51 protein-coding genes (2 of these 51 running past the window's edge) are annotated in these 56,818 nt (G+C 64.1%); 26 read left to right on the top strand and 25 right to left on the bottom strand.

The window, feature by feature from the left end:
• A protein-coding gene (locus FJ959_RS10750; RefSeq protein ID WP_140523523.1) for an SDR family NAD(P)-dependent oxidoreductase crosses the window boundary here: on the bottom strand, positions 1-22 show its 5' end (the start). 731 nt of this gene lie to the left of the window's left edge; the window shows 22 of its 753 coding nt (coding positions 1-22); the start codon lies at positions 20-22; its stop codon lies beyond the left edge, outside the window.
• A gap of 185 nt (positions 23-207) precedes the next feature.
• A complete protein-coding gene (locus FJ959_RS10745) occupies positions 208-987 on the bottom strand; it encodes a helix-turn-helix transcriptional regulator (protein WP_140630126.1) in 780 nt (259 codons plus the stop codon).
• A 110-nt stretch (positions 988-1,097) separates the two neighbouring features.
• On the opposite strand from FJ959_RS10745, the gene FJ959_RS10740 reads away from it, so the two are divergent.
• The 5 genes from FJ959_RS10740 (at position 1,098) to FJ959_RS10720 (ending at position 8,471) form a co-directional block, all read left to right on the top strand.
• A complete protein-coding gene (locus FJ959_RS10740) occupies positions 1,098-3,239 on the top strand; it encodes a hydantoinase/oxoprolinase family protein (protein WP_281405978.1) in 2,142 nt (713 codons plus the stop codon).
• 13 nt (positions 3,240-3,252) lie between these two features.
• Positions 3,253-5,448: a hydantoinase B/oxoprolinase family protein gene (locus tag FJ959_RS10735; protein ID WP_140630120.1), complete on the top strand. Its 2,196-nt coding sequence runs from the start codon at positions 3,253-3,255 to the stop codon at positions 5,446-5,448.
• Positions 5,449-5,453: 5 nt separating this feature from the next.
• On the top strand, positions 5,454-5,960 hold the full coding sequence (locus FJ959_RS10730; RefSeq protein WP_140497211.1) for an acetone carboxylase subunit gamma: 507 nt from the start codon (positions 5,454-5,456) through the stop codon (positions 5,958-5,960).
• 124 nt (positions 5,961-6,084) lie between these two features.
• Complete coding sequence (locus tag FJ959_RS10725; protein WP_140630117.1) at positions 6,085-6,912, top strand: SDR family NAD(P)-dependent oxidoreductase; 828 nt, start codon at positions 6,085-6,087, stop codon at positions 6,910-6,912.
• 257 nt (positions 6,913-7,169) lie between these two features.
• Positions 7,170-8,471, top strand: coding sequence for an O-antigen ligase (locus FJ959_RS10720; protein ID WP_140523534.1), 1,302 nt, complete (start codon positions 7,170-7,172; stop codon positions 8,469-8,471).
• A 217-nt stretch (positions 8,472-8,688) separates the two neighbouring features.
• On the opposite strand, the gene FJ959_RS10715 is transcribed toward FJ959_RS10720, so the two are convergent.
• Both FJ959_RS10715 and FJ959_RS10710 read right to left on the bottom strand, forming a co-directional pair.
• Positions 8,689-9,954 carry a polysaccharide biosynthesis/export family protein gene (locus FJ959_RS10715; protein ID WP_181167418.1) on the bottom strand — a complete coding sequence of 422 codons (1,266 nt, stop codon included), beginning with the start codon at positions 9,952-9,954 and terminating at the stop codon, positions 8,689-8,691.
• Between the two features lie 110 nt (positions 9,955-10,064).
• On the bottom strand, positions 10,065-10,742 hold the full coding sequence (locus tag FJ959_RS10710; protein ID WP_140497203.1) for a sugar transferase: 678 nt from the start codon (positions 10,740-10,742) through the stop codon (positions 10,065-10,067).
• A 600-nt stretch (positions 10,743-11,342) separates the two neighbouring features.
• On the opposite strand from FJ959_RS10710, the gene FJ959_RS10705 reads away from it, so the two are divergent.
• Positions 11,343-11,618 (top strand): exopolysaccharide production repressor exox, encoded by a 276-nt coding sequence (locus FJ959_RS10705; protein WP_140512914.1) that lies wholly within the window; start codon positions 11,343-11,345, stop codon positions 11,616-11,618.
• Positions 11,619-11,635: 17 nt separating this feature from the next.
• Here FJ959_RS10705 and FJ959_RS10700 read toward each other — a convergent pair whose 3' ends face one another.
• The 6 genes from FJ959_RS10700 to FJ959_RS10675 all read right to left on the bottom strand — a co-directional run bounded on the left by FJ959_RS10700 (position 11,636) and on the right by FJ959_RS10675 (position 17,478).
• Complete coding sequence (locus FJ959_RS10700; RefSeq protein ID WP_140559757.1) at positions 11,636-13,480, bottom strand: ABC transporter ATP-binding protein; 1,845 nt, start codon at positions 13,478-13,480, stop codon at positions 11,636-11,638.
• Between the two features lie 6 nt (positions 13,481-13,486).
• Entirely contained in the window at positions 13,487-14,458 is a 972-nt protein-coding gene (locus FJ959_RS10695) for a serine kinase (protein ID WP_140630114.1), read from the bottom strand.
• Positions 14,455-16,371 (bottom strand): lasso peptide isopeptide bond-forming cyclase, encoded by a 1,917-nt coding sequence (locus FJ959_RS10690; protein WP_140497195.1) that lies wholly within the window; start codon positions 16,369-16,371, stop codon positions 14,455-14,457. The genes FJ959_RS10695 and FJ959_RS10690 overlap by 4 nt, the downstream gene beginning before the upstream one ends.
• A gap of 3 nt (positions 16,372-16,374) precedes the next feature.
• Positions 16,375-16,749 (bottom strand): lasso peptide biosynthesis B2 protein, encoded by a 375-nt coding sequence (locus FJ959_RS10685; protein ID WP_246678939.1) that lies wholly within the window; start codon positions 16,747-16,749, stop codon positions 16,375-16,377.
• Between the two features lie 118 nt (positions 16,750-16,867).
• Entirely contained in the window at positions 16,868-17,167 is a 300-nt protein-coding gene (locus FJ959_RS10680; RefSeq protein ID WP_140630110.1) for a PqqD family protein, read from the bottom strand.
• Positions 17,168-17,325: 158 nt separating this feature from the next.
• On the bottom strand, positions 17,326-17,478 hold the full coding sequence (locus FJ959_RS10675) for a lasso peptide (RefSeq protein WP_140497189.1): 153 nt from the start codon (positions 17,476-17,478) through the stop codon (positions 17,326-17,328).
• 522 nt (positions 17,479-18,000) lie between these two features.
• Here FJ959_RS10675 and FJ959_RS10670 point away from each other — a divergent pair.
• The 8 genes from FJ959_RS10670 to FJ959_RS10635 all read left to right on the top strand — a co-directional run bounded on the left by FJ959_RS10670 (position 18,001) and on the right by FJ959_RS10635 (position 26,405).
• Complete coding sequence (locus FJ959_RS10670) at positions 18,001-19,128, top strand: nucleotidyltransferase family protein (protein WP_140630107.1); 1,128 nt, start codon at positions 18,001-18,003, stop codon at positions 19,126-19,128.
• A gap of 70 nt (positions 19,129-19,198) precedes the next feature.
• The gene (locus FJ959_RS10665; protein WP_140630105.1) at positions 19,199-20,221 is read left to right on the top strand and encodes a glycosyltransferase family 2 protein; all 1,023 of its coding nucleotides are present in this window, start codon (positions 19,199-19,201) and stop codon (positions 20,219-20,221) included.
• A 223-nt stretch (positions 20,222-20,444) separates the two neighbouring features.
• Complete coding sequence (locus FJ959_RS10660; RefSeq protein WP_140630102.1) at positions 20,445-20,846, top strand: hypothetical protein; 402 nt, start codon at positions 20,445-20,447, stop codon at positions 20,844-20,846.
• A 136-nt stretch (positions 20,847-20,982) separates the two neighbouring features.
• Entirely contained in the window at positions 20,983-21,858 is an 876-nt protein-coding gene (locus FJ959_RS10655; protein WP_140630100.1) for a family 16 glycosylhydrolase, read from the top strand.
• 73 nt (positions 21,859-21,931) lie between these two features.
• Positions 21,932-23,263: a UDP-glucose/GDP-mannose dehydrogenase family protein gene (locus FJ959_RS10650; protein WP_140556874.1), complete on the top strand. Its 1,332-nt coding sequence runs from the start codon at positions 21,932-21,934 to the stop codon at positions 23,261-23,263.
• Positions 23,264-23,356: 93 nt separating this feature from the next.
• A complete protein-coding gene (locus tag FJ959_RS10645; RefSeq protein ID WP_140580556.1) occupies positions 23,357-24,799 on the top strand; it encodes a GMC family oxidoreductase in 1,443 nt (480 codons plus the stop codon).
• Between the two features lie 14 nt (positions 24,800-24,813).
• Complete coding sequence (locus FJ959_RS10640) at positions 24,814-25,260, top strand: hypothetical protein (protein WP_140630098.1); 447 nt, start codon at positions 24,814-24,816, stop codon at positions 25,258-25,260.
• 65 nt (positions 25,261-25,325) lie between these two features.
• On the top strand, positions 25,326-26,405 hold the full coding sequence (locus tag FJ959_RS10635) for a glycosyltransferase (RefSeq protein ID WP_140630096.1): 1,080 nt from the start codon (positions 25,326-25,328) through the stop codon (positions 26,403-26,405).
• A gap of 211 nt (positions 26,406-26,616) precedes the next feature.
• Here the strand turns inward: FJ959_RS10635 and FJ959_RS10630 are convergent, their stop codons facing one another.
• Both FJ959_RS10630 and FJ959_RS10625 read right to left on the bottom strand, forming a co-directional pair.
• Complete coding sequence (locus FJ959_RS10630; RefSeq protein WP_140497171.1) at positions 26,617-27,639, bottom strand: phosphoribosyltransferase family protein; 1,023 nt, start codon at positions 27,637-27,639, stop codon at positions 26,617-26,619.
• Between the two features lie 49 nt (positions 27,640-27,688).
• Positions 27,689-29,185: a lipopolysaccharide biosynthesis protein gene (locus FJ959_RS10625; RefSeq protein WP_140630093.1), complete on the bottom strand. Its 1,497-nt coding sequence runs from the start codon at positions 29,183-29,185 to the stop codon at positions 27,689-27,691.
• Between the two features lie 189 nt (positions 29,186-29,374).
• On the opposite strand from FJ959_RS10625, the gene FJ959_RS10620 reads away from it, so the two are divergent.
• The 6 genes from FJ959_RS10620 (at position 29,375) to FJ959_RS10595 (ending at position 37,050) form a co-directional block, all read left to right on the top strand.
• Positions 29,375-30,547, top strand: coding sequence for a glycosyltransferase family 4 protein (locus FJ959_RS10620; RefSeq protein ID WP_140630090.1), 1,173 nt, complete (start codon positions 29,375-29,377; stop codon positions 30,545-30,547).
• A gap of 15 nt (positions 30,548-30,562) precedes the next feature.
• Positions 30,563-31,552, top strand: coding sequence for a glycosyltransferase family 2 protein (locus FJ959_RS10615; RefSeq protein WP_140630087.1), 990 nt, complete (start codon positions 30,563-30,565; stop codon positions 31,550-31,552).
• Entirely contained in the window at positions 31,552-32,502 is a 951-nt protein-coding gene (locus FJ959_RS10610; RefSeq protein WP_140630084.1) for a glycosyltransferase, read from the top strand. The genes FJ959_RS10615 and FJ959_RS10610 overlap by 1 nt, the downstream gene beginning before the upstream one ends.
• Entirely contained in the window at positions 32,492-33,460 is a 969-nt protein-coding gene (locus FJ959_RS10605) for a glycosyltransferase family 2 protein (RefSeq protein WP_140523580.1), read from the top strand. Before FJ959_RS10610 ends, FJ959_RS10605 begins: the two co-directional genes overlap by 11 nt.
• Before the next feature lie 74 nt (positions 33,461-33,534).
• Positions 33,535-34,431, top strand: a complete 897-nt coding sequence (locus FJ959_RS10600; protein WP_140512943.1) for a UTP--glucose-1-phosphate uridylyltransferase — start codon at positions 33,535-33,537, stop codon at positions 34,429-34,431.
• 237 nt (positions 34,432-34,668) lie between these two features.
• A complete protein-coding gene (locus FJ959_RS10595; protein ID WP_140497157.1) occupies positions 34,669-37,050 on the top strand; it encodes a polysaccharide biosynthesis tyrosine autokinase in 2,382 nt (793 codons plus the stop codon).
• Between the two features lie 92 nt (positions 37,051-37,142).
• On the opposite strand, the gene FJ959_RS31685 is transcribed toward FJ959_RS10595, so the two are convergent.
• From FJ959_RS31685 to FJ959_RS10570, 5 genes are all read right to left on the bottom strand, one after another.
• Entirely contained in the window at positions 37,143-37,508 is a 366-nt protein-coding gene (locus tag FJ959_RS31685) for a hypothetical protein (protein WP_181167622.1), read from the bottom strand.
• A 346-nt stretch (positions 37,509-37,854) separates the two neighbouring features.
• The gene (locus FJ959_RS10585) at positions 37,855-38,175 is read right to left on the bottom strand and encodes a putative quinol monooxygenase (RefSeq protein WP_140630081.1); all 321 of its coding nucleotides are present in this window, start codon (positions 38,173-38,175) and stop codon (positions 37,855-37,857) included.
• A 135-nt stretch (positions 38,176-38,310) separates the two neighbouring features.
• Positions 38,311-39,390 carry an acyltransferase gene (locus FJ959_RS10580; protein WP_140630078.1) on the bottom strand — a complete coding sequence of 360 codons (1,080 nt, stop codon included), beginning with the start codon at positions 39,388-39,390 and terminating at the stop codon, positions 38,311-38,313.
• Between the two features lie 243 nt (positions 39,391-39,633).
• Positions 39,634-41,541 (bottom strand): propionyl-CoA synthetase, encoded by a 1,908-nt coding sequence (locus FJ959_RS10575; protein ID WP_140630076.1) that lies wholly within the window; start codon positions 41,539-41,541, stop codon positions 39,634-39,636.
• A 243-nt stretch (positions 41,542-41,784) separates the two neighbouring features.
• Complete coding sequence (locus FJ959_RS10570; RefSeq protein ID WP_140630074.1) at positions 41,785-42,474, bottom strand: PIG-L deacetylase family protein; 690 nt, start codon at positions 42,472-42,474, stop codon at positions 41,785-41,787.
• Between the two features lie 27 nt (positions 42,475-42,501).
• On the opposite strand from FJ959_RS10570, the gene FJ959_RS10565 reads away from it, so the two are divergent.
• From FJ959_RS10565 to nhaA, 5 genes are all read left to right on the top strand, one after another.
• A complete protein-coding gene (locus FJ959_RS10565) occupies positions 42,502-43,392 on the top strand; it encodes a DMT family transporter (protein ID WP_140497147.1) in 891 nt (296 codons plus the stop codon).
• A 47-nt stretch (positions 43,393-43,439) separates the two neighbouring features.
• Positions 43,440-46,031, top strand: coding sequence for an ATP-dependent helicase HrpB (gene hrpB / locus FJ959_RS10560; protein ID WP_140630071.1), 2,592 nt, complete (start codon positions 43,440-43,442; stop codon positions 46,029-46,031).
• A gap of 72 nt (positions 46,032-46,103) precedes the next feature.
• On the top strand, positions 46,104-47,435 hold the full coding sequence (locus FJ959_RS10555) for an ActS/PrrB/RegB family redox-sensitive histidine kinase (protein ID WP_140630068.1): 1,332 nt from the start codon (positions 46,104-46,106) through the stop codon (positions 47,433-47,435).
• A 63-nt stretch (positions 47,436-47,498) separates the two neighbouring features.
• Positions 47,499-48,062, top strand: coding sequence for an ActR/PrrA/RegA family redox response regulator transcription factor (locus FJ959_RS10550; protein WP_140497143.1), 564 nt, complete (start codon positions 47,499-47,501; stop codon positions 48,060-48,062).
• Positions 48,063-48,342: 280 nt separating this feature from the next.
• On the top strand, positions 48,343-49,539 hold the full coding sequence (gene nhaA, locus FJ959_RS10540; RefSeq protein WP_140630066.1) for a Na+/H+ antiporter NhaA: 1,197 nt from the start codon (positions 48,343-48,345) through the stop codon (positions 49,537-49,539).
• Between the two features lie 31 nt (positions 49,540-49,570).
• Here nhaA and FJ959_RS10535 read toward each other — a convergent pair whose 3' ends face one another.
• The 3 genes from FJ959_RS10535 to cueR form a co-directional block, all read right to left on the bottom strand.
• Positions 49,571-50,071, bottom strand: a complete 501-nt coding sequence (locus FJ959_RS10535; RefSeq protein ID WP_140513550.1) for an MmcB family DNA repair protein — start codon at positions 50,069-50,071, stop codon at positions 49,571-49,573.
• 177 nt (positions 50,072-50,248) lie between these two features.
• Positions 50,249-50,668, bottom strand: a complete 420-nt coding sequence (locus FJ959_RS10530; protein WP_140497139.1) for an OsmC family protein — start codon at positions 50,666-50,668, stop codon at positions 50,249-50,251.
• A 50-nt stretch (positions 50,669-50,718) separates the two neighbouring features.
• On the bottom strand, positions 50,719-51,138 hold the full coding sequence (gene cueR, locus FJ959_RS10525; RefSeq protein ID WP_140497137.1) for a Cu(I)-responsive transcriptional regulator: 420 nt from the start codon (positions 51,136-51,138) through the stop codon (positions 50,719-50,721).
• 223 nt (positions 51,139-51,361) lie between these two features.
• On the opposite strand from cueR, the gene FJ959_RS10520 reads away from it, so the two are divergent.
• Positions 51,362-51,979 (top strand): L,D-transpeptidase, encoded by a 618-nt coding sequence (locus FJ959_RS10520; RefSeq protein ID WP_140497135.1) that lies wholly within the window; start codon positions 51,362-51,364, stop codon positions 51,977-51,979.
• Positions 51,980-52,126: 147 nt separating this feature from the next.
• Here FJ959_RS10520 and FJ959_RS10515 read toward each other — a convergent pair whose 3' ends face one another.
• The 5 genes from FJ959_RS10515 to FJ959_RS10495 form a co-directional block, all read right to left on the bottom strand.
• Positions 52,127-52,696, bottom strand: a complete 570-nt coding sequence (locus tag FJ959_RS10515; RefSeq protein ID WP_140497133.1) for a NifU family protein — start codon at positions 52,694-52,696, stop codon at positions 52,127-52,129.
• A gap of 278 nt (positions 52,697-52,974) precedes the next feature.
• Positions 52,975-53,466, bottom strand: coding sequence for a universal stress protein (locus FJ959_RS10510; protein ID WP_140497131.1), 492 nt, complete (start codon positions 53,464-53,466; stop codon positions 52,975-52,977).
• Between the two features lie 103 nt (positions 53,467-53,569).
• A complete protein-coding gene (gene trpS, locus FJ959_RS10505; RefSeq protein WP_140523599.1) occupies positions 53,570-54,637 on the bottom strand; it encodes a tryptophan--tRNA ligase in 1,068 nt (355 codons plus the stop codon).
• Between the two features lie 172 nt (positions 54,638-54,809).
• A complete protein-coding gene (murJ, locus tag FJ959_RS10500; protein ID WP_140564940.1) occupies positions 54,810-56,417 on the bottom strand; it encodes a murein biosynthesis integral membrane protein MurJ in 1,608 nt (535 codons plus the stop codon).
• 46 nt (positions 56,418-56,463) lie between these two features.
• On the bottom strand, positions 56,464-56,818 hold the end of the coding sequence (locus tag FJ959_RS10495; protein WP_140497125.1) for a [protein-PII] uridylyltransferase. 2,447 nt of this gene lie beyond the right edge of the window; 355 of the gene's 2,802 nt are visible here — the last part of the coding sequence; its start codon lies beyond the right edge, outside the window; the stop codon is at positions 56,464-56,466.

Here is a 56,818-nt window from a genome sequence, read left to right as displayed (position 1 = left end):
GTTCCGCGAAAATCGTCGGCATCTCATTTTCCCCTGTCCTGGCGCAAATCGGCTCCGCTCGGCGAAACCATGTTCGGGGGTGACTGTGAGGTCGCCGCCGGCCAAGTTCAAGCCGGCATGCACCTCGATCGTCTGGGCCAATCCCTGAGGCGCGTTATGCCGGGCTCCCCTCGATCTGCCTGTCCAGCGCTTGCACCAGCGCCAGGCCTATTTGTCCGAGCGGTACAGGAAGAACTGCAGGAACAATTCCCGCTCGGTGGTGATGTCGAGTTTCTCATAGATGCGCCGGCGATGGTTCTTGACCGTGCCGACGGTGATGCCGAGCCGCTCGGCAATGTTGGCGGTCGGATGGCCGGCCAGGATCAATTGCACGAGCTCTCTTTCCCTGAGCGACAGTTCCGGCCACAGGCTCGCCGGGATTGTGGGCTGCTGGCGCGGCGAGGCGCCGGGGCTGGAGGGCGCCGAACTGCGCGAGAAATCGCTTCCGCGCGCCTTGATGTCGAGCGCGTGCAGCGCCTCGAACACCGGCAGCCGCTCGGTCAGCAGGGCGATCTCGCTGTCCTTGAACGCCGTCGTCGAGCGATCGAGGAAAATGCCGAGGCACCAGTCGCCGCCATCGGCCAGCATGATGCCGACTTCATCGCAGATCTCCGATTGCGCGAGGAAGCCGGCTATGTACTGGCCGCGTTTGGCCTCGTCGTCGGACAGCCGCTTGAGCGGCATGATGCCCAGCCGGCGCTCGCGCCGCCAGGAAGCGTAGAAGGGGTCGAACACGTAATAATTATCAAGGTAGCGCCGCACCATCTCGTCGGAGAAGCGCCGGTGCTTGACGAATTGCGGCGTCTGCGTCGCCGAGTAGCGCGTCACCGTCACCAGGTCATGCGCGATGTCGGCGCCGATCAGGTCGATCAGGCAGTCGACATGCCTGTCGGTGCCGGTGGCGGCGATCGCCATGGCGAGCGGCGCCCAGATGTTGCCCATGCGCATGCCTCTTTTTCGGCGACGAGCTCCCGTCCGTCATTGTGCCTTTAGGCATATGGCGCGATCCGGTCCCGCGAATCTAGCCTGTGGTCATGCTCGGCAAGGGAAGGCGACCCGTGGACCATATCTCTACCAATCCCATCGTCATCGGCATCGACGCCGGCGGCACCATGACCGACACCATCCTTGTCGATCAGGACGGCCGCTTCAAGATCGGCAAGTCGGCAACGACGCCGAAGAACGAGGCCGAGGGGTTCCTCGCCTCGGCCGAGGACGCGGCGGACGCCTGGGGCATCTCGCTCGAGGCCCTGTTTTCGGGCGTCAATGTGGTGCTCTATTCCGGCACCGGCATGCTCAACACGCTGCTGTCGCGCACCGGCAGGAAACTCGGCCTGATCACCACCAAGGGCCTTGAGGACATGATCCTGATGGGTCGCGGCCTGCAGGCCTGGGCCGACTATTCCTATGCCGACCGGCTGCACGCTGTGACGCATCATCATCCCGATCCGCTGGTGCCGCGCCGACGCACTCACGGCGTCACCGAGCGCATCGACCAGTTCGGCGACATCATCCTGCCGCTCTATGAGCATGAGGTCCGTGCCGCGGCGAAAAAGCTGATCGCCGACAAGGTCGAGGCGGTCTGCATCATGACGATCTTCTCGCATGTCAATCCGGTGCATGAGAAGCGCATCGCCGAGATCTGCCGCGAGGAGATCGCCGCCGCCGGAGCCGACATCCTCGTCTACAGCAGCCATGAGGTGCGCCCGGTCATCCGCGAGCAGTCGCGGCTGAACTCGGTGCTGATCGAGGCCTACGCCACCTCGCGCGGCCGCAAGCAGCTCAAGGGGATCGAGGACGTCTCGAAGAAATACGGCTTCAGATATGGCGTCCAGACGCTGCTCTCCTTCGGCGGTCTCACCTCGATCAACCACCCGCGCCTGCACGAAACCATGATCTCCGGCCCGATCGGCGGCATTCTGGGCGCGGCCTATGTCGGCAAGCTGATCGGCAATGACTCGCTGATCTGCTCGGACATGGGCGGCACCTCCTTCGACATGGGCGTCATCACGCGCGGCCAGACCCGGATCGAGAACGAGCCCCTGATGGACCGGTTCAAGCTCAATGTGCCGACGCTGCATCTCGACACGATCGGCGCCGGCGCCGGCATGATCCTCAAGGTCGATCCGCTGACGAAGAAAGTCTCGCTCGGGCCCGAAAGCGCCGGTGCCGATCCCGGCCCGATCTGCTTCGCCAGGGGCGGCACCGAGCCGACCATCGCCGATTGCGACGCCATCCTCGGCCGGCTGAACCCGCATTATTTCCTCGGCGGCAAGGTCGTGCTGCAGGTCGAGAAGGCGCGCAAGGCCTTCGAGGAAAAGTGCTCCAGCCAGCTCGGCGTCGGCGTGGAGGAAGCCGCCGAAGGCATGATCGATATGCTGGAGGCCGACGCCAACAACGCGCTGCGCCGCGTCATCTCCGGCCAGGGGATCCACCCTTCGGAGTTCACATTGCTTTCCTATGGCGGCTCGGGGCCGCTGCATCTGGCCGGCTGCTCCAGGGGCATCGGCTTCAAGGATATCATCACCTTCCAGTTCGCCGCCGCCTTCTCCGCCTTCGGCTGCACCACGGCGGATTTCATGCGCCGGCATTCGGTATCCACGCAGATCGACATCGGCGCGCGCGCAAGCGAGGCCGAGCTGCTGGTTTTCGGTGCCAGAGTGACCGCGGTCTGGGACGATCTCACCAGGGCCGCGGTCGACGAGATGGTGGCCGACGGCCATGCGCTGGACAAGATCAGGACGGCGCCGTTCCTGATGATGCGCTATACCGGTCAGCTCGAGGATGTCGAGGTGATGGCGCCGCTCTCGACGATCAATTCGGTCGACGAGATGCGCAAAGTCATCGACGAGTTCGAGGCGGTCTACGCCAAGGTCAACCATCGCGTCTCGCGTTATGGTGAAGCCGGCTTCTCGATCACCGAACTCGGTCTCATCGCCACCGCCGACAAGGTCAAGCCCGTGCTGCTCAAGCGGCCGCTCGGCCCCTCAAGCCCCGCATCCGCGCACAAGGGCGTGCGCGAGGCCTATATTGGCGGCCGCTGGCACAAGGCCGATCTCTACGAGATGGATCTTCTGCTGCCGGGGCATGAGGTGACCGGCCCGGCCATCATCGAACACCCCGCCACCACCCTCGTCGTCCATCCGCGGGACCGTGTCTTCGTCGACGAATGGACGCTGCTCCACTACTCCCACGCTTGAGAGGGCGAACGCCATGCTGGACAAACCCGCCTCCGCCCTGCGCCTCCGCGAGCGGCTGATCGAATCCGAACGGCTCATGGACGAGACCGGCTGCTATGACGGCATTACCGATCTCGAACTGCGCAACCAGGATCCGCTGAAATTCGAGACGCTGCACACCAAGCTGCGCGCCTACTGCGTCTCGGCGCGCGAGATGGCGCGTCGCATCTCGGCTTCGCCCGGCGTGCGCGAGGTCGGCGAGATGGTCGTCGCCATCTACACGCCCGAGGGCGACGCGATCGCGCTCTCCAACGGCATCATGGTGCATGTGCACACGATGAGCCGCTTCATCAAATGGATGATCAGACAAGGCTATGAGGAAAATCCCCGCATCGTCGACGGCGACATCTTCGCCAACAACGACGCCTTCATCGGCACGGTGCAGGTGCCCGACGTGATGGACGTGGTGCCGATCTTCCACACGGGCAAACTCGTCGGCTGGGCGGGCGCGGTCTGCCACGAACTTGAGGCCGGCGGCATCACGCCGGGCGGCGACGTGGCGCTGGCACAGGAGCGCTTCACCGAAGGCCTGTTCGTCTGCGCCGAAAAAGTCGGCCAGAACGACGAACTGCGGCGCGACTACGTGATCCGCTGCGAGCGCAATCTGCGCATGCCCATCTACTGGGTGCTGGACGAGAAGGCCAAGGTCGCCTCCTGCATCGACATGCGCGAAAGCGTCAAGGCGCTGATCGACGAGATCGGCCTCGACTACTGGATGAAGGTGTCGAAGGAATTCATCGAGGAGGGCCGCCGCGCGCAACTCGCCCGCACGCGACAACTGACCGTTCCCGGCATCTATCGGGGGCATACTTTTTACGGTCACGTCACCAAGGGCAAGCCGGGCTACCAGCCGCTCGGCGACCCCGACTGGCTCTACAACATTCCGATCGAAATGGAGATCACCACGGGCGGCAAGATCATCATGGATTTCGAGGGCACGCAGCCCTGGGGCTACCATTCCATGAACTGCACGCCGGCCGGCATGGATGGCGGCATGTTCGTGACGCTGACCCAGCACATGAATTTCGAAGGCCTGGTCAATGACGGCGCCTGGATGGCGACGGAGCTGAAGCTGCCGCATGGCACCTGGACCAATCCCGACAATGAGATGGTGGCCACCGCCACGTCCTGGGCGCTGCTCTTGCCGGCTTATGGCGTCTTCCAGCGGCTCCTGTCGAGATCATTCATCGCCCGCGGCTTCGTCGAGGAGGCCTTCGTCGGCCAGGTCAACAGCCCGATGATCGAGATGGGGGGAACCAGCCAGTACGGCACGCTGTTCGGCATGGCGCATTTCGAATGCGCGGCCGCCGGTTCCGGCGCGCTTGCCATCAAGGATGGGCTGGACACCGCCTATGTCGGCTGGAATCCTGAATCCGACATGGGCAACATCGAGATCTGGGAACAGAACATGCCGATGGTCTATATCGGCCGCTCGATCGTTGCCAATTCCGGCGGCGCCGGCAAATATCGCGGCGGCTGCGCCTTCCTGTCGACCTGGCTGGTCAGCAAGACCGACCATCTCCGGCTGGTCACCTCGGAACACTCCTCGCGCGTCTTCGACAATGGCGGGCTCTGCGGCGGGTATCCGGCGCCGACCTGCCAAAAACACCGTGCGGTGCGCGACAGCAATATCTTCGAGCTCGCACAAAAGGGCGCGCCGCTGGCGCACCATACCGGCACCAATCCTTATCGTTCCGAACTCGAGGTCCGGCTCGAAGGCCAGCACGTGACGATGGAAGGGCCCTATATCACCGCGCCCCACAAAACCGGCGACGTGTTCACCCATTCCTACAATGGCGGGGGCGGCTATGGCGACGTGCTGGAGCGCGACCCGCTCAAGACAGCATCGGACGTCGAGAACGGCTATCTCACCAGGGAAGCTGCCGAAAATGTCTTCGGGATCGTGCTTGACGAGGACGAGGACGGCTATCCCGTCGCCAATCTCGAAGCCACCAAGCGCCACCGCGCCGAGATGCGGTCGCGCCGGCTCGCTCGGGCCAGGCCGGTCTCGGAGTGGATGGCCAAGGAGCGCGAGCGGGTGAAGGCGGTCGATTTCGCGCCCGAAGTGAAGAAGATGTATGCCAGCGCCATCAAGCTTTCGCCGCGCTTCACCAGGGATTTTTCAAGCTTCTGGGATGTCGATGCCAAATCGACCTTCGGCGTGGAGTAGGGACCATGACCTCATACAGCAAGGAAGTCATCGCCGATCTGGTCGCGGGCACGCTGCCCTGGCCGCAGACGCGCCGCGTCATGAGCGCCTACAAGGACGACGACCGGTTCTTCAAATATGTTTCGGTTTTGCAGGACCGTGTCGGCTGGAGCGATCCGATACTGCTCCCTGTTGGCGACCACCTCTTCATCTGCCAGAGCGGCGATGAGCGGGTAACCCGTTGCGAATGCGGCCATTCCTTCGGCGACTACCGCAAGAACTGGAAGCTGAAGGCTTCGATCATCGTGCGCGACAGCGAGGAGGCGCTGCGCGAGATCTATCCCAACAGCGACCTGCCGGATCCCGAATGGATGGAAATCCGCGAGTTCATCTGTCCGCAATGCGGCACGCTGCACGAGGTCGAGGCCGCGGCGCCGGGTTATCCCATCGTCCATGATTTCGAACCCGACCTGGAAGGTTTCTACCGCGACTGGCTGGGCAAGCCGCTCGAGCCGATGGACAAGGGAAGCTGATGCCAAGGACACAAGTTTCGTCACCGGCTTCGAAACGGGCTTCGATCGAGGTTATGTTGGCCTATGAAGTTCAAATCCTCTCGGGACTGATGGACCGTCCCGTGCCGCGCGGAGGCCATGCCCGATGACAAACCTTTCCGGCCGCGGCGCAATCGTCACCGGTGGCTTCTCCGGAATGGGCCTGGCGATTGCCACGGCATTGGCGCAGGCCGGCGCCAATGTCGCCGTCGGCTCCTATGTCGCACCTGGCGGCGTGGAGAGATCCGACGCCGCCTACTATCCCGGCGACGACGAGATAGAGCGCGTGCGTTCGGCTCTCGGCGCGCATGGAACGAGGATTTACGCCGCCCATCTTGACGTGCGCGACAGCGACGTCACGAACCGTTTCGCGGCCGACGCCGAGGCGGCGGTGGGTCCTGTCGACATCCTGGTCAACGCCGCCGGCACCACGGCCGAGCAGCCGGTCTGCGGCCATTCCGACGCGCTGTGGGACAAGATCGTCGACACCAATCTCACCGGCGCCTTCCGCGCCACCCGCGCTGTGCTGCCCGGCATGATCGAGCGCGGCTGGGGCCGCATCGTCAACATCGGCTCGACCGCCGCCTCGGTCGGCTGGAAGGACAATCCCGCTTACTGCGCCTCCAAGGCCGGTCTCCTCGGCCTCACCCGTTGCGTGGCGCTCGAAGGGGCGGCGCATGGCGTCACCTGCGTCATGATCAGCCCGACATGGGTCGAGACCGAACTGATGCGCCGCAACGTGGCGCAGGTCGTCGAGCGCGAGGGCAAGGGCCGCACGGCCGAGGACGCGATGGCCGAGATCGCCAGGGGCAACCCCCAGCAGCGCATTCTCCAGCCGCAGGAGATCGCGGCGCTGGCCGTGTTCCTCTGCTCGGATATGGCCAAGGGCATCACCATGGAAAACATACAGGTCACCGGCGGAGCACTTTGGTAGCGCGCACGGCTGGTTGCCGCCTCGATGGAGAGGCCGGCAATGGAAAGAGAAATCCGATCCCGTCCCGGGCGGCTGTCCCGGACCTGATCTCTCGGCGCTCGCCTGGCTGTAAGACAAGGTGACCGCATTTGCCATTGAGCGCGCGGCGCGATAGGTTATATTGCACTGCACAATGGAGATGCCGTCGATTGCACCCTTCTTACGGAGATGCCTGCCGATTACGCGGCGGTCCGGGGTAGGCTCGGCGACAACCTGAGATGAAGATTCCAAAGTCCTTGCTGGTCGATCCCGAGAGGAACTCGGTCTACGGCAGTTTTGCCGTTGCCGTCTCGGTCTGGGCATTCTCCTACTCCGTCATATTCGGCCAGGTGCTGATCCTGGCCTATTATGCGGTGTGGCTGCCCCTCATCATGGTCGATTACAGGCGGTTCCTGCGGCATCTGTCCAGCGCCTGGCTGCCATTGTCGTTCGCGGCCTATGTATGCTTCTCCGTCTTCTGGTCGGACGCTCCCGGCATCACCGCGAGAACGGCCGTCCAGTACTTCTCCCACATCGCCTGCGCCTATGTCGCGGCGCGCGCCGTTAGCGTGCGGACCCTGACGATCGGCGCCCTGGTCGGCATATTCGTCGTCCTGCTCTATTCTCTCAAGGTCGGGGCCTATTCCGAGGACGTCCTTGACGGCACCTACAATTTCGTCGGCGCCTTCGCCTCCAAGAACCAGATCGGCTTCGTCGCCTCGCTCGGCATCTATTTCAGCGTCGTTTTCATCGCCTTCCTCAGGCATGGCCGGCTGAGCCTGTTCCTGACGGTGCCGGTGGTGCTTTTGTCGGCCTATCTGCTGGTCATCTCGCATTCGGCCACCTCGATGGCCTCGACACCGGCGGTGCTGGCACTGGTGATGCTGCTTGCCATGAGCAAGGTGCTGTCGCGACGCTATCGCCGGGTGATCTTCCTGATCGGCGCCGGCATGCTGGTCGTCACTATCCTTGTGGCGCTGAACCTCGGCCTCATGGACTTCGTCCTCGGCCTGTTCGGCAAGGATTCGACGCTCACCGGGCGCACCTATCTGTGGGAGCAGGGCTGGAACGCCGCGCAGAGGTCACCCATGCTCGGCGTCGGCTATGCCGCATACTGGGTCCAGGGTTTTGCCGAGGCCGAGCGCCTGTGGAACGAGTTCTACATCACCACCCGCACCGGCTTCCACTTCCACAATACCTACATCGAAGCCCTTGTCGAACTCGGCTTCGTCGGGGCGACGCTGGTTTCGCTGGTCATCCTGCGCACGCTCTACGGCCATGTCTCGGCGGTGGCGTTCGGGACATGGCGGGCGGATTCGGTCGTTCTGGCCGGCGTCATGGTGCTGCTCCTGATCCGCTCCTTCGTCGAGGTCGAGATCCTCAACCCCTACATCATGGGTTCCTTCCTGATGTATTTCAGCTTTTTCAAGCTGGCGCGACTGCCCGTTGCCCGTCCTCGCCTGTCTGCGGCAAGGATCGAGGAGGCGAATGCCGCGAGAGGCTGGAGCGGGCCGGAGCCTGGCACCGACGCGGCTCGATGAGTGCGGATCGGTTTCCTGTTGGGCTTGCGTCAAGACAAGGCGATAGAGCGCTGGCGATTCGCTCAAACGCCGCCCCGCTCCAGGGTGATTTCAGGAAAAGTGTGTACCGGGAAGAGCGCGCAGCGCTTTCCGTCCGGAATTGCGCAAAAACAAAGGGATAGAGCAGCTCACCGTTTTCGTGAACGGTGAGCTGCTCTTATCTCGGCCGTTCGACCACTTACTGGCTGGGCATTGGCGCCAGCTTGACCTTGATCACATCGCCCGGCAACACGGGGGTGTCTTCCTTGACCGCAATCTCGCTCGTCTTGCCGTCGGCAGCGCGCAGCAGTGAATAGATCAGGGTGGGCTCTTCGTTGGTTGCGCTGGCGGCCACGGTGGCGGGATCGGTGGCCTGGGCCATCAATCCTTTCTGCATGTTGACCCTCAGCGCGGCCTCGTTCAGGTCGGCTTCGGTCTGCTGCCGGTCGGCGGCGAGGCTCGAGCTCAGCGTGTTCTGGGCATCGATGGCATCCTGCGTTGCCTTGCTGATCGCTTGCTTGGCGGTGAGGATGGCCGTTTCGTAGTCCAGGATCTTGCCCTGAAGGTCGGTGACGGACTGCTGCGAATCCAGCAGTCTTGCGTTGGCGACCAGACCTTTCTGGGCCAGCGGACCGATGCTGGTGAGTTGCTGCTGCGCCAGGTCGACCTGCTTCTGCTGGTTGACGATCTTCTTCTGCAGCGATTCGATCTCGGCCTGCAGAACTCCTTTCAGATCGCTGAGCGCCTCGAGCTTCAGCTTCAGCGCCTTCTGGTCAGCCGTGAGGATCGTCATCTCGTCCGCGACGATGGCCTGCAGTCTAGGATCGCCCTCGACCTCCTTCGGCACGTCGAAGCTCGACTTGCCCGCAAGGTCGGCATCGATGCGCGCGCGCTTGACGATCAGTCGAACGCGCTGATCGTCATATATGTCGAAATTGCCTTTGGCGGTGACCAGGTCCTTGCCGAGCTGCGGGCCGTAGTCGGCGCTTCGCCGGATGCCGCCGGCGATGCTGACCGCCTTCAGCACCGTAAGATCGGGCACATAGGGGAATTGGCCGGGGTTCTGCACCTCACCCGAAATATAGAACGGCCGGAACTGCGCCATTTCGACCGATGCCTCGGGCCGGTCCGACAAAGCGAGCTTGTGCTGCAGCGCCTCGCCGATCGCCGCCGCGACTTCGGCCGTTGTCTTGCCGGATGCCGGCAGCTCGCCGACGAAAGGCACCGACAGCATTCCGGCCGGCCCGACCGTGTATACGCCATTCACCGCCGACCAGTCGCGGAACGTGCCTTCGACGGTCTGCCACTCCGCGATACGGATGGTGAGCTTGTCTTGCGATCCGAGATGGTACTCGTCGGCAATGGCGATCCGAGGCAGGGCGAGCGACAGGGCCAGGCAGCTGGCCACGAGCCGCAAACGCCGCGAGCGGCCCGAATGCGGGCCGCTGCAAAAAACTTCGAACATGTCTATCTTCAACTGAATGTTCCGATCCGCTTTGGCCCCACCAGCCCGATGAGCCTGCGCCCGATGCCTGCCGGGAGAAATCTCCCGCGTGCGATCCGGTTCGCGACCGCTCAGTAGCAGCCGCGCGACATCCAGACAGCCGGAACTGTCTTGATGATGATGCGAATATCCTCAAAAAGTGACCAATTCTCGACATAGTGGCGATCGAACGCGACGCGGCTGTCATAGGAGACGTCGTTGCGGCCGCTGACCTGCCACAGGCCGGTCAGGCCGGGGCGGGACTTCAGGTAATACACGGCGGCGCTGCCATAGATCTCCAGTTCGTCGCGCACGACCGGGCGAGGTCCGACAAGGCTCATGTCGCCCTGAAGGATGTTGATGACCTGCGGCAACTCATCGAGACTGAGTTTCCTCAGGACCGCGCCGACCCGGGTGACGCGCGGATCGTTCTTCAGCTTGCGGGTGGCTATCCATTCCGCCTTGGCTTCCGGATTGGCCGCCAGATAGGCAGCCAGCACCCTTTCGCCGTCCGGCACCATGGTGCGGAACTTGAGACAAGGGAAAACCCGTCCGCCACGCCCGATTCGCCGGTGACCGTAAAAAATCGATCCGCCATCGGAGAATTTGACGAGCAGCGCTATCATCACGAACAGCGGGCTGAGAGCGATCAGGGCGGCCAGTGAACCGGCAATATCGAAACTGCGCTTGATAAGGCCGCCGATCGGCGGTGGAAAATCGACGCCAGCCTGCGAAAACTCCGCTGTGGCCGACTTGGCAACATCCCTCATGCCAAAACTCCATGCGTTGACCGGATGGTTTACGGCACGATATCAAAAAAATGTTGCAGCGCAACACACAATTTCCCGCACCTTTGAAATAGTCACGTCATGAATTGACTAAATAATAAGCGCGCCCTGCACAAATTTCGGGATATTTAGCACATTTATGACAATAAATGGGCATAGCCGGAAAAATAGAGGCGCTTTTGGGGCAACTTCTAGGCGGGGCGTTCTTTATGCCCTTGAATGGAGCTCGTTGGTGCTTTAGCGCGGCACGATATTCGGTGGTATTCATATAAAATACTATTCAATATTGTAGATTCTACTGAAAAACACCAAAGAGCCGAAGTTGCGCGTAATCCCGTCGTGTGCGTTGCAGCATGAGCGAGTCGAGCGCAAAAGCTCACCTAAAAATAAATGCAGTTGCCCTTGCGGCCTTTTGCTCGCCTTAATAGAATTGCAAATTATACCTGTCAAAGTGGCGACAGGTTGAAAGGCCGGAAGCAACCGGCCGGGAGCGGGCGACTTAACAAGCCCGCATGACAAGGGACGACGCTCGGGTGGGGCAATGATTGGAATATACCCGGGCCGGTTTGTGGGCTGTTGGGTATGTCGCTTCCAAAATTCATCGTTGGGATGATTTTCGCTCTTGCGATCGTCGTTGGCTGGTCATGGCTGGGCGGCGCTTCAATAGGCACGACGCTGCTGCGCGTCATCATCTGTGCCGTGGTCATCCAGGCGGGCTACTTCGTGCTCGTCTATGCCATGATCGTCAAAAGCGCGCCGACGCCTGCCGACAGGACACGCGAGGCCGAAAGAAAGCTGAGTTCGGCCGAGGTGGCCGAGGGTGAAAAGCTCGGCGGCGCCGGGCGAAGCCTTCACTGACCCAGACCGGGCTGGCCTCAGGCCACGTCGGCGGGTTCGGACTGAGATTGTTCGCCCGAAAGCATCCGGGACAATCGGCTTCCTGCTTTCGCCTTCAGCCGCCGATATTGCCCGGCCTCGACGACACGGCCGTTTTCCATCGCCACCACCCAGTCGGCGAAGGCGATCATCGATGGCCGATGCGCGATGGTCAGGATCGTCATCGAGCCGCGCAGCCCGTCGATCGATTGCGCGATCAGCGCCTGGTTTTGCCAGTCGAGCGCGCTGGTCGCCTCATCGAGGATGAGCAGCGACGGCTTGCGCAGCAAGGCGCGCGCCAGCGCGATCCGCTGGCGTTCGCCGCCCGACAACCGCACGCCGCGGTCGCCGACCACCGTTTCGAGCTTGAGGTCGAGCCGTTCGACGAATTCGGCCGCATGGGCCGATCGCAATGCGGCCCATAATTCATCGTCGCTTGCTTGCTGTGCGGCCAGGCGCAGGTTCGCCGCGATCGTGTCGTGCAGGAGAAACACGTCCTGCGGCACGTAGGCGACCTGGTCGCGCCAGCCCCGGCGATTGGCGGCGTCGATCTCGACGCCATCGACGAGGATCGTGCCGGCTGTCGGCTCGAGCAGGCCGAGCAGCATGTCGGCGATCGTGCTCTTGCCTGATCCCGAAGGGCCGATAAGGGCGGTGACCTTGCCGGCCGGAAGGCCGAAGGTGATGTCGCTCACCACCGTCTTGGCGGCGCCGTCCTCGTAGGCGAAGGAGACGCCGCGAACATTCAGTCCGAAATCGAGCGACAGCTTTCGAGCGTCCTCGATCCCGGCATGGCCAGGTTCCCGCTCGGCGTCGAAACGCATCTGCAGGCTGCGCATCGCGGCATAGGCGGGCAGGTTGATCAGGACCTGCTGCGCTTGCGTCTGCATGTCCATGAAGCGCGGCGCGATGCGCATGAAGACCAGCAGCAGCACCACGATCTCGGCCAGTGAGAGGTCGAAGCGAACCAGCGCCACATAGATGAACAGGCTCAAGCCGATCACGCTCGCCACCTGGAACAGGGCGGTGCCGGTCGAGCTGTTGCGCACATAGGCGATGTTGTCGGCCTTCATCCTTTCGAGTGTCGCCTGCAACTGCGCGAAATAGGTCGCCTCGATGTTCAGGCTCTTGGCCACCTTGATGCCGCCGAGGAATTCCGAGACCGTCCGGTATTGATCCTGCCGGTTGGTGGTCAGGACCTGGCCAAAGGCGGTCGCCCGCGACCGGAATGGCCGCAGCGCGAGGAACATCAGGATGCCAATGACCACGGCGAACAGCGTCATGACCGGCGAAATGAACATGGAGATCACGAGATAGCCGGCCAGAAGCACGGCGATCTGCACCAGCATCAGCAGCGAGAAGGCCGCGCCCTGGACGCGGTCTATGTCCCCGGTCAGCGCATGGTCGAGGTCGGAGCCGCGCATGCGCGTGAAGACGCCCCACCGTGCCTTGCCGATGCTTTCGAACAGGTTCATGCGCAGGCGGTTGATGAAATCGAAGAGAAGCCTGGCCATGTAGACCGACTTGAAGCGGTTGAAGGCGGCCTGCAGCGCGACCAGCGCCACCAGCATGCACAGCATCGTGGTCAGCTTCAGCGTGCCGTCCGGCACCAGCCAACGCATGAAATCATTGTCGGGCAGCTTGATCGCGAAGTCCTGGCCGGAGCGTCCGACCAGCTGCAACAGCGGAACCAGCAACAGGATGGAGATGCCTTCGGTCAGGCTGCCCAGGATCAGGAAGAGCAGCGCCGTCCAGGCCCGCCGCCCGCCTATCTGGGCGATAACGGCGCCGAACCCGGCGATTTCCCGAAACAATGACGGGCGAAGGAGCGATGATTTCGACATCTCCTGCTATCCCTGTCCGGCCATCAGGTCATGCTCGACGAGGCTCACGACCTCGCCGATCCTGTCGAGGCCCGTCGGCACTTCGAGCCTGCACACGCCGACGCGATCGGCGAGCCGTGCGCAATGCCCGAGATGCGCCGCCGCGAAATCGCCGACCAGGGCGGCGCGGCCGAAACGCGTGACGTATGAAAATCTGATCACGGCCGGCAAAGCGGCGATGCCGGGCATGGGCGAGATCTCAGCCTTTTGGCCGCGCTCGAGAATATAGATGCGGGTCGCCGGAACCCTGTCGCGCGAGAACGCCCCGTGCAATCGGTGCTGGGCCTTGTTGATGGCCGGATGCACCTGCGGCCGCACTTGTGCCCCTTCGAGCGAAATCGCGGCAGCCGCGTCGGCCGCCAGCTTGATCTGGGGAAAACCCGGCACGGTCATCGGCTCGTCCGGATGGCTGAGATCGAGCGCCACGACGTCATCGGTAAGCAGTTCGTGCCCGGCACGGATCATGGTGCTTGCCGTCGTCGATTTGCCGGCGCCCTTGTCGCCCATGAAGATGGCGCTTTTGCCGGCAATCGCGACGGCGCTGGCATGCAGCACGAGCAGGCCGCGCTGGTGCAGGATGAGCGCCATCACCGGTCCCAGCAGCGGGAACGCGATCAGCGCATCGTCGATGCCGGGCGCCGGCTCGACCTCGATGCGGCAGGCGTCGCTGATCAGGAACGCGCCGACGGCGTGCCATGCCAGATATTGCCGATCCGGTTCGAAGTGGAAAATGGTCGCGGCCTCGGGCGAAGGCTTCGGCATATCGATCGCGCCGACGCTGATCACGATATCCGCCGCTGCCGGTTCGGCCGGCTCCAGTTCTGGCAATGTCACCTCGGAAGCGATGGTCAGGCCGTAGGCTCGATAAAAACGGCGCTGTCCGCGCGGCCAGCCTTGCGCGTGCGCGCGGAGGGCCAGCGGCTCGTTCAACGGCGTCATGCGGCACTCCCGGCGCGCTGCACCTGCCGCAGCCACAGCGACAGCGACGCCGAGCGCCAGACATACTGGACATCGAGCGGCGCCGGCCGGTCGGGCCGACTGAGCAGCCGGGCATAGGCAGCCTTCACGGCCGGCAGGTTTATGTAGGGCTCGATGCGGCCGGCGTCCGGGCCGAGCACCTGTTCCAGGAGGTCGCGGTGGTTGCGCAGCATGCCGTTGACGAGATTGCCGGTGAAATCGATCTTGTCGCGCCGCCACTGGACCGCCGCTGGCAGCACGTCTTGCATGGCGCGGCGCAGCACGTACCGGCCAAAACCGCGGCTGAGCTTCTCCTCGCCCGGCAACGCCAGGCAGAACTCGACCAGCGGCTTGTCCCAGAAGGGATAACGAGGTTCGACGCCGAAATTGGCGGCCGCCTTGTCGAGCACTTCGAAAGCATGCGGCACATAGCCGTTGGAAAGAATCCAGCGGTGGGTCAGCGCCTCGCTGGCGCTGACGTCGGCCGGCTTGTAGCCGGCTCGGTGAACCCGCTCGATAAGCTCGGTGCGGCCGGCAAGATCGGCATTGATCAGGTCGCGCCAGCTTCCGCCTTGCGAAGCCTGGGCTGGTTTTCGCAGCCTCTGCAGGAGCCGGTTCGCGGTGTGCCTGAGCCTGGCCACGCGCCAGGCGGGTCCGTAGATGGTCAGGAACTGGAAGTACATGCCGAGCATGCCGTCGCCATAAGTGTTGGAAGCGCTGCGGATCTCGCGCCACAGCTCCAGCCACTTGCCTGCATTGGCAAGCTCGTGCAGATGGCCGTGCCCCTGCGATACGACTTCGTCCCCGCCATGGCCGTCGAGAAGCACCTTGACGCCTTTGGCGCCCGCCGTCCTGTAGACCTCCCGGGTGAGCGTAAGGCCCGGCGCCAGGAACGTTCCTTCCTGCTCTTCCAGCACCCGTTCGAATTCCGCGAACGGCGCGTAGTTGCCGACCGGGATCAGCGTGCCGTCGACGCGCCCTTGTTCCAGCACCGCGTCTATGAAGGGGGTTTCGTCCATCGCCGAACCGCGTTCGAAAACCAGCGAAAAGGTGGGCAGCCTCGGCTTTCTCTCGGACAGGTTTTGCCGGCCCGCCACGCAGGCGATCGAAGAGGAGTCCAGGCCGCCGCTCAGCATGGCCCCGACCGCCGCGCTTCCGCGCATGCGGTTGCGCACGGACTGCGAGAAGAGGTGGGCGAATTCCTCGGCGGCGTCCGGCCGCATAGGCCGCGACGACGGCTCGATCTTCCAGTATCGCTGCAGCGTCACGCGCTGCCCCGTCACAGTGAGGCTGTGGCGCGCCGGGAGGCGGAAAATATCGGTATAAGGCGTCGCTTGCGGATCGTCTGGCAGCCCTGCCAGGAAACCCGAGATCTGATGTTCGCTGAGGCGGGCGCCGGCGCTGGTGACGCCAAGGATCGGGCCGATTTCGGAGGCAAAGACAAAGCGCTGCCCGTCCGCGTGATAGTAGAACGGTTTGACGCCGAAATGATCGCGCGCGCAAAACAGCACCTGCCGCTCGGCATCCCAGATGGCGAAGGCGAAGTCGCCTTGCAGGTGCACGGGACAGGCTTCGCCCCAGCGCAGATAGGCCCACATCAGGAGCACGGCGTCGGCAACCGATGCGTCGCGGACGCCGAGCCGTGCCGTCAGCTCGTCGCGATTGTCCAGGCGGCAATCCGCGGTGACGGCCAGTTTGCCGCCCGCCATCGTCAGCGGGCCGGGGCCGGCTTCATCGGTCGTGTTGAGCCAGGCGTGGCCGAGCGCGACAGCCTTGTCGGTCCACCACGAACTGCCGTCGCGGGCGCGATGACGCATGCGGGCCAGCATGCGCTGGATATCGGCTGCGGACTCCGGCGCCTCGTGCCCGTGCAGGATACCGGCCACGCCGCTCATCGGTCATTGACCATAGTCGACGAGAGGGACAAACCTGTCTATCGAGCCGCCAAGGACGACATGGTTGCCGCTGATCAGCCAGGCATGCGCCTTCAGCTGCCGGCCGGTGTCGCGCTCGATGCCGATGCGGATCTTCGAGGCGTTGCCCTGGCGGGCGAGAATGTACTGGCCGGCGAGCGCCTGGGTGAGGCAGCTTGCGCGCGGCACCAGGCGGGCCGCGGCGGCAACGCCCCAGGCGACACGGCGCAGCTCTCCCGTGCTGGCGCATTCACGTGCTTCCAGCCGGGTGACGACGCCGCGAAGGCGGTTGTAGGAGAACAGGGTCAGCCCCAGCCGAACGGCCGCGACCACCAGCAGGCAGCGGCAGAGGAACAGCATTTCCGGGCCGCTCAGGGAGAGAACTCGAAGCAGGCGCCGCCGGTGCTTCGTCTGGCCGGGACTTTTCTCCGTCGCAGGTTTTTGTCGCAAAACCGTGACCCGCTTTTGCGGAACCTGCCTAGACAGGTTCCTCATGATGCAGCCTCGCAAGTCCGCTATCGGCCAGACCTTTCAACAGCGCGTCGACATCGGCCTTGCAGCGCTCGGCCTCGACATCATAGCGCGCGAGCACGGCCCGGCGGATTTCAGCAATTGGTTTAGGCTCCTGGATCAACTCCCAGATGAACGTGCCTACCCCGTTGAGGCTGTAGTAGATGTTGGATTTCAGGTTGAGAAGCGCCAGGCCATTGCCGAATTCGCAGGCAACCGCTTCCTTGGTCGCACTTACGCGATCGTGGTCAGATGGGTTCCAGTTCATCCGAAAACCTCGTTTGCTACACACTGTCCGCAATGCGTGCCGACAATTGAAGAAAAGCCGGGTCAGGCAATGAAGAGAAGCCGGGATTTTCACCCCGACTCCCTTTATGGTTCTTGGATTCCAGAGGCCCAACGTGTCCCTCCAGAATCAGGACAGGTTCAGGAGAACGTCAGGTCGCCAATCGGCGTGTGCGCAGGAAATGCTGCGTCGAGCGCCGTGTTGCCGCCACCGCCCTGAGTGATGGTTTCAATCGAACCATGAACCGTCAGGCTGGGCGTTTCGTACTCCTGCTTTTCAACATTCTGTTCCATTTTACACTCCATCAAGGACTGGAAACGGCCTGTCGATTGCCGGCGGCACTTTCATGCTGCGATGCAATAGCTGCATGGCAGCATTTATGAGTCAAGCCTGATTTACCGCGCATTAATCAATTATGGACTGCGCGCGCAGACACAGTCGTGAGTAACGATCTCAAGCTTTGGCCTTGATCGCCTCGAGATCCCTGCATATGGGCCTAATGCACTAGGTCAGCATAAGAAATTGATTTGCATATATAAACTTTATAAGCCCTGTCACTTCAAGGCATGGCGACAATAATGCCGTAGCACCGGGTCTCCCGGTAGGTTTGCTACGGAACGCCGAAAAGGCCACTCGTCCCCTGGGGTCCAGTGGTTCTCCTCACCGTTCGCCCGAGCCGGTTTCGATAAACGTCGGGGCTGGATTTTTGCGCTGCAAAAGGAAAAACTGGACGGCGCCAAGGTTTTTGGCGATGCTTTGCTTCGCACCTGCAGCATAGGCGTCGCGCCGATCGCTTCTGGAGAACCGTGCGCCCGATGGCCCTGACCGAACGTTCATATGAGCGACTGCGCGCCGCCGATTGCGCCAGCGAGATCGCCTATGTGCAGGCCTGTCTGCGGCTGTTCTTCGCGGCGCGATCCGGCGCCGCGCCCGGCGATGCCTCCGGCCTCTCCGTAACCAATGTCACCGACATAGCCAGGTTGAACAAGGTCGCGACCTTTATCCTCAAGGTGCTGTCGAGCGCACCCGCGAACGGGCCGCCGGCCCAGCTCTCCCAATGGCTCGACGCCTACCGCCGGAAGACCGTTTCGATGAACGCGTCCTGCATCATGGATTCGATGGCGATCCAGGCGGCGCTGCGCGACAGGCAGATCGATTTCGTTTTCCTGAAAGGTCCCTTCCAGCAGCATCTGCTTTACGACGATCATTTCATGAAGCCTTCGGGCGATGTCGACATATTGGTGGCGCCGGCCGGGTTTTTCAGGGCGCGCGAGGCGCTCCGCTCGATCGGATACGAGATCGCCGGCAAGTCGCGCTCCGTCTGGTGGGTCCGTTTCCTCGGCGAACAGCACATGATCCGCGGCGACGGGCCGACGCAATCCACTGTCGATCTGCATTATCGGCTCCAGCAACCCGGCTCGCCCAGCCCGCGCGACGCGGATGGCTTCCTGCGGCGCAAACGGCAGGTCGAGATCACCGGCGTCGAGGTGCCGTTCACATCGGCGGCCGACACTCTGCTGTTGTCCTGCATCAGCGTCGCCAAGGCGCTTTTTAACCGGGAACCCTGCGCCGGTTACGTCTGCGACGTGCGCGCCAGCGCCGACCGCCTGGACGAAGCCGAGCAGCAGCGCCTGCTCGATGCCGCCGCGGCGCAGGGGCTGGACGACACGCTGCTGCTTGGCCTGCGCGCCGCCGACGTGCTCCTCGGCGGCGCCGACACGCTCCTGTCGCAGCGCGCCGCGCGGATGCTGTCGCGTATCGGCAATGAGGACCTGCTCAACATGGTCATCGCGCCATGGCTGTCATCCCTGCGCTGGCCGCAGCGGCGCACCGTGTTGTGGGAGTTGTGCGGTCGTGCGCCGGTCCGCTATCTGGCGGAAGCCGGCTGGGCGGCATCGGCCGACATCAGCCGCCGCATCTTCGAACGGCAGGGCAGCCCGTGACGGGAAGCCTGTCGGGCATCGAACACGTACAGGGCGAGGGCAGAATGGAACCTGTGCAAGAGGCAAATTCATGTCGATGACGGAATCAAAGGTCTGCGTGATCATCGCGGCCCGAAACGCGGCGCGAACAATCGCGGTCGCCATCGCGTCCGCGCTGCGCGAACCGGAAGTGGCCGAAGTCGTCGTCGTCGATGACGCCTCCACCGATGACACGGCCCAAGTCGCCCGCGCCGCCGATGACGGCAGCGGCCGGCTCGCGGTGATCCGTCTCGACGTCAATCGCGGCCCCTCCTTCGCCCGCAACGCCGCCATCGCCGCCTCGCAATCGCCATTCATCGCCATTCTTGACGCCGACGACTTCTTTCTCGCGGGCAGGTTTCATAACCTCTTTGCCGGCGCGGACTGGGATTTCGCGGCCGACAACATCATGCTCATCAGGGACGACGCCTTGAGCGATGTCACCCAGATCGTCGCTCCGCAGTTCGCGGCCGAGCCGGAATTCCTCGACCTTGAGCGCTTCGTCGAAGGCAACATCTCCAGGCGCAACGTGCGCAGAGGCGAACTCGGTTTCCTCAAGCCGGTGATCAGCCGCGCTTTTCTCGACAGGCACGGCTTGCGCTATGACGAGAGCTTGCGTCTGGGCGAGGATTACGAACTCTACGCGCGCGCGGTCGCCAGCGGCGCGCGCTTCAAGGTCATCCGCTCCTGCGGTTACGGCGCCATCGTGCGGGCCGATTCGCTGAGCGGCCGCCACAAGACCCAGGACCTGAAGCGTCTTGCCGACGCCGACCTGGCGCTGCTGGCGATCGACAGCCTGCCTGAGGGTTCCAAAGCGGTGCTGCGCCGCCACGAGCGCCACGTGCGCGACAAATACCGGCTGCGCAATTTCCTCGACGTCAAGGCCGAGCGGGGCCTGGCGTCGGCCGCGGCCTATGCCTTCGCAAGCCAATCCAACCTGGTTCCCATCGTCCAGGGCGTGGCGTCCGACAAGCTCGAGGCGCTGTTTCGCCGCGTCGGGTTTGCCTCCCGTCGTCAACATGTGCCGCCAATGCGTTTTCTCATGGCCGGCACCAGCACGGGCAAGCAGCCTTGAATGCGGGTATCCGGCCACGCTCTTGCCAGCTCGTCGCGCAAAGCATTTCCGGCGGATTTATGAGTTTACGAATTGGGTGGTTGCCTAGCCGGCCGGAGGATGGCAGTCTATGTTGCGGTGCAGCAATTAGGATGGCCAATGAACCGGCCTCCGATCGGACTGCCCGATATTGAACCGGTAAGGGGCCCGGCCGACGGTCGGACCACCACAGGACTTTGAACGCATGGCCTCGATATTCGGCTTCAGATCAAGGAATCCGGCCCGCGACCGCCAGACCGACATCTCGCGCCTCGACCGCCTGGCGAAGCTGTTCGAGCAGATCGCGGCCGAGATCGAGGCCGAGCGAAACGGGCTGGAGAATCGCTACAAGGCGACGGCCACCAACGCCGCCTTTCTGGTCGAGGCCATGGAGAACGGCTCGGCGTCTGCGCGCCGTTCCGCCGAGGTCGATGAATTGACGACGTCGATCCTGAATTGCGAGCGCCGCATCGCGGCGCTGTCGCGCCAGAACGGCATGGTCCGGGAGCTTCGTCATTCGCTGGATATGGTTTTCGATGAGGACGGGTCGTCCGATATGACGGCCAGCCAGGGGCTCGCCAAACCGGCAGGCGCCGGCAGAGGATGAAGGCTGAAGGGTGGATTTGGCGCGAGGCGGGAAGGCAGCTTGGGGAGGGGCTGACGAGAGAAAGAAAGCGCCGTTTGGCAACGGCTCGAATGGCTACTTTGGGTTGGGGATGCACAGCGCAAAGGTTGAGTTTCGTATGAATGCGGATCCGAGAACCACGTTCACCGTCGCAGTTCGCGGCATATCGTCAACGCGCCAGGCCAGACAAGCCCGCCCGGGCGGTTCCGCCGGACGCAGGGCTGCCCTGGTCGCGCTGGCCGCTCTCGCTGGCCTGTTCGCCGGGCCGGCGCCGTCCTGGTCGCAGGATCTGAAGTCGGCGCCCTCATTCGTCGATGATTTCACCAGCTTCAACCGCCAGCGCTGGTATGTCTCCGATGGCTGGACGAATGGCGGCCATCAGAATTGTACCTGGGCGAAGGGGCAGGTCAGCCTGGCGGACGGCGTGCTGTCATTGGGTTTCGAGAAGCAGAAGACGAAGGACCGCGACTACGCTTGCGGCGAAATCCAGACCAAGCAGCGCTTCGGCTACGGCACCTACGAGGCGCGCATGAAGACCGACACCGGTCCCGGCCTCAACGCGGCTTTCTTCTCCTATATCGGACCGTCGGACAAGCAGCCCTGGGACGAGATCGACTTCGAGATCCTGACCAAGGACACGTCCAAGGTGCAGGTCAATGCCTACATCGCCGGCAAGGGCAAGAACGAGAAGCTGGTCGACGTGCCGGGCGGCACGGAAAAGGCCTTCAACGACTACGCCTTCGTCTGGCAGAAGGACAGTTTGCGCTGGTACGTCAACGGCCAGCTGGTGAACACCATCACCGATCCGGCAAAGCTGCCCAGCCATGCTCAGAAGATCTTCTTCAGCCTCTGGGGCAGCGATACGATGACCGGATGGTTGGGCGCATTCGCCGATCCCGGACGCAAGCTTTCGCTGCAAATCGAGCGCGTCGCCTTCACCGCGCAGGGCGAACCCTGCCAGTTTCCGGAATCGCTGGCATGCAGCGTAAAGTAGAACCTATTGGGAAAGTCGATTTGAACCGGCCGGGCCGACCACGGTCCGCTGCCCTGGACAGGAACAAAACAGAATGAATTTGACGGTGTTTGGTATCGGCTATGTCGGTCTCGTGCAGGCTGCTGTGCTTGCCGAAGTGGGCCACCAGGTCGTCTGCGTCGACATCGACGCGAACAAGGTCGAGCGGCTCAATCAAGGTCTCGTCCCAATTTTCGAGCCGGGCCTGGAAAGCATCGTCAGGGAGAACCATGCCGCCGGCCGCATCAAGTTCACCACCGACGCGGCCGCCGCCGTCAGGCATGGTGAAATCCAGATGATCGCGGTCGGCACGCCTCCCGGCGAGGATGGCTCGGCCGATCTCAAATATGTGCTGGCGGTCGCCGAGGCGATCGGCCGGGAAATGGATGCGCCCAAGATCGTCGTCGGCAAGTCGACCGTGCCGGTCGGCACCTGCGAGAAGATCAAGGCCAGGATCGCCGAAACGCTGAAGAAAAGAGGCCGCGAGGACCTGACCTTCGACGTCGCTTCCAATCCGGAATTCCTCAAGGAAGGGTCCGCCGTCGCCGATTGCATGAGGCCGGACCGCATCATCGTTGGCACGTCGAGCGAGGCCACCGAGGCGGTGATGCGCGAGCTCTACGCCCCCTTCAACCGCAACCACGAGAAGATGATCGTGATGGATGTGCGCAGCGCCGAATTCACCAAATACGCGGCCAATTGCATGCTCGCCACCAAGATCAGCTTCATGAACGAAATGGCGAACCTTGCCGAACAGCTCGGCGCCGACATCGAGGAGGTTCGCAAGGGCATCGGCAGCGATCCGCGCATCGGCTACCACTTCATCTATCCAGGCCTCGGCTATGGCGGCTCCTGCTTTCCCAAGGACGTGCGCGCCCTCATCAAGACCGCCGAAGGCGTCAAGTTCGACGCCAAGCTGCTGCGCGCCGTCGAGGAGCGCAACAACGAGCAGAAATCCGTGCTGTTCGACAAGGTGAACCGCTATTTCAAGGGCAACCTCAAGGGCAAGACCTTCGCGCTCTGGGGCCTGGCTTTCAAACCCAACACCGACGACATGCGCGAGGCGCCCGCCCGCACGCTGATGGAGGCACTCTGGAACGTCGGCGCCACCGTGCAGGCCTATGATCCCGAGGCGATGCAGGAATGCCAAGCCATCTATGGGCTGCGCGACGACCTGCTTCTGTGCGGCACCAAGGAAGCGGCGCTGCGCGGCGCCGATGCGCTGCTGATCGCCACCGAGTGGAAGAGTTTTCGTGCGCCTTCCTTCGACGCGCTGAAGGACGCGCTGACCACGCCGATCATCTTCGACGGCCGCAACCTCTATGATCCCAAGGTCATCGCCCGCCACGGCATCGAATATCACTCGATCGGCAGGATGGCGGCATGAGACCGGGCTTGGGCAATCCAATGTGGGATCGCCGCGGCCGGCCGGTGTGCTTGCCATGACGAACGCACAAGACCCGGAAAGGAGTTGCGGCTGATGGTGCTGGACGTAAAGCCGGAGCAGATCACCAAGGACCACTTCGACGTTGTCGCGATCGGTTCCGGTTTCGGTTCGGCCTTCTTCCTGCACGAATTCACGAAGCGGCGTAAGGCGCGCATCCTGCTCCTGGAATGGGGCCGGCACAACACGCATGAATGGCAGCTCAAGCAGAACGTCAACACCGACATCGAGGACGAGTCGACCTACAAGACCAATTCCGACAAGCCCTGGAACTACACGATCGGGCTGGGCGGCGGCACCAACTGCTGGTTCGCGCAGACGCCGAGGTTCCATCCCAACGATTTCAGGCTGAAAAGCACCTACGGCATCGGCAATGACTGGCCGATCAGCTATGACGACGTCGAGCCGTTCTATTGCGACGCCGAAGACATCATGTCGATCTCGGGCGATCCCGACATGGCGGCGATGCTGCCGCGCTCGAAGCCCTTTCCGCAGCCGCCGCACCGCATGTCGACGCCCGACCGGATGATGAAGGCGGCGCAGCCAGGCCAGCATTTCGTTATGCCCACCGCGCGCGCCCGCGTGCCGACCGCGCAGCGCACCTCGTGCTGCGCCAACCTCAGATGCTGGCTATGCCCGGTCGACGCCAAGTTCACCGCCAACAATGGCCTGATGCATGTCTTCGAGCATCCCGACGTGTCGGTCTGCCTCGGTTCGGAAGTGCGCAGGCTCGATCATGTCGGCGGGACGGTCCGCTCGGTCACCTTCGTCCATGGCGGCAAGGAATATCAGGTCAGCGGCGACCTCTTCATTCTCGGCGCCAATGCCATCCAGAGCGCGGCGATCATGCTGCGCTCCGGCCTGGGAGGTGAATTCGTCGGCCGCGGCCTGCATGAATCCTATGGCTGGAATTTCGAGGTCTATCTCGACGGTGTCGACAATTTCGACGGCAGCACCATCACCACCGGCTTGAATTTCGGTCTCTATGACGGTCCGCACCGGTCCGAGCACGCCGCGGCGCTGGTCTATTTCGAGAACCGCTGGCAACACGGCATGCGCGCCGAGAAAGGGCGGCTGCGCCAGGCGCTGCCCCTTGTCGTGGTGACCGAGAACCTGCTCGACCATGAAAATTTCGTCACGCTCGACGAGAACGACAACGCCTTCGTCAGCTTCAAGGCGCCGTCGGACTACGCGGTCAAGGGCATGGCGCGGGCGCTGGAGAAACTGCCCGGGCTGCTCGCCCCGCTACCGGTCGAACAGCTTTTCGATCGCGGCATCCGGCCAACCGAATCGCATGTCCAGGGTACGCTCCGGATGGGAACGGGCCCGGCCGATTCGGTGGTCGACAGCGGCATGATTCATCACCAGCTCAGGAACCTGGTCGTGGTCGGCACCAGCACATATCCGAGCTGTTCATGCGCCAATCCGAGCCTGACCGCGGCAGCGCTGTCCCTGCGGGCGGCGAGCCGGATGGCGTGAGAGGAGCAAACCAGATGATAGAGATCTCGCGACGCTCCGCACTGGCCGTCATGGCGGGCGGGGTGGTATCGACGGGCATTGCCTACGCGGCAGTGTCCTCGTTTTCGGATGAGGATCTGGTGCGCGTCACGCTCGAGAAATATTTCGGCAAGCTCAACATGCGCATCGAGCATTTGCAGCAGTTCGTCCTGGCGTTCCGCGACAGGAACCCATGGATATTCCCGAGCAAGAAACTCAGCGACGCCGTCACCTTGCTCGAGGAGACAAGGCTGGGCAAAGCCCGCGCTCTGCTGCCGGAGCAGAAGAAGCAGGACCTCCTGCATTTCGACCGCTGGCTGATCGCCGAACTCCACATGCTGACCGACTACGCCTGGCGCAGTTCGCCGGGCGATCCGATACGGTTCACCGGATGGCAGCCATGCACCAATCCGTTCGCCAATCTCGAGCAACAGAGTGCCTGAGGCGGTGCCGGAGCAAGCTCTCGGGCCACATTGAACGAAACGCGAAAGAACCAGGAGCCAGGACCATGAAAGTTCTTTTTGCAGGCGGAAACGGATACACGCCCGAATTCAGCGGCGGCGTCCAGTCGAGCACCCATCATCTGGCGGAACAGTTGATCGAGCACGGCCATGAGGCGGCCGTACTGGCCGCCCTGTTCGGCGACGGTGTCTTCGGCTTCAAGGCGCGCGCCAAGATGAAGCTGCTGCGTCAGCCGGCGGTCATCGACAGTTTTCCCGGCTATCCGGTGGTGCGGGCTTGGTTTCCCTGGAAGGCGGCCGACTTTGCCGTCCGCAGATTGAAGCCGGACGTGGCCGTCGTCCAATGCCACAAGTCGGTTCCGGTGGGCAAGGCGCTGCAGGCCGAAGGCGTGCCGCTGGTCGTCTATCTCAGGAACGTCGAGTTCCATGAGCTGGGCGGCGATCTGCGCGAGCTGCATTCGGCGCTCTACATCGCCAATTCGCAATTCACCGCGCGCGCCTACAAACAGAAGTTCGGCATCGATGCGGCGGTGCTGCCGCCGACCATCAATGCCGCCCTCTACAGCACGCCGACCACGGGCCAGTTCGTCACCTTGATCAATCCGTACGAGGAGAAAGGCTTCGAGCTCGCCGTGCGCATCGCCGGCGCCTGCCCCGAGATTCCGTTCCTGTTCGTGGAGAGCTGGAAGCTCGCCGACGATCATCGCGCCCGCATCGAGCAGACCATCGCCCCGTTCTCCAACATCAGGCTGGAGAACCGCACCGGCGACATGAAGACCGTCTATGGCCGCACCAGGATCCTGCTGGCGCCCAGCAAATGGGAAGAGGCCTGGGGCCGTGTGGCCTCGGAAGCCCATTGCAGCGGCATTCCCGTCATTGGCTCGCGGCGCGGCGGCCTGCCCGAAGCGGTCGGACCGGGCGGCGTGGTGCTCGATTACGAAGCTCCGCTCGCCGACTGGGTCGCGGCTGTCAGGCTGCTGTGGAACGACCGCCAGGAATATGACCGGCTCTCGGCCACGGCGCGCAGCTTCTCCGAGCGTCCGGAGCTCGATCCTGACCGCCAGTTCCTCACCTTCTTTTCCATACTGGACAAGGCCACGCAGCAGCGTTCGCGACAGGCGGCGTAGCCAAGGCTCAGGCTGGCACCGGACCCGGCAGCCCTGGAATAGGAATTTTTTCTTGACAGGGTGAAGGCAGCTATGGTATATTTTTGGTCATGGTGCTGAGTTGCGCCGGAAACCCGCCGCACAGGCGGGTTTTTCGTTTGATGCTTCTCGACCGGCGCGCCGGCGAACACTCCGAAGGAACCCGTTAATCTGGATTCGCAGCCTTGGCGGATCAGGCCAGGCGCTTGACCCGGCTTTTCAGCGTCTCGTAGCCGCGGGCGCCGAGCAGGGCGCGGGCAAGGGCCTTGGCGGCGCCCTTGCGCCCTTCCTGTGACTTGGCCTGTCGCAACCTGGCCGGCAGGTTGCGCGCCGCCTGGCCGAGCGCCGGGAGCGACAGCGCGTTGGGAAAGCTGACCATGTGCGTTTCGACGCACAGCACCGGTTTGCCCGACAGCTCGGTGATCCTCAGCGCCTGCTCGTGCTCGCTCTCGATGAACAGGATGGCATCGGATTTTCGGTAGAATTCGGCCTTGAAACTGCCATGCGCGCCAAGCCGCTGACGCTCCGCCTTGCTCGGCAGGTCGAGCATGATCAGATGATCGTACTTGATCTCGTGCTTGGCCAGCCAGGCCTCGGTCAGCGCGCGGTATTTCTCCAGCCGGCTGGTCACCAGCCAGCCGATCTTGCGGGTCGCGGTATGGAGCGGCCGCGCTTCGCTGAGGAATTTCTCGTAGGCCGGACCGTCGTCGTTTTCCGCCTCGGTCGGATCGAGGCACAGCACCCCGTCTATGTCGACGCAGCATTGCGCCAGGAATTTGTGATGCATGAAGTTCCACTGGAACATGCGCGGATGCGGCACGACCTCGAAGACGACATCGGTCTCGGCATGCTGCGGCTCAAGCCCGAACACGGCGGCAAAGGTGTAGTCTGCCTCGATGCCGGCACCCTCTATGCGGGCGCGGGCGTCGCGCATGGCGTTGCCGCCGGAGACGCTGTCGTCGATCACCAGCACCTTGCGCATTTCCGCGACCTTGCGGTCGAGCACCGCACGGCGCTTGGTGATGCCCGATGTGTAGACGCGACCCTCGAGGAAGGAGTCCAGGTCGGTCATCGGTATGTTCGCCGCGAGACTGACCAGCGTCGCTGCCAGCACCCCGCTTCTGGGGACGCCGACCACCAGGTCGATGTCGCGCGGCAACCGGTGAAGGTTGCTCACGATCGCGTCGTTCATGTCTGAGATCGATCGGTAATGCATGGATCAGGCCTGATGCTCGGGTGAACGGTAAGGGTCGAAAGCGCCAAAATTATTGCGCCTCGCGCGGTGCTGCCGCCGGCGGCCTTGCCGGCAGCATTTTCAAGGCCTCGCGCAAGGCTTCACGGCCGGCTGCGAAGGCCAGCGCGATGACGATGGTGATGAGATAGGCAAGGATCGCGCCGCTGGCCAAGGCAATGACATGCTGCTGCGGCAGCAGCGGCTTGACCAACCAGACCACCGCCAGCGCCACATGCGCGCCGAGCACGAACGGCGTCGCCGCGCGAAGCACGTGGCTTGCCCGCAGCGGCCCGCTCCTGCCGACATAGAGCCACAGGAAAGGCGTGCGCAGATATTCGCTGACGGCATAGGCGATCGCCACGCCGAGCGCGCCATAAGGCAGGCCCAGCACGAAAGCGAGCACCGACGTCACCGCCGTGATGATGCCCCAGCGCATGAAGTCGCCGGAACGGCCTTGGCTGACGAACAGCCATCCGGCCGGATTGTTGAGCGGCTGCAGCAGCCCGGCGAAGCCAAGCGCCAGGAAAATCGAGGCGCTCGCGCGCCATTGCTCGCCGAGCACGAAGGGGATGAGTATGTCCGACATGGCGGTGGCGAAAGCGACGCCGGGAAGCGCCACCAGCAGGATCAGCGGCATGACGCGAAGATAGGCGCTGCGGTAGCGGTCGGGCTCGTCCTTCAGCCTGGAAAGAGCCGGCACCATCACCTTCGAAAGCGGGTTCGTGATCTGGCTCAGCGGGAACAGGAGCAGCTTGTAGGCACGGTCATAGAGGCCGAGCTGCGCCTCGCCCCAGTATTTTCCGATCAGCACGTTGTCGAGATTGCGGGCGAAGAAATTGGCGAAGTTGAAGCCGGTTATGCCGGCGCCGAAATTGATCAGCTCGCTGATCCCGGCGACCTTGCGCGGCAGGCTGGGCCGCCAGCGCGAACTGGCCCAGTAGCACAGCGTCGGCAGCACGGCTCCGGTCAAGGTGCCGGCGAAAAGTGCCCAGTAGGAGCGGTCGACGAATGTCCAGGCGATCGACACGGCAAGACCAGCCACGGCGCCTGCGACATCGATGATGGCCAGGCGGCCGAACTGCATGCGGCGCGTCAGGAGCGCCAGATGCTGCGCACCGAGGCCGTAGGCCATGATCTGCAGGCCCAGCGCCGCCACCAGGCCAGCCACACGCGGTTCGCCGTAGAAGGCGGCGACCAGCGGTGCCGCGCCGGCAAGCACGCAGGCCAGGATGGCGCTGACGGCGACGTTGATCCAGAACAGGTAGTTCACCTCGTCGTGCCGTATGCCCGATTTCTGGATGGTCGCCTGGGTGAGGCCGAAATCCTGGAACAGCGCGATGAAGGCCAGCACCGGCGCGCACATCGCCACGACGCCGAAATCCTGCGGCAACAGGAGACGCGACAGCACGATGACGGAAATGATCTGCGTGGCGACCCGCACGGACTGCGACAAGGCCGTCACGACCGCGCCACGCCCGACCGATTTGCGCAGTGAGCCTTCTGGCGGATCGAATGGATTGGCTTCCAAATTCAGGATTCCTGATTCTTGTGCAGGTTCCGACCAGGAACCCTGCAACCGCCGCCGCGGCCAAATTACGGCATTTATTTTGCAGTGCAACAAAAAACGTGGATTTTGCTACGCTGCACCAAAAATGTTGCGATGCAGCAAGACCTGTACTAGGTTCGCCGTGGGTGGGCCAACAGCGGTCGAGTTTTCATGCTGAATGTCTTGTACCTTGTGCATGACGTTTCCGACCCGGCAGTACGCCGGCGGATTACAATGCTCAGGGCAGGTGGCGCCCAGGTCACGCTCGCAGGCTTCCGCCGCACGGCAAATCGCATTGCCGACGTCGAGGGTTTGCGGCCGCTGGATCTCGGCGCGACGCGTGACGGGCGATTCGCCCAGCGCCTGACGGCAGTCGCCAAGGCGGCGGTTTCGATCGGCACCAGGCTCCGCGGCATGCCGAGGCCCGATCTCATCATCGCGCGCAACCTGGAAATGCTGGCGCTCGCCCGCCGCGCCAACACGGCATTCGGCGCCGCGGTGCCGATCGTCTATGAATGCCTCGACATCCATCGCCTGATGCTTCGCAGCGATGCGGTCGGCAAGGCGCTGCGTGCCACGGAACGTTACCTTGCCAGGGACGTAAGGCTGCTGGTGACCAGCTCGCCCGCATTCACCGCCAATTATTTCGAGCCGTACGGCCAGGTGACGGCGCCGGTCGAACTGGTCGAAAACAAATATTTCGAGGCAGCGGCGATCCTGCCGGCCGAGCATGAGATGGCCGAGGCGCCTGTCGCGCCGCCCTGGCGCATCGGCTGGTTCGGGGCATTGCGCTGCCGCCGCTCGCTCGAACTCCTGGCCGATTTCTCGCGCCGCGCCGACGGCCGGTTCGAGATCGTGCTGCGCGGCCGCCCGGCGTTGACCGAATTCCCGGATTTCCACGCCTTCGTAGAGGCCGAGCCCTGGCTTTCGTTTCGCGGACCCTACCGCAACCCGGAGGACATGGCGGCGATCTACCGGGACGTGCATTTCTCCTGGGCGATCGATTTCTTCGAGGCGGGCCAGAATTCCGAATGGCTGCTGCCCAACCGACTCTATGAAGGCTGCCGTTTCGGCGCGGTGCCGATCTCGATGGCCAACACGGAAACCGGGCGGTTCCTCGGTCGGCAAGGCATCGGCATTCTGTTGCCCGAAGCCTCACCCGACGCGCTCGAAGCCGCCATCGGCAAGATGGAGGAGCGCCGCTTCAGCACGTTGAAGGCGCGCGTTCTGTCGCGCAACCCCAGGATATGGAGCTATGATCGCAGCGATTGCCGGGCGCTGGTCGACAAGCTTCGCAGCCTGGCCGCCATGCGCCAACCCTTCGCGGCCGAGGCTTTGGCCTAGGATGGAGATCGCCCGATGATGCAAGCGCTCCCCTCCAGCCTGATCGTGATTCCCTGCCTCAACGAGGCAGCCCATATCGGTGTGCTGCTCGACCAGCTCAGCCCCGCGGCGGCGAGGCTCGGCGCCAGGATCGTCGTTGCCGATGGCGGCAGCACCGATGGCACCCCGGCCATTGTCGGCGAGCGCGCGAAAGAGGATTCCCGCATCATCCTGCTCCACAATGAAAAGCGCATCCAGAGCGCGGCGATCAATCTTGCCGTCGCCAGATTCAGCGATGGTGCCGAATATCTGATCCGCATCGATGCCCATGGCGGCTACCCCGCCGACTATTGCGACCGGCTGGTCGAGGAAGCGCTGGCCACGGGCGCCGATTCGGTCGTGGTCTCGATGCTGACCAGCGGCAGCGGCACCGTGCAGAAGGCGGCCGCGGCGGCACAGAATTCAAAGCTCGGCACCGGCGGTTCCAAGCACAGGCATCTGTCCGCCGGAGAATGGGTCGATCACGGCCATCACGCGCTGATGCGGATTTCTGCCTTCCAGGCCGTCGGCGGCTATGACGAGACGTTCAGCCATAATGAGGACGCCGAGCTCGACTACCGGCTGAGACAGGCCGGCTACAGGATCTGGATGAGCGGCAGGACGCAGATGGTCTACTATCCGCGCGCGTCGCTCAGCGGCCTCTATTTCCAGTATCTCGGCTACGGCCGCGGACGCGCCAAGAATGTCCTGAAGCACCGCGTCATCCCGAAGGTCCGGCAGATGGTGCCGCTGCTGGTGTTCCCGGTGGTGGTGCTCGCAGCCTTTTCCTTCGTGCACTGGCTGGCGGCGGTGCCGTTTTTGATCTGGGCGACGGTGTGCCTCGGCTATGGCCTGTGGACGGCGATAAGCCAGCGCAATGCCGAGATCGCGCTTGCCGGCGTCTCGGCGATGGTCATGCATTTCGGCTGGTCCGTCGGTTTCTGGCTGCAGCTTCTCGGTCTCGGTGCACGACGCGGGGTCGCGTGATGGCGGTTACAGGCAAGAACCGCCGCATCGACATCGGCGTGTGCACGTTCCGCCGGCCGGAACTGGCCGACACGCTGCGCTCGCTCGATGCCATGGACAGGCCGGCCGGTTTCGATGTCCGGGTCATCGTCGCCGACAATGACGACACGCCGAGCGCCAGGGATCTGGTGACGGCCCTGGCGCGGGAACTGACGCTGCCGATCAGCTATCACCACTGCCCGGCGCGCAACATCTCGATCGCCCGCAATGCCTGTTTTGACGCCAGCACGTCGGATTTCGTCGCCTTCATCGATGACGACGAGACGGCTTCGCCGCGCTGGCTTGCCGAGCTCGTCGCAACAGCCCAGGCAAGTCGCGCCGCCGCCGTGCTGGGCCCGGTCAAGGCGCGCTATGGGGCCGATGCGCCGGACTGGATGCGGCGTGGCGACTTCCATTCGACCTTGCCGGTCTGGGTGCGCGGCGAGATCCGCACCGGCTACACCTGCAACGTGCTGCTCGACATGGGGTCGGACAGCCTGCGCGGGCGCCGCTTCAGCCTGGCGCGTGGCCAGACCGGCGGCGAGGACACCGAATTCTTCGACCAGATGCACAAGACAGGCGGCACGATCGCGTTTTCTCCGGAGGCTTGGGTGGACGAGGTCGTGCCACGGACCAGGGCCGCGTTCGACTGGCTTGGCCGCCGCCGCTTCCGCGTCGGGCAGACGCATGGCCATCTCCTGGGGCGCAATGCGAGCGGCATTGGCCTGCTCAAACAGGTCGCCATTGCCTCGGCAAAGGCAGCCTATTGCTTCGCCGCGGCGTTTCCCTTCCTTGCCAGCCCCGTGCGGCGGAACCGCAGCGTGCTGCGCGGCATTATGCATGTCGGCGTCGTCAGCGGCCTTGTCGGCATCCGCGAGATTCGTCTCTACGGCCAGCCCTCGCCACAGGAAGGAGGCAAGCGTGCAGCCTGACGTCAGCTTCGTCCCGGACGTTTCCTTCGTCATTGCAGCCTACAACGCCGAGGCGACCCTCGACCGGGCGATCGCCAGCGCCATCGCGCAGAAGGGTGTCAGCGTCGAGGTCGTCGTCGTCGACGACAAGTCGCGCGACGCCACGCTCGACGTGGCAAGGGCCTATCCGCAGGACATCGTGCGCGTCGTGGCGCTCGCGCAGAACAGGGGCCCCGGCGGCGCCAGGAACGCCGGCCTCGAGGCTGCCCGCGGCCGCTGGGTCGCGGTCCTCGATTCCGACGATGCGGTCTATCCCGGCCGCATCGCCGCCATGATCGCGCGGGCCGAAAGGGCGGGCGCGCAAATCGCCGTCGACAACCTCCAGGTCGTCCGCGAGGACGGCGTGATCGAGGATGCGATGTTCCCGACGCGCTATCTGGAGGAATTGGGCGAGATCTCGCTGGCCAGCTATATCGCCGGCAACGTCGTCTTCGAATCGAAGTTCAATCTCGGCTATCTCAAGCCGATCTTCGAGCGCCGCTTCCTGGAAGAAAACGGACTTCGCTACGACGAGGACCTGATCATCGGCGAGGATTACATATTCCTGGCCAACGCCCTGGCCAAGGGCGGCAGGTGCGTGGTCGAGCCTGACATCGGCTATGCCTATCACATCCGCAGCGGCTCCATTTCGCGCGTGCTCGAGCCTCATCATGTCGAGGCGATGCGCAAGGCCGATGCAATTTTCGCTCAAAGCCATCAGATGGACGCGGCCGCGCAAGCGGCCTTCGCCCGGCGCAGCCGCAGCCTGCGCAAGGCAGCCTCGTTCCTGTCGATGGTCCAGCACATCAAGGCGCGGTCCCCGCTCAAGGCGATCCGGACGGCGCTCAGCGACCCGGCGGCGGTCAGGCATATGGGCATGCCGATCGCCGTGCGGTTGCGACGAGTAGCGGCACAATTTGCCGTAGGGGCGGGGAGGTGAAGATGCAGGCACATGGAGGGATTTTTCCTGGCCTGCGAATGGACTGAAGTCGATCTCCTCAGAAGGAATTTGCGATGAAGAAAATCAGGAAGGCCGTGATACCGGTGGCGGGGCTTGGAACGCGGTTCCTGCCGGCGACCAAGTCGATGCCGAAGGAAATGCTTCCCGTCGTCGACCGGCCCGTCGTGCAATACGCCGTCGATGAGGCCTTCGAGGCCGGCATCGAGCACATCGTGTTCGTGACCGGCCGCAACAAGGCGGTTATCGAGGATTATTTCGACCTGCATCCGGAATTGATCGGAACACTGGAGCAGAGCGGCAAGAAGGCGCAATTGCAGTCGCTGGAAAGCCTGCTGCCGGTGGCCGGCGCCACCAGCTTCATCCGCCAGCAATCCCCGCAAGGCCTTGGCCACGCCGTCTGGTGCGCGCGCGAGGTCATCGGCAACGAGCCCTTCGCCCTGCTTTTGCCTGACATGGTCTCGTTCGGCGGCCGCGGCTGCCTGGCCGAGGTCGCCGACCTCTATGCCGAGACCGGCGGCAACGTCATTGCGGTCGAGCGCTGTGACCCGACCGAGACCAACAAATACGGCATTGTCGGCCGCGGCGCCGACATTGGCGGCGGTTTCGAGGTGACGGCGATGGTCGAAAAGCCGGCGCCGGCCAATGCGCCGTCGAACTTCTACATCAACGGCCGCTATATCCTGCAGCCCGAGATCTTCGCCCTGCTCGGCAACCAGCAGCGCGGCGCGGGCAATGAGATCCAGTTGACCGACGCCATGGTCCGCCTGGCGCAGGAGCAGTCCTTCTTTGCCCAGCCTTTCAAGGGCCGCATGTTCGACTGCGGCTCGAAGGAGGGCTTTATCCAGGCCAACATCGCCTTCGCCTTGGCGCGCGACGACATGAAGGGTCCGGTTTTCGAGATGCTCCAGGAGTTCGTCCGGTCGCATGAACGACAGGAAGAAGCCGCATAATGCCCATGTTTCGGGAGCATTGTCGGACGGCTGACGGTGCGATGCGCGGAAGGCCCTGTGGCGTCCGGCATGGAACTTGCGTTGCTTTTTGGCAATGCTCCCGATCTTCGAAGTGCCTGGGAGCCAAGGCATGATCCCGGAAAGCGCAAGGCGGTTTTCGGAAAAGATCATGTTCAAACAGTGAGATAGAGCCCATCCCGATGATTGGGATGGACGGGCTCTGGAATTGGACCGAAGATGAACTATGCCAACTTTCCTCTCGACAAGAGGATGCCATTGCCGAATTCGGAAGCAGGAGACGGCGAAGACTTCATCGATGTCGAGCGGCTGCTTGGCATGGCAGCGCGGCAGGCCAAGGTGGTTGTCCTGGGCGCGGTCATTGGTCTTGTCCTGGGCCTGCTCTATCTGCAGACCACGCCGCCCAAATACCAGTCGGTCTCGAGTGTGCTGATCGATGAGGGGCTGAACAAGATCGTCGACGACATTTCGGCGGCGTCGACGACCATGCAGACCGATTCGGCCATCCTGAGCCAGATCGAAATCCTGACCTCGACGAGGCTTGCCGCCGTGGTCGTCGACAAGCTGAAGCTCGACCGCAACGACGCGTTCATGAACCCGCCCCAGTCGGCGCTCGCCCAGGGCATCGGCCTGATCCGCGGCCTGATCCAGTATGTTCGCCCCAGTCCTCCCATGCCGGGCGTCGGCGACGTCACCAAGCTCGACCCCGCCACCCGCGATGCGCTGATCGCGACCTCACGTCGCGACTACGCGATCCTCAAATTGCAGAACGAGGTGCAGGCGGAGCGCGTCGGGCGAAGCTATGTCATCGCGCTCGGCTACCAGGCGACGGACCCGGCACTGGCGACCGCGATCACCAAGGCCTATGCCGATGCCTATCTCGCCGACCAGCTCGACGCCTCCTTCGATGCCACCGAGCGCGCCGCGGTCTGGCTGCAGGGCCGGCTGACGGAACTGCGCGAAAGCTCGCAGGCGGCATCGCTCGCGGTCGAGAAATTCAGGGCCGAGCACGGCCTGTCCGCCAACAGCGACGGCCAGCTGATGAGCGCCAAGCAGCTTGCCGACCTCAACGCCCAGCTTATCGTGGCGCAGGCCGATACGGCCCGGGCCAGCGCCCGCTACCAGCAATACAAGTCCATCGTTGAAAGCGGTTCGGAGAACGCCTTCAAGGATGCCGCCATATCGAGCGACCAGCCGAGCAGCTCGGTCATCGCGGCGCTCAAGACGCGCTATCTCGCCGTCGCCAAGCGGCAGCAGGATGTCGAGGCCAATTTTGGGCCGCAGCATCCGCAGGCGGTGGCGCTCGCCAAGGAGAAGGCCGACATATCGGCGCAGATATTCGGCGAGCTGAAGCAGCTGACCGAAAGCTATCGCAACGAATATGAAGTGGCGCTGGCGCGCGAGACCGCGCTCAGGGCCAATGTCGCCGCGGCGCAAGGCAAGAGCGCCATCGACAACCAGTCGCAGGTCAAGCTGCGTGAACTCGACCAGAAGGCGACGGCGCTCTCCACGCTCTACCAGACATTCCTCGGCCGCTACGAGGAAGCCGCCCAGCAGCAATCCTTCCCGGTCGGCAAGATCCGCATCATCTCGGATGCATCGACGCCGCTCAGCGCCTCCAGCCCGCGCACGGTGGTTGTGCTGGCGCTCTCGCTTGTGCTGGGCACGTTGATGGGTGCCGGGCTCGGCGGCCTGAACGAATTCAACGAGCGTTTCTTCAGGACCGGCGAGGATGTCCGCGACCGCGTCGGCCTCAAATTCCTCGGTTATCTGCCTGTCATCGGCGGCAAGACCGCCAGGGAGGAAAAGCCGGCCGACCCGGATCTCAAAACCGCCAAATCGCCGGCCGCGGCCGAAAAGCGCGCGCGCATGCGCGTCAGCGTCGATGCTCCGGCGTCGATGTTCTCCGAGACGCTGCGCAGCGCAAAGATCGCCTTCGACGTCGTCATGGAAGGGCAGGGCAGCCGCGTCATCGGCGTCATCTCGGTCCTTCCCGGCGAAGGCAAGTCGACGGTCGCGGCCAATCTGGCCGGACTGCTCGCCGCCAACGGCGCCAGGACGCTGCTGATCGACGGCGACCTGCGCAATCCGGGCTTGAGCCGCAGCCTCGGCATGGAGGCCGAGCAGGGACTGATGGAAGCGGTGGTGAGCGGCCAGACCTGGCAGTCGGTCGGCAAGATCGACCGGCAGACGAAGCTGGCGATCATTCCGGCGGTGCTGCGCGGCAATTTCTCGCATACCAGCGAGCTTCTCTCCTCGGCCGGCATGCGGCGCTTCATCGACAACGCCAAGGAGACCTTCGAATACATCGTCGTCGATCTGCCGCCGCTGGGGCCGGTGGTCGACGCCAAGGCCTTCGCGCCGCTTGTCGACGGCTTCGTGCTGGTCACCGAATGGGGCCGCACGCCGCGCGCGATGGTGAGGTCGATGCTCGAATCCGAACCCTATGTCGCCAACAAGATCGTCGGCGCGGTGCTGAACAAGGTCGATCTCAAGAAGCTCGCCAAATACGGCTCGTTCGGAGCGTCCGAAAAATTCTTCGGCCAGTACTCGAGCTATTATCTCGACAAGACCGAAGTGCGCAGCAAGACAACGGTCTGAGTTCAACCGTGGCGATTTCCGTGCCTGAGTGACGAGGCAGGTCATCGCCTATGTGGCCGCGGCGGGCTACAATGGGAGTCTAAACCCGGGCATCATCCGGCAGGCAATGTCAGCTTACGCGGCCAATAGCGGCTCGCCACCAAAAGACTGAGATGGACGACAACTATTCCGAGGATGCCTGCCAAAGCCTTCAGTGAGCCGTCCGAAAGGCGCGCATGCCGACCGGGTTCGAGGAGCTGCATCAGCTCCAGCACAGTGGCTACGACGACAACTATAGTGACAGTTCCAGCCAAGCGGTTTGGAAAGCCGAGCCCCATTGCCACGCCGAACAGAACGTAGGCGAGGGCGCGTTCGAAATCTGGGTCACCCAGGTGGGGCCGCATCTGGATTGGCGACAGCGTCGCGAAGACAATGACGGCGAGCAAAGCAATGGCGGCAATGCGAGAGATGAGGGTCATTGCCGTTCGTAAAGCGAACAAGCCGGCGAAACAAGTACGGGCATCTTCAAGGGTCGAATTTATAACGAGGTAGCTTCCGTACTGCTTGGCGGATTCAAGCAGCCGCGCCCGATCCAAAGACCCATGCTAGCCCGTGACGCCCGGTTTCTTTGGCTGATTGGCGATGTCTATGAAATGACATCCGGAGCAATATTGTATTGCGCAGAATCGACGCGCTTTGAGGTTGGCGACATGGATTGGAAGCAGGTCGGCCCCAGAGCAGATCAGTCTATTTCGCTTGCCAGCGATTTCGACGGCAGGTCGATCGTCCGCTCTGGATGGACGGCGGTGTCGGTCCAAGCCCTGGTCAGTTTGAGTTCTGACCGGGTTTCGCAGACAGCGCGATCGGGTCGGTTTCGATAAGCCGAAGCGACCGCACCATGTTCGCCGTTTGCGTCTTGTACTTGAGAAAATGCGGTGTGGTCAGATGGGCTTCGTACGCCGTCTGATCGGCGTAGCATTCGATCACGCGCACCTTTTCAGGCGCACCTTTTTCCGACACGGCATGAAGGAAAAGCACGCCCGGCTCTTTTCGCACGGAGGCCTCGATCTCTTCGGCAATCAGGGCCTTGTAGCTGTCGATCTGGTCAGGATCGATTTCCAGTTCGGCTATCCTGACGATCCGCATCGATTGGTCCCTAGCTTTGTACAGGGCCGCGACTCCCTATCCAGGCCTCGGAACCCTGCGGCTGGACAGTGCGCTCCTGCGAGGAAGGCACCGAGGTGCCCGTTGGTCAATCCTCATTGGTCAACAAGATCGCGACTACGCGGCCCTGAGCCGGTAGCGGAACACCGTGTGGTCGAGCAGCAGCCGGATGCGCGGTTCGGCTTCGGTCGCCACCAGCCAGCTTGCCGCGATCATGGTCGCTCCGACCGTTGCCATGGACAACAGATAAGGCAGCCCGGCGCGGACCATCGCGCCGAGCACCGCCGCGCCGATGACGTCGTGGATCAGATAGAGCGGGTAGGTCATCAAGCCGATCCGGCGCCAGCCGCTCCAGCTGAGGTCGAGCCGCAGCGACCACACCATCAGGGCGATGGCGACCAGGAAGACAAGGATCGGCGGCGCATAGGGCATCGCGGCACCGACCTTGATGCTGTGGACGTCGACCGAGCTGGCGATTTGCAGCACGCCCCCGCCCAGGAACAGCAGGCAGAAGGCTAGGCGCGAGGCCGTCACCGCCTTGAACCGCATCAGCCAGATGAGCACGCCGACGGCGAAAAAAGAGCCATGGTGCACCAGGACGAGCTGCAGCCAGCGTGTCTCGGCGAGGTCGGACCAGCCGAGCGGATAATAGAGGCACCAGAACAGCGTGCTGACGAGGCCGATCACGACTGCCACCGTCTCCATCAGGTGGAAGCGGCCAAGCCGCAACAGGATCCAGACGACAGCGTAGAAGGCGATCTCGATGCCGAGCGTCCAGTAGACGCTGTCCACCCAAGGGCCGTAGGGCGCGAACAGGCCGGTGCGAACGAGCCTGATCACGGCATCGGTCGGCCAGCTCAGACCGGTGAGCAGCAGCACCGCCGCGGTCACCGGCGCGCAGATCCAGACCGCCGGCGCCAGCCTTTTCACCCTTGCCTCGAAAAACCGCAGCGGCGTCGAATTCTCGGCGCTGAAGGCGATGACGAAACCGCTGATGACGAAGAATATCTGCACGCCGACCCAGCCGGAGCCGACGAAGGCCATTTCGGGATGGGGCGGGATGCCGCCGGTCGCGCGCGCCGAAACCCCGTCAGGGAATGCCCATACCCAGAAGCCATAGTGATAGAACATCACCATGACGGCGGCCAGGAAACGCAATATGTCGACGCCGCCGAATGTCGCCTTGTGCTGAGCCATGCCGTGCCTTTGGAATGGCCCCCCAAGCCAAACCCTAGAGTCTGTTGTTGCATTGCACAACAAAAGATTGGCCAGATGTGACAGTTGGCGCCGACCTTCACCCGCGAACGACGGGGAGTGGGGGAAGTCGGCACTGGAGTACGTCGCTACCGTCCTTCATGGGGAGAAGGTGCGGGCAGGCGGATGGGGGGCGGCGCCGACCGCTCAATAAACGGAAGGATCGTGTCTGCTGCGCCCGATCATCTAGACCCCGATGCCGCGCTCCTTCAGCACGGCCGTGATCTCGTCGAGGATGGCCGGGTCGTCGATCGTCGCCGGCATGGTCCAATCTTCCTTGTCTGCGATCTTCTGCATGGTCCCGCGCAGGATCTTTCCCGACCGCGTCTTCGGCAGCCGCTTGATCGTCACCACCGTCCTGAAGGCGGCGACCGGGCCGATGCGCTCGCGCACCAGCCCCACCACTTCGCTCTCGATGAGGCCGATCTCGCGCGAGACACCAGCGTTGAGCACGACGAAGCCGAGCGGAACCTGGCCCTTCATCGAATCGGCGATGCCGACAACGGCGCATTCCGCGACATCGGGATGCGTTGCCAGCACCTCTTCCATGGCGCCGGTCGACAGCCGGTGGCCAGCGACATTGATGATGTCGTCGGTGCGGGCCATCACGTAGAGGTAGCCGTCATCGTCGATCATGCCGGCATCGGCGGTCTTGTAGAAGCCGGGGAACTCGTCGAGATAGGCTTGGCGGAAACGGGCGTCGGCGTTCCACAGCGTCGGCAGGCAGCCCGCCGGCAGCGGCAGCTTGACCACGACATTGCCGAGCGTGCCGCGCGGCACCTCGTGGCCGGCATCGTCGAGCACGCGGATGTCGTAGCCGGGCATCGGCACGCCGGGTGAGCCGTATTTTACCGGCAGCAGGCCAAGGCCTGCGGGGTTGATGGTCATTGGCGAGCCGGTCTCGGTCTGCCACCAATGGTCGATGACCGGCACGTTCAGTTTTTGCTCCGCCCATTTGATGGTTTCGGGATCGGCGCGCTCGCCGGCGAGGAACAGCGTTCGGAATTTCGACAGGTCGTATCTGGCGACGAATTCGCCCCTGGGATCCTGCCCCTTGATGGCGCGGAACGCCGTCGGCGCGGTGAACAGGGCGACCACGCCATGCTGCGCGATCACCCGCCAGTAGGTGCCGGCATCGGGCGTGCCGACCGGCTTGCCTTCGAACAGGATGCTGGTGCAGCCATGCAGCAGCGGCCCGTAGACGATGTAGGAATGGCCGACCACCCAGCCGACGTCGGACGCCGCCCAGAACACTTCGCCGGGCTTGACGCCGAACTCGTTTTCCATCGTCCATTCGAGCGCCACCATGTGGCCGCCATTGTCGCGAACGATGCCCTTGGGCTGGCCGGTCGTGCCTGACGTGTAGATGATGTAGAGCGGGTCGGTGGCAAGCACCGGAACGCAGTCGACATTGGCGCCGGCCGCCCGCTCGCGCGCGACCGCGTCCGCATAGTCGATGTCGTAATTGTCCCTGAGCTCGCAGCGCAATTGGTCGCGCTGCAGGATCAGGCAGGCGTCTGGCTTGTGGCGGGATATCTCGATCGCCTTGTCGAGCAGCGGCTTGTAGGCGACGACGCGGCCGGGCTCCAGGCCGCAGGAGGCCGAAATGATCACCTTCGGCCTGGCGTCGTCGATGCGGGTGGCGAGCTCATGCGAGGCAAAACCGCCGAAGACGACCGAATGCACGGCGCCGATGCGGGCGCAGGCAAGCATGGCGATGGCCGCTTCCGCCACCATCGGCATGTAGATGATGACGCGATCACCCTTGCCGACGCCGCGGTTCTTCAGCACCGAGGTCAGCGCCACCACTTCGCGTTTGAGCTCGGCATAGGTGAATGTCTTCACGGTGCCGGTGATGGCGCTGTCATGGATCAGCGCGATCTGGTCGGCACGCCCGCCGGCGACATGCCGGTCGAGGGCATTGTAGCAGGTGTTGCAGGTGGCGCCGGTAAACCAGCGGCCATAAACGCCGGCTTCCGCATCGAACACCTTGTCGTAAGGCGTGTACCAATCGATGGCGTTCGCCGCATCCGCCCAGAACTTTTCCGGGTCGCGTTTCCAGCCGTCATAGACCTCGTGATAGCGTGAAGCCATCCATTTCCTCCCCGGGAAGATTTGCCGTCCTGGCAACAGCCTATGCTGTTTTTTCCGACGATGTCTTCCCTCAATTCGTCTGATCCGGCCCGGTCCTGGCCGCAAAGGTGCGACATCGTGGCCCTCCGGGAAGAAAAGCAACGGTCCGGCCCGGGCGTTCCCATGTGGCCGTGTGCACCGGCGCGTCGGCCGGTGGTCTCGTCGTCGGGCATGGTCACCGCGATCGAGCAGCCGTCTTCCGGGTCAGTCGATCCTTTTTGTGCTCACCATCACCGGCCGGATCGGCGGCGCCGGCGGCAGCAGGTCGCGAATGTCGGCGAAGGGAAACATCGGCTCGAAGCGGAAGGCTTCGGCCTGCGATCCCGGCGCGCCGTTGCACTGGCCGGCGCGAAAAAAATTCTGCGTCCGGGCGATGTCGACGAAGCGCTCCGGATCCTGCGACTGGTGCAGGCGGATCGCCTTGGCCTTGATCTCGGCCTGGGCTGATATCTCGACATAGTGGGTCGGGGAGAATCCGGTGCCGCCCATCGTGTCGGCATGCAGCACCGGTACGGCGAACGAGGCCGCGATGCGCACGGCGTCCGACAGCGCGCGGTGGTCGGCGTGATAGTCGTTTGGCGCATGGGTAATCACCAGATCCGGTCCGATTTCGCCAATCAGCGTCTTCAGCGCGCCGATCAGCGCGGCATCCGCCACCAGTCCGCCGTCGTGAAAGTCGAGGAAGCGCGGCGCCGCCCCGAGCAGCGCGGCCGCGGCCGTTGCCTCCTCGCGACGGACACGGGCGAGAACCGTGGGATCGCTCTTGCCGCCCCTGGCACCATCCGTGGCTATGGCAAAAGTCAGTTCTGCGCCTTGCGCCGCATAGGCCGCCATCGTACCGAACATGAATATCTCGATGTCGTCAGGATGCGCGCCGAGCGCCAGTATTTTCAACGCTTCTCTCCCCGGAAATGGAAAAACGTGACGAACGGAATCCTGCTCGCCCTGATCGCCTATGCAAGCTATTCGGGCAGCGATGCCGTTGTCAAAAGCCTGGGTGGGCAGTTCACGGTGTTCGAGATCGGTTTCTTCTCGATATTGTTTGCCGGCTGCTTTCTCTTCTTCACCCGGCCGGCGGACGAGCGTTGGCGTGATTTCTGGCGCACCAAACGGCCTTGGGCGGTGCAGGCGCGCGCCTGGGCCGGCATCGCCTCGGGCGTGCTCAGCGTCTATGCCTTCACCACCATTCCGCTGGCCGAAGTCTACGCGCTCGTCTTCCTGGCGCCGCTCTGCGTCACCATCCTCTCCACGGTCGTGCTCAAGGAAAAGGTCGGGCCGTGGCGCTGGCTGGCGGTGGTCGCCGGCTTTGCCGGCGTCATGTTGGTGGTGCGACCGGGGTTTCGCGAACTCAATCTTGGACACCTCGCCGCCTTTGGCGTGGCCTTTCTGGCAGCCGCCAGCGTCATCCTGATGCGCTCGCTGGCAAAGCAGGAAAAGCGCACGACCATGCTCGGCGTGCTGATCGGCTACGGCCTGTTGTTCAACGGCATCGGCATCGCCGCTACCTCGTTCACGCTTCCCGACGCAAGGCAGCTTGCATGGCTGATAATGGCCGGCGCCTTCACCGCATGCGGACAATTGCTGCAGCTGCTGGCCGTCAAATACGCGCCCGCCAACCGGATCGCGCCGACGCATTACTCGCAGATGGTCTGGGCGGTCATCCTCGGTGCGCTGTTCTTCCGGGAATATCCTGACTGGTTGTCGCTGGTCGGCCTCGCGGTCGTCGGCGGGTCCGGCCTGCTCACCATGGTGCGCGAGGAAGTACGGTTGGGCACGGTGCGCTGGAACCCGTTTTCGCGCACCCGGCTTTGATCTGGATGCGGTTGCATGGCGACCACGAGCGCTGATATGCGGGCGCGATGACGACAAAAGCCTTGCCGGAGCTTCCGGTATCCGCCGTGCTACCGGCGCTGGGCCATGCGCTCGGCTCCGGCAACGGCGCCGTGCTTGTGGCGCCGCCCGGCGCCGGCAAGACGACGCTGGTGCCGCTGGCGCTGCTCGATGCGCCATGGCTGGGCACGGGCAAGATCGTGCTGCTGGAGCCGCGCCGGCTCGCCGCCCGCGCCGCCGCCCGCCGCATGGCCGAATTGCTTGATGAGGAGCCCGGCGCCACCGTCGGCTATGCCATGCGCATGGAGAACCGCACTTCGGCCCGGACAAAAATACTGGTCGTCACCGAAGGTGTGCTGGCGCGGATGATCCTTGACGATCCCGAACTGCCCGGAATCTCGGCCGTGATCTTCGACGAATTCCACGAGCGCTCGCTCGACGGCGATTTCGGCCTCGCTTTGGCGCTCGACGTGCAAGGCGCGCTGAGGCCGGACCTGCGCGTCTTGGTGATGTCAGCGACGCTGGACGGCGCCCGAGTCGCGAAGCTGTTGTCCGGCGCGCCGGTGATCCAAAGCGAGGGCCGCGCCTTTCCCGTCGACATCCGCTACGATGAACGGCCGCCCGGCACTGCAATCGAAGATGCCATGGCGAAGGCGATCCGCGACGCTCTTGCCGACGAAAGCGGCAGCGTGCTTGCCTTCCTGCCCGGCCAGCGCGAGATCGAGCGCACCGCCGAGCGGCTTGCCGGCAAGGTCGGCGCCGACACCGATATCGTGCCGCTCTACGGCATGCTCGACGGCAAGGCGCAGGACGCGGCGATCAGGCCGGCGCCGGCGGGCCGCCGCAAGGTGGTGCTGGCTACGTCGATCGCCGAGACCTCCATCACCATCGACGGCGTGCGGGTCGTCATCGATTCCGGCCTGTCGCGGCTGCCGCGCTACGAGCCGGCCAGCGGCCTGACGCGGCTGGAGACGGTGCGCGCCAGCAAGGCCTCCGCCGACCAGCGCGCCGGCCGTGCCGGACGCACGCAGGCCGGCGTCGCCATCCGACTGTGGCGCGCCGAACAGACGGCGTCGCTTCCGGCCTTCACCCCGCCGGAAATCCTCGAGGCCGACCTTTCCGGCCTGCTGCTTGACTGCGCCGCCTTCGGCGTCGCCGATCCGACGAGCCTCGCCTTCCTCGATCCGCCGCCGGCCCCGGCGCTCAACGAGGCAAGGGCGCTGCTGCGCGCGCTTGATGCCATCGACGAGGCGGGGCGGCTGACGGAAGCGGGCGCCGCGATGCGCAAGCTCGCTCTGCCGGTGCGGCTGGCGCATATGGTCGCCGAGGCGGCCCGCGGCGGCCATGCCGGCGAGGCGGCCATGCTCGCGGTGCTGCTGACCGAGCGCGGGTTGGGCGGTGACGGCGCCGATCTCGAACGCCGGCTGATGCGCTTTCGCCAGGAAAGATCGCCGCGCGCCACCGCCGCGCGGCAACTCGCCGAACGCCTGGCGAGGCAGGCCTCTTCACCCTCCCCCTTATGGGGGTCCGAAGGACGGGCGAGACCCGTGGCTCGCCCCGGAACGTCGATCCGCGAAGCGGAGCGGGGCGAGGGGCTTTGGCGCCGCACCCCCACCCCGGCGCTACGCGCCGACCCTCCCCACAAGGGGGAGGGTGGCAGCGCTGGTCCTCTCCTCATCCATGCCTGGCCGGACCGGGTCGCCAAGGCGCGCGGCGAGCGCGGGCGTTTCGTGCTGGCCAACGGCTCCGGTGCCATGCTCGATGCTGCCGATCCGCTTGCCGGCGAGGCGTTTCTGGTTGTCGCCGATCTGCAGGGCAAGGCGCAGAATGCGCGCATCACGGCGGCGGCGGCGATCAGCGAGGACGATATTCGTTCAGCACTGGCGGACAGGATCGAAACCCGCAGGCAAACGAGCTTCGATCGCGAGCGCCGCGCCGTGCGCGTGCGCGAAACCGTACGCCTCGGCGCTATCACGCTGGCCGAGCGCATGCTGCCTCCGCCAACCGGCAGTGAGGCCGACCGCGCCATGCTTGACGCCTTGCGCGAACATGGACTTTCGCTGCTGAGCTGGAGCAAGGAGGCCGAGACGCTGCGCCAGCGCCTGTCCTGGCTGCATCGCGGCCTTGGGGCGCCGTGGCCCGATATGTCCGACACGGCACTTATCGATCGCCTCGACGACTGGCTGCTGCCGTTCCTGTCGGGTGCCGCATCCTTCTCGGCCATCGATCCGGGTGTCGTCCCGGCCGGGCTGACGGCGCTTGTGCCGCACGATTTGCAGCGCCGGATCGACGCGCTTGGGCCGACCCATTTCGACGTGCCGTCCGGCAGTCGCGTGCCGATCCGCTATGACGGCGAATGGCCCGTTTTGGCGGTTCGTGTCCAGGAACTGTTCGGCCTCGACCGGCACCCTGCAATCGCAGGCGGCACCGTGCCGCTGACGCTCGAACTGCTGTCGCCCGCGCACCGGCCGATCCAGACGACGCGCGACCTGCCCGGTTTCTGGCGCGGCTCCTGGGCCGATGTGCGCGCCGACATGCGCGGCCGCTACCCCAAACACGTATGGCCGGAAAATCCGCTGCTCGCCGCCGCCACCAGCCGCGCCAAGCCGCGCGGGACGTAGTTGCTTGGCGATTGGCGCAAACGCCATCGCTTCGTCATCCACCTAGCGCTCGCCGCTTCGCGGCTGTATTTCATGGCCATGATCAACGTATTGCGTTCTCCCGACTTCCAGCAGAGCCAGCGACTGCGCCTCAACACGCTGATCCGGCTGCGCTGGCTTGCCATTGTCGGCCAGAGCGTGACGGTGCTTTTCGTCGCCTACGGCCTGAAATTCCCACTGCCGGTCAGCCTGTGCTTTGCCCTGATCGCCTGTTCGGCCTGGATGAACCTGATCCTTGCCTTTCGGTTCCCGGCCGCGCACCGGCTCACGCCGTTCGCCGCCTTCGGCATCCTGATCTTTGATAGCCTCCAGCTTGCCGGCCTGCTCTACATGACCGGCGGCCTTACCAATCCGTTCTCGCTGCTGATGACGGTGCCCGTGGTCATTTCGGCGACGTCGCTGCCCTTGCGCCTGACCGCGGTGCTTGGGGGGCTGGTGATGACGACGGCGACCTTGCTGGTCTTTTTCCACTTGCCATTGCCCTGGCATGAAGGCGCGCCGCTGGCGATGCCCTTCATCTATGTTGCCGGCATGTGGATGGCGGTGCTGTCTTCGATCGCCTTCACCGCCATTTACGCCTTCCGCGTGGCCGCGGAAGCCCGCCTCCTGGCCAATGCGCTCGCCGCCACCGAACTGGTGCTCCAGCGCGAGCAGCATCTGTCGGCACTCGACGGGCTGGCCGCCGCCGCCGCGCATGAGCTCGGCACGCCGCTCGCCACCATCACGCTGGTCGCCAAGGAGATGGAAAAGGCGCTCGGCAAGGACGCGAAATACGGGGAGGATGTGACGCTGCTGCGCTCCCAGAGCGAGCGGTGCCGCGAGATCCTCAAGCGCCTGACCAGCCTGTCGTCCGAGGGAGAGGCGCATTTGTCCCGCCTGCCTTTGACCTCGCTGGTCGAGGAGGTCACCGCGCCGCACCGCGACTTCGGCATCTCGATCAAGCTCAGGCCCGGCGAGCGCAGCGGCCCCGAGCCGGTCGGGCGCCGCAATCCCGGCGTCATCTACGGCCTTGGCAACCTGGTGGAGAACGCCGTCGATTTCGCCCGCGAGAGCGTCACCGTGCGCTGGAGCTGGGACGAGGCCACCGTCACCTTCTCGATCATCGATGACGGTCCCGGCTTTCCGCCCGAGATCATCGACCGCATCGGCGAGCCCTATATGTCGACACGCCAGGGCACGGAGGCCGGCGGCGGGCTGGGGCTGGGCCTTTTCATCGCCAAGACATTGCTCGAGCGATCGGGCGCCACGCTCGACTTTCGCAATTCGAGCGGACTGGGCGAGGGCGCCATGGTACGGATTTCATGGCCCAGAAATGTTTTCCTGAACCCGGAATCGGCGCCCGCGACGATGTTTGACACCGCGTAAATTGGACAATCGCCACGCAAAACTATATCTGCGTAAAATTAAGGCAGCAGGAATTTCAAGACGATGACAGGCGATGAAAACAGTGGCGCAATGGTTGAGGGCGAGGACACCTCGCTTCTGATCGTCGACGACGACAAACCGTTCCTGACCCGTCTGGCCCGCGCCATGGAAACCAGGGGGTTCGTGGTCGAAACGGCCGAGAGCGTCGAGGAGGCGGTCGGCAAGGCACGCGCCAATCCGCCCGCCTACGCGGTGGTCGATATGCGGCTTGGCGACGGCAACGGCCTCGACGTCGTGGCCGCCATCCGTGAGAAGCGCGAGGATTCCCGCGCGATCATCCTGACCGGCTACGGCAACATCGCCACCGCGGTGACGGCGGTGAAGCTCGGCGCCGTCGACTATCTGTCGAAGCCGGCCGACGCCGACGACGTCTTTGCCGCGCTAACCCGCACGGCCGGCGAGCGCGCCGCGCCCCCGGAAAATCCGATGTCGGCCGACCGCGTGCGCTGGGAGCACATCCAGCGTGTCTACGAAATGTGCGAGCGCAACGTCTCCGAGACCGCGCGCCGCCTCAACATGCATCGCCGCACCCTGCAGCGCATCCTGGCCAAGCGCGCGCCGCGCTAGGAGTGTGCGCGCTGAGCAATTCCTTCGGACCGGTTTCTGCTTACGGGGAAGCATCCAATTGTCGAACTCGGCCCCGCCCCTCATTGCCCTGCCGGGCATTTCTCCCCGTATAGTGACGGGGAGAAAGAGGCTGGCCGCAACGCTGGCGCCCATTCCGCAACGCTGGCGATTGGCGAAACCGGCGATGACAGCGTCCCTCTCCCCGTCACTATACGGGGAGAGGATGCCGGCAGGCAGGTGAGGGGCGGCGCCAGCGTTTGGAAAGGCAACGGAGGGTGACATGCGGGACTTGAAACAGCGGCCGGTTTCCGTCTTGCGCGAATTTCTCGACAGCGAGGCGGCCGGCGGCATCATGCTGATGGTAGCGGCGGCATTGGCCTTGATCGTCGCCAACTCACCGCTCTCCGGAACCTATTTTGCCGTCCTCCACGCCTATCTCGGCCCGTTCAGCGTGTCGCATTGGGTCAATGACGGGCTGATGGCGGTATTCTTCCTGCTCGTCGGCCTGGAGATCAAGCGCGAGATGCTGGACGGCCAGCTCTCGACCTGGCCGCGCAGGGTGCTGCCCGGCATCGCGGCGGCCGGCGGCATGGTGGTGCCGGCGCTGGCCTATGTCGCCATCAACCGTGACAATGCGGGCGCGCTGTCCGGTTGGGCGATCCCGACCGCTACCGACATCGCCTTCGCGCTCGGCGTGCTATCGCTGCTTGGCAGCCGCGTGCCGGCCTCGCTGAAAATCTTTCTCACCGCCCTTGCCATCATCGACGATCTCGGCGCGGTGATCATCATCGCGATCTTCTACACGAGCGGTCTGTCGCTTGCCTATTTGGGCGCCGCCTTCGCGGTGATCGCCGCGCTTGTCGTGCTCAACCGCATGCGGGTGATGAGCCTCGTGCCCTACCTCGTGCTCGGTGCGATCCTGTGGGTGCTGGTGCTGAAGTCGGGCGTGCATGCCACGCTTGCCGGCGTGGCGCTGGCGCTGACCATTCCGCTCGAACGCACCGCCGGCATCGAACACGATCTCGACCATTCGCCGCTGCACCGGCTCGAGCACGGCCTGCACGCAATAGTGCCTTTCGTGGTCATCCCCATCTTCGGCTTTGCCAATGCCGGCGTTTCGCTCGCCGGCTTGAGTGTCGGCGCGCTGTTCGAGCCGCTGACGCTCGGCGTCGCCGCCGGCCTCGTCGTCGGCAAGCTGGTCGGCGTGTTCGGTTCCTCCGCGCTCGCCATCCGCTTCGGTCTCGCCGACCTGCCGGCCCATGCCGGCTGGCTGCACATGATCGGCATCTCGCTGCTGTGCGGCATCGGCTTCACCATGAGCCTGTTCATCGGCCTGCTCGCCTTCGCCAGCGACGTCGCGCTGCAGGACGCGGTCAAGGTCGGCATTCTCTCCGGCTCCCTGGTCGCAGCGCTGCTCGGCGCGGCCGTCCTGCTGATGGCGCCGGCGGCGAGCGGGGCGGATGAAGGCGAGGAGTAGAGGTCCACAAGCGCAGGTTCTGCGAGGCAGCCTACTCGCTCTCCCCCTCCAGCGCCGGCACGGCCACTCCGGCGAGTTCCGCCGCCAAAAGCCGCGCGGCACCGGCCCGCGCGATGCGCAGCATCAGCGCCTTGCGCGTAGCCGCCGCCATGCGGTGCTCGGGCGCCTCGCGCAAAATCTCGGCGCCATAGCCGTCGGAGAGGATGAAGCCGCATTCTTCGGGAAAAATCTCCGCCGGCACGCCGGGATGGGTGGCGAAGAAGAAGCGATCCGAGTGCAGCCGGTAGTCGGGCCATTTGCGGTCGACGCGAAAATCCTCGACCGAGGACTTGATCTCGATGATCCAGATGTCGCCCTGGCGGGTCAGCGCCACGAGGTCGGCGCGGCGGCCGGTCGCCAGGGACAGTTCGGGCAGCACATGCGCGCCCATTTCGCGGAGCAGCCGCTGCACCCCGCGCCGCACCAGCATGGCGCGTTCAGACTGGCGGCCATCGATGAGCGGGTTCAGGGGAATCGGTGAGATGATTGGCATGACGGGACCATGCCAGATTTTGTTCACGATTTGAACCCGTACCGCTCATTTGGTGGCCACCCAAATCAATGGGTGCTCGATGGCATGAGCAGGCACGGAGAACCGTATGGCCACCTTCACTTTCCGTGATGGGTGAACGTGGCGGGACGACCTACGGCGCGGGAGAAGTCCTGGCGTTTATGAGCGACCAGGCCCCGTCGTTTCGATCGTAACCGGCACGCCCTGGCGCAACGAGTTGCTGACCGTGGAAACCACGCTTGCACGGTCAATGATCCTTTGGGGATCGGACCCGTCCAAGGTCTCGCAGGAAACCGTCATCCTTGCCGCGGTCGCCAGCAGGGGCTTGCCGTCGAGGTCAAGCCTCACCGAGACGGCGATCCTGCCGAGTTTCACGCCGATCTCGTCGGCGACATAGCGAAGGTCGTTGCAGAAGCAGCCGCCAATCGCCAGCGCCAGCAGCTGGCCGCCATTGAAGCCCAGGCCCATGCCGCCGGCCTTGCCCTCGGGCCGGTCGACGACGATCGTGTGGCCGCCGGCCCAGCCCATGGCGGCTTCGGTGCCTTCGACATTGTGCAGTTCGACAGTCATCGAGGCCATCGGCATCCTCCCTCCGTAGCCGAGAGGCGTCGGGCCTGGCCGGCACGGATCTATGCGACCGTGACGGCTTTATCGCCGAGCGGCGCGGTTCCCGCAATGTCATCGATGATCGGGCAGTCCGGCCGGTCGTCGCCATGGCAGGCCTGGACGAGCTTCTGCAGGGTCGATCGCATCGACTGCAGCTCGCGCACCTTCTCCTCGATCGCCCTGACATGGGCGGTGGCGATCTCGCGCACGTCGTGGCTGGCGCGGCTGCGGTCCTGGTAAAGCGCCATCAACTGGCGGCAATCGTCGATGGAAAAGCCCAGGTTGCGGGCACGGCGCAGGAAGGTCAGCCGATGGATGTCGTCGCCCGAATAGTCGCGATAGCCATTGCCGGCACGCGCAGGCGCGATCAGGCCAATTTCCTCATAGTAGCGGATGGTCTTGGCTGGCAGACCGGAACGCTGGGCGGCGTCGCCGACATTCATGGTTGTTCCTCGATTCCTGCTGGCCCGAGAGTCATGGCCATTGAATTTCCTTCACAATCCGGTGAAGGCTGTTGCCGAAATGCCGCAGTTGCTGGCTTACCGGCAGGTGAGGTCTTGCATATAGGCATCGCGTACTTGGCAAGCAAAGCAAATGCCAGCATGAATGATGGCAAGAAAGCGGCCGACTCGTGCCGCGGATGTTTGGCGGGGCACGGATCACCTCATGCGCATGAAGTCGCTTGCAGTAATTGCCGCACTGGCGCTGTCCACCGCACTCGCCGGTTGCAGCACCATTGGCGGGCAGATATTCTCCAACGACTATGGCGCGGTGACCGACGCCGGCTACCAACTGCCGCGCATCCCGATCGAAAAGGTGCCCGCGAAGTATCACCGGCAGGAGGTGAACTACGACACCAAGGAAAAGCCGGGCACCATCATCGTCGATACGCAGAACAAGTTCCTCTACTTCGTCGAGGGTGACGGCCGGGCAATTCGCTACGGCATCGGCGTCGGCCGCGAGGGCTTCGAGTGGCATGGCACCGCCCATGTCGCCATCAAGCGCGAATGGCCGACCTGGACGCCGCCATCGCAGATGATCAAGCGCCAGCCGGAACTCGCCAAGTTCGCCGGCGGCATGGAGCCGGGCCTGAAGAACCCGCTCGGCGCGCGCGCTCTGTACCTGTTCAACAAGGGCGGTGACATGGGCTATCGCCTGCATGGCAGCCCGGAATGGAACTCGATCGGCAAGGCGATGTCGTCGGGCTGCATCCGGCTGATGAACCAGGACATCATCGACCTTTACGATCGCGCCGAGGTCGGCGCCAAGGTCATCGTTCTCTGACCGTGACCGCGAGGTTCATGGTCAAAACCGTTCGTACGCGGACCGTCTAGGCAACAACGGACGTCCCCAACAAAAAACCGGGCAATTCGGCCCGGTTTTTTGTTGCTTGCATTTGAGAATCGTCGCCCCTTCGGCGAAGGCGAACGGTCAGGCGACCTGTTCGACCTGCTGGACCTCGGGAACGAAGTGGCGGAGCAGGTTCTGGATGCCGTGCTTCAGCGTCGCCGTCGATGACGGGCAGCCGGCGCAGGCGCCCTTCATGTGCAGGAACACAGTGCCGTTCTCGAAGCCGCGGAAGGTGATGTCGCCGCCATCCTGGGCCACTGCCGGGCGCACCCGTGTGTCGAGCAGCTCCTTGATGGTGATGACGAGTTCCTCGTCGGCCTTGTCATAGAACTCGCCGGTCTGGCTGGTCTCCGCGGCCGGGCCGGCATTGGCCATGACAGGCGCGCCGGACATGAAATGCTCCATGATGGCGCCCAGAATCGCTGGCTTCAGGTGCTGCCAGTCGGGCCCGTCCTTGGTCACGGTGATGAAGTCGTAGCCGAAGAAGACGCCGGTGACGCCCGGTATTTCGAACAGCCGGCCGGCCAGCGGCGAGGCCGTCGCCGCACTGTCGGCATCACGGAAATCGGCGGTACCTTCCAAAAGCACTTCCTTGCCGGGCAGGAATTTCAGCGTCGCCGGGTTTGGCGTCGATTCGGTCTGGATGAACATGGCCGTCTCCGTGCCCGTCTCGGGCAGATAGTTTGGAATAATTCTAAATAAGCTCTATCGGCTGGACATTCAAGCGAAACGCGTCGCCCGAACGGCTGGCTGGCGGAATGTTTTTGCGACTCCTGCCAAGCACTATGAAGTGTGTCGAGATTCGGGTCAGGCCGAGTCGAAAATGGTGGTTTCCGAGAACCGGAGCGGAGCGTACTTGAAGTACGTGAGCACCGGAAGCGCAGGAACCCGCCATTTGTAGGCCGGCATCACCCGAATATCGATACACTTCAGGCGAGGCTGTCGATCTCCTCGTCCGAAAGGTTTTGCGGCACCACGGTCACCGGGATAGGGAAGGCGGCGCCCTTGCCGGCCACCGCGCCGACCAGCGGCCCGGGCCCTTCCTTGCCGGCGCCGGCCGCCAGCACCAGGATGGCGATATCCTGGTCTTCCTCGATCAGCTTGTGGATCTCTTCGGTGGGCTTGCCCTCGCGCACCACCATCTCGGGTTCGATGCCGAGCTTCTGGCGCACCTTGTTGGCGTAGCTGTCGAGCGCGGTGCGTGCGGTGGCGGTCGCCTCCTCGCGCATGATCTTCTCGACGCCCAGCCAGTGCTGGAAATCGTCCGGTTCGATGACATAGAGCAGCACCAGCACGCCGCTGGTGCTCAGCGCCCGCTTCGAGGCGTAGGCGACGGCGCGCTCGCATTCGGGCGTATCGTCGATGATCGCCAGGAACTTCCGGCGATGTCCGGCTTCGCGGCTGAGGCGTTTGGAGACCATGTCTATGTACTCGATGTCATTTCGGCCGCAATCTGCCACTGCGGCTGACCGGCGGCAAGCCGCCGGTCTTTGGCCGGTATGGTGCGGGGCATAAGGATGCGGATCAGTCCTGCAGCAGCCCGATGATGTCGCGCACCGTCTTCATCGTCGCTTCGGCCAGCACGCCGGCGCGCTCGCCGCCGTCCCGCAGTACCGCGTCGACATAGGCGCGGTCATCGGAAATGCGGCGCATTTCGGCGGCGACGGGAGCCAGTTTTTCGACCGCCAGGTCGGCCAGTGCCGGCTTGAACACCGAAAACTGCTGGCCGCCGAACTCCTTCAGCACCGCCTCTTTCGATATGTCGGCAAGGCCCGCATAAATGCCGACCAGGTTTTCCGCTTCCGGCCGGGTGGCGAGGCCGTCCACTTCACTCGGCAAGGCTTCCGGATCGGTCTTGGCCTTGCGGATCTTCTTGGAGATGGCGTCGGCATCGTCGGTCAGATTGATGCGCGACAGATCAGACGGGTCCGACTTCGACATCTTCTTGGAGCCGTCGCGCAGCGACATGATGCGCGCCGCCGGCCCGCCGATGACCGGCTCGGTGATCGGGAAATAGCCGTTCACCGTCTCCTCGCCTACCCTCATCTCGACGCCGACGTCAAGACCGGCGATGCGGTCCGAGAAGTCGTTGTTGAATTTCTGGGCGATGTCGCGCGTCAGTTCCAGATGCTGCTTCTGGTCCTCGCCCACCGGCACATGGGTGGCGCGGTAGAGCAGGATGTCGGCTGCCATCAGCGAGGGATAGGCAAGCAGTCCCAGCGAGGCGTTCTCGCGGTCCTTGCCGGCCTTGTCCTTGAACTGCGTCATCTTGTTCATCCAGCCGATGCGCGCCACGCAGTTGAAAATCCAGGCGAGCTCGGCGTGCTGCATCACCCGCGACTGGTTGAACACGATGTGCTTCTTCGGATCGATGCCGGAGGCCAGGAATGCCGCCGTGATGGAGCGCGTCTGGTCCCTGAGATCGTCATAGACCAGCTGGGCCGTCAGCGAATGCAGGTCGACGACGCAGTAGATGCAATCGGACGTGTCCTGCAGAGCGACGAATTTCTTGATGGCGCCGAGATAGTTGCCAAGATGCAGATTGCCGGTCGGCTGGACGCCGGAGAAGACGAGTGGCTTGAAGGCGGACATGGTTTCCTCGTGGCTTGTGGAGGGCCGTATAAGCGTGATTCCGAAAAGTTGCAGACTTTTCGGAGCCAATCACGCGGCTGGAAACCGCGTGCGGCGAAAGTCTTGCGACGGCGCGCTTATGGACGAACATGACGCTGCGATCAAGACTGCTATTGCAGTCGGGCTCCCCGGCCTACTCGTCCAGCTCGGCGTTTACGGCTGGTGGTGTCGCTTTGCCTGAGCCGCGCTTCACATTGCGGCGGATCATGCCGAAATCGGCGCCGCCGCTGGCAAAGGCCGTGACGAAGTAGAGCAGCGCCCCGCCGGCCACCAGCCCCAGCAGCGTCGTCGCCTTGACGACCAGCGGCGAGCCGGAGCCGAGGCTGGCGCTCAGCCAGTGTTCGGCGAAATAGAGGGCGACGCCCATCACCCCCGCCGAGAGCACCAGACGCGGAATGCGCTTCAGAAGCGGCACGTCGCGGCCCCAATGGCCGCGCCGGATCAGCACTCCGAGCAGCATCAGCGCGTTGACCCAGCCGGCCACCGCCGAGGCCACGGCGATGCCGGGCGCGCCCATCCTCGGAAACAGCGTCAGCGCGGTGGCGACGTTCACCGCCACCGAGATGGCGGCGAAGATCATCGGCGTGCGTGTGTCCTCGCGGGCGAAATAGCCCGGGGTGAACGCCTTGATCAGCACGAAGGCCGGCAGGCCGAGCCCGAAGATCGCCAGGATCGCCGCCACGACAGGCGTCGAATGGTTGGTGGCGAACGCGCCGCGCTCATAGACCAGCCGCACGATCGGCTCAGACATGACCCAGAGCGCCACCGCAGCCGGCAAGGTCATGAACAAGGTGAATTCGACCGAGCGGTTTTGCAGATTGGCCGCCTCGATCAGATTGCCCGACTTCAGCGCCCGCGACAGTTCCGGCAACAGCACGATCGCAACGGCGACGCCGACCACGCCAAGTGGCAGCTGGTAGACGCGGTCGGCATAGGCGAGCGAGGAGACGGCGCTGTCCTGCGCCGAGGCGATGGCGGTGCCTATCAGCTGGTTGATCTGGGTGATGCCGCCGGTGATCGCCGCCGGCAGCGCCAGGATCAGGAGCCGCTTCACGTTCGGCGTCATCTTCGGCCGGCGGAAACCGATCGAGATGCCGGCGTTGCGAACCGCCACCCAGACGATGGCGAGCTGCACGAGGCCCGCCGCCAGAACGCCCCAGGACAGGCTGAAGCCGACGGCATGCGCATCCAGCCCATGATACCAGGCATAGCCAAGCACGCTGATCAGGATGATGTTGAGAAAGGCAGGCGCGATCGCCGCGGCGAAATAGCGGCGTAGCGAATTCAGCATGCCCGCCATCATGGCGGCCAGCGACATGCAGATGAGATAGGGGAACATGATCGTCGCCAGAGTGACGGTCGTCTCGAACTTGCCCGGCGTGTCGGCGAAACCCGGCGCCACCAGGTAGCGCACGATCAGCGGCATCGCCAGTTCCATGGCGATGGTCAGCGCCAGCAGCGCCGTGAACAGCACCCCGAACACTTCCTCTGAAAAGCGCTTGGCGCCGTCGGTGCCGTGCGTCTCGATCTCCTTGGCGAACAGCGGCACGAAGGCGGCGTTGAAGGCGCCTTCGGCGAACAGCCGGCGAAAGGTGTTGGGAAACTGGAAGGCGGCGTTGAAGGCGTCGGCCACCGGCCCGGTGCCCAGTGCTGCCGCCATCAGCATCTCGCGGCCGAAACCGAGCGCGCGGCTCATCAGCGTGCCGGAAGCGACCGTAGCGAATTTCTTGACGAGGCTCATGCGTTTGGAGACTGCCTGCGCGATTGGGACAAAGTGATGGTGGCGCTCACTCGGCGGCCGCCTTGGTCCTGCTGCCGCGTTCGGAGGCCGTGCCCTCGAGCGTCGCCGTCAGCCGGTTGCGGATGGTGGTGGTGCGTGACGGGCTGTCGATCTTCTGGCCGGTGAGATCGGTGACATAGAACGTATCGATCACCTTTTCGCCGAAGGTGGTGATGTGGGCCGACGCGATGTCGAGCGACAGGTCGGACAGCGTTCCGGTGATCTCCGACAACAGGCCCGGCCGGTCCAGCCCTTCGACCTCGATCACCGAAAATCGGTTCGACAGCGTGTTGCGGATTTCGGCGCGCGGCGCGATCCGGAAGACCTTGGCGCCGCGCTTGGGTTTGGTGCGCTTCTCGATC

It is taken from the genome of Mesorhizobium sp. B2-2-4, assembly GCF_006442375.1.
Taxonomy (GTDB): domain Bacteria; phylum Pseudomonadota; class Alphaproteobacteria; order Rhizobiales; family Rhizobiaceae; genus Mesorhizobium.
Note: the sequence above shows the minus strand (reverse complement) of the source record. Positions and strands in the feature narration are given on the sequence as shown.

Excerpts from the sequence above, each read along its gene's own strand:
- FJ959_RS10720 (WP_140523534.1), top strand. The coding sequence starts at position 7,170 with ATGAAGATTCCAAAGTCCTTGCTGGTCGATCCCGAGAGGAACTCGGTC.
- FJ959_RS10655 (WP_140630100.1), top strand. The coding sequence starts at position 20,983 with ATGAATGCGGATCCGAGAACCACGTTCACCGTCGCAGTTCGCGGCATA.
- FJ959_RS10650 (WP_140556874.1), top strand. The coding sequence starts at position 21,932 with ATGAATTTGACGGTGTTTGGTATCGGCTATGTCGGTCTCGTGCAGGCT.
- FJ959_RS10670 (WP_140630107.1), top strand. The coding sequence starts at position 18,001 with ATGGCCCTGACCGAACGTTCATATGAGCGACTGCGCGCCGCCGATTGC.
- FJ959_RS10640 (WP_140630098.1), top strand. The coding sequence starts at position 24,814 with ATGATAGAGATCTCGCGACGCTCCGCACTGGCCGTCATGGCGGGCGGG.
- FJ959_RS10680 (WP_140630110.1), bottom strand. The coding sequence starts at position 17,167 with ATGAACTGGAACCCATCTGACCACGATCGCGTAAGTGCGACCAAGGAA.
- FJ959_RS10730 (WP_140497211.1), top strand. The coding sequence starts at position 5,454 with ATGACCTCATACAGCAAGGAAGTCATCGCCGATCTGGTCGCGGGCACG.
- FJ959_RS10635 (WP_140630096.1), top strand. The coding sequence starts at position 25,326 with ATGAAAGTTCTTTTTGCAGGCGGAAACGGATACACGCCCGAATTCAGC.
- FJ959_RS10725 (WP_140630117.1), top strand. The coding sequence starts at position 6,085 with ATGACAAACCTTTCCGGCCGCGGCGCAATCGTCACCGGTGGCTTCTCC.
- FJ959_RS10610 (WP_140630084.1), top strand. The coding sequence starts at position 31,552 with ATGGCGGTTACAGGCAAGAACCGCCGCATCGACATCGGCGTGTGCACG.
- FJ959_RS10690 (WP_140497195.1), bottom strand. The coding sequence starts at position 16,371 with ATGAGCGGCGTGGCCGGTATCCTGCACGGGCACGAGGCGCCGGAGTCC.
- FJ959_RS10580 (WP_140630078.1), bottom strand. The coding sequence starts at position 39,390 with ATGGCTCAGCACAAGGCGACATTCGGCGGCGTCGACATATTGCGTTTC.
- FJ959_RS10745 (WP_140630126.1), bottom strand. The coding sequence starts at position 987 with ATGCGCATGGGCAACATCTGGGCGCCGCTCGCCATGGCGATCGCCGCC.
- FJ959_RS10550 (WP_140497143.1), top strand. The coding sequence starts at position 47,499 with ATGACAGGCGATGAAAACAGTGGCGCAATGGTTGAGGGCGAGGACACC.
- FJ959_RS10515 (WP_140497133.1), bottom strand. The coding sequence starts at position 52,696 with ATGTTCATCCAGACCGAATCGACGCCAAACCCGGCGACGCTGAAATTC.
- FJ959_RS10665 (WP_140630105.1), top strand. The coding sequence starts at position 19,199 with ATGTCGATGACGGAATCAAAGGTCTGCGTGATCATCGCGGCCCGAAAC.
- hrpB (WP_140630071.1), top strand. The coding sequence starts at position 43,440 with ATGACGACAAAAGCCTTGCCGGAGCTTCCGGTATCCGCCGTGCTACCG.
- FJ959_RS10660 (WP_140630102.1), top strand. The coding sequence starts at position 20,445 with ATGGCCTCGATATTCGGCTTCAGATCAAGGAATCCGGCCCGCGACCGC.
- FJ959_RS10575 (WP_140630076.1), bottom strand. The coding sequence starts at position 41,541 with ATGGCTTCACGCTATCACGAGGTCTATGACGGCTGGAAACGCGACCCG.
- nhaA (WP_140630066.1), top strand. The coding sequence starts at position 48,343 with ATGCGGGACTTGAAACAGCGGCCGGTTTCCGTCTTGCGCGAATTTCTC.
- FJ959_RS31685 (WP_181167622.1), bottom strand. The coding sequence starts at position 37,508 with ATGACCCTCATCTCTCGCATTGCCGCCATTGCTTTGCTCGCCGTCATT.
- FJ959_RS10645 (WP_140580556.1), top strand. The coding sequence starts at position 23,357 with ATGGTGCTGGACGTAAAGCCGGAGCAGATCACCAAGGACCACTTCGAC.
- trpS (WP_140523599.1), bottom strand. The coding sequence starts at position 54,637 with ATGTCCGCCTTCAAGCCACTCGTCTTCTCCGGCGTCCAGCCGACCGGC.
- FJ959_RS10630 (WP_140497171.1), bottom strand. The coding sequence starts at position 27,639 with ATGCATTACCGATCGATCTCAGACATGAACGACGCGATCGTGAGCAAC.
- FJ959_RS10735 (WP_140630120.1), top strand. The coding sequence starts at position 3,253 with ATGCTGGACAAACCCGCCTCCGCCCTGCGCCTCCGCGAGCGGCTGATC.
- FJ959_RS10705 (WP_140512914.1), top strand. The coding sequence starts at position 11,343 with ATGTCGCTTCCAAAATTCATCGTTGGGATGATTTTCGCTCTTGCGATC.
- FJ959_RS10700 (WP_140559757.1), bottom strand. The coding sequence starts at position 13,480 with ATGTCGAAATCATCGCTCCTTCGCCCGTCATTGTTTCGGGAAATCGCC.
- FJ959_RS10600 (WP_140512943.1), top strand. The coding sequence starts at position 33,535 with ATGAAGAAAATCAGGAAGGCCGTGATACCGGTGGCGGGGCTTGGAACG.
- FJ959_RS10510 (WP_140497131.1), bottom strand. The coding sequence starts at position 53,466 with ATGGTCTCCAAACGCCTCAGCCGCGAAGCCGGACATCGCCGGAAGTTC.
- FJ959_RS10675 (WP_140497189.1), bottom strand. The coding sequence starts at position 17,478 with ATGGAACAGAATGTTGAAAAGCAGGAGTACGAAACGCCCAGCCTGACG.
- FJ959_RS10585 (WP_140630081.1), bottom strand. The coding sequence starts at position 38,175 with ATGCGGATCGTCAGGATAGCCGAACTGGAAATCGATCCTGACCAGATC.
- FJ959_RS10710 (WP_140497203.1), bottom strand. The coding sequence starts at position 10,742 with ATGAGGGATGTTGCCAAGTCGGCCACAGCGGAGTTTTCGCAGGCTGGC.
- cueR (WP_140497137.1), bottom strand. The coding sequence starts at position 51,138 with ATGAATGTCGGCGACGCCGCCCAGCGTTCCGGTCTGCCAGCCAAGACC.
- FJ959_RS10530 (WP_140497139.1), bottom strand. The coding sequence starts at position 50,668 with ATGGCCTCGATGACTGTCGAACTGCACAATGTCGAAGGCACCGAAGCC.
- FJ959_RS10595 (WP_140497157.1), top strand. The coding sequence starts at position 34,669 with ATGAACTATGCCAACTTTCCTCTCGACAAGAGGATGCCATTGCCGAAT.
- FJ959_RS10685 (WP_246678939.1), bottom strand. The coding sequence starts at position 16,749 with ATGCTGTTCCTCTGCCGCTGCCTGCTGGTGGTCGCGGCCGTTCGGCTG.
- murJ (WP_140564940.1), bottom strand. The coding sequence starts at position 56,417 with ATGAGCCTCGTCAAGAAATTCGCTACGGTCGCTTCCGGCACGCTGATG.
- FJ959_RS10520 (WP_140497135.1), top strand. The coding sequence starts at position 51,362 with ATGCGCATGAAGTCGCTTGCAGTAATTGCCGCACTGGCGCTGTCCACC.
- FJ959_RS10620 (WP_140630090.1), top strand. The coding sequence starts at position 29,375 with ATGCTGAATGTCTTGTACCTTGTGCATGACGTTTCCGACCCGGCAGTA.
- FJ959_RS10535 (WP_140513550.1), bottom strand. The coding sequence starts at position 50,071 with ATGCCAATCATCTCACCGATTCCCCTGAACCCGCTCATCGATGGCCGC.
- FJ959_RS10615 (WP_140630087.1), top strand. The coding sequence starts at position 30,563 with ATGATGCAAGCGCTCCCCTCCAGCCTGATCGTGATTCCCTGCCTCAAC.
- FJ959_RS10555 (WP_140630068.1), top strand. The coding sequence starts at position 46,104 with ATGGCCATGATCAACGTATTGCGTTCTCCCGACTTCCAGCAGAGCCAG.
- FJ959_RS10695 (WP_140630114.1), bottom strand. The coding sequence starts at position 14,458 with ATGACGCCGTTGAACGAGCCGCTGGCCCTCCGCGCGCACGCGCAAGGC.
- FJ959_RS10715 (WP_181167418.1), bottom strand. The coding sequence starts at position 9,954 with ATGTTCGAAGTTTTTTGCAGCGGCCCGCATTCGGGCCGCTCGCGGCGT.